Source organism: Antrihabitans auranticaus (genome assembly GCF_016481275.1).
In the GTDB taxonomy this organism is placed as follows: Bacteria; Actinomycetota; Actinomycetes; order Mycobacteriales; family Mycobacteriaceae; genus Antrihabitans.
In genome coordinates this window covers 57431-115101 of record NZ_JAEMNW010000002.1, presented here as the reverse complement: position 1 = coordinate 115101, position 57671 = coordinate 57431, and the positions used below count along the sequence as shown (strand labels likewise).

Genomic DNA, 57671 nt, shown 5'->3' with positions numbered 1-57671 from the left:
TCGTGGTCAGGTCTGCTGGAGTCGAGGGTCATCTCTTCACCCGATCGACGAGAGAGCCGGCGTCGGTCCCGAACAGTTGCCGCTGCCATTGCTCGAGTAGCGCGCTGGTGTCGACGTCGTCGGGGTGGAAGCCGCGTTTCATGTACACCCGAAGTTCCGGCATGAGGCCGCGTAGCAACGGCCCGCGGAACAACCCGATCGTTTGCCGTGCGACCTTGATCGGCCGCCATGCGGCGGGGTCGGTGGCGATCGAAACCAGCACTGCCGCAGTCAAGAACGGGATCATGGCGTAGTAGAGGAATGCCATCGTCGCGATGCGCGTCCGTTCCGATCCCCCGGTCGCACGGAAGACGTCGAACGCAACCGACTTGTGTTCGAGTTCCTCATAGGCGTGCCAATCGAGCAGATTCCAGATCTCCGGATCTCCCGGGATGGCACGTAGATCCTCGTCGGCAAGTATCTTCACCGCCATGGTCGCTGTGTAGTGCTCGGCCGCGGCTGTGAATGCGAGATGCACCGCACGCGGCAGCACGTTTTCGAGGCGTACGACAAGGCGTTCGATCCTCGAATCGGGTTCGAACGCCAGCAACCGCACCAACGGATAGCCCAGTTCGACGAGTTGCTGATTGAGCTCACGATGCTGTTGGCCGTGCACCGCTTCCTGGCCGATGAAGCCGGCAACGCGCTTCTTCAGCACGGGATCGGTTATCTCACCGGCGAACCGGCGCACCGATCGAATGAACGACTCCTCGCCGGGCGGAAAGCTTCCCGACAGCAGCGCGATCAGGTGACTCATGACGAAATCGTCTTCGATGAAGTACTTCTTGATCGGCTCGGGATCCCCGAACCGGAATCGCATGCGGCGCACCTTCGGTGGTGCCGAATTCGATAACGATGCGAGCTTCGAGTCTGTGTGGTGCAAGGCAACCATGGCATGCCCTTTCGGAGCGGATGATCGAGCTGGCTATTTGAGGTGGTCGACGAGAGTGCCTTCGGCGCCGAACAATTCGGCCTGCCACTGTTGGAGTAGGGCATTGGTGTCGATGTCATCGGGGTGAAATCCGGGCTTCATGTACTTGGCCAGCTCTGGCATCAGGCCACGGAACATGGGTCCGCGAAGCAGGTTCCACGTCTGGCGAACCACCGTTAGCGGGCGCGTGCGGGCATGCGGATCGGACGCGATCGATACCGCCAGGCTGCTGAGTACGAACGGCGTCGTCAATGCGAACAACACGAACATCGTTGCGATGCGGGTGAACTCCGATCCGCCGACCGCGCGGTAGACGTCGAAAGCAACGGACTTGTGTTCCAGCTCCTCCAGCGCGTGCCAGTTCAGCAGGTTCCAGACCTCCGCTTCGCCTGGAATCGCTTGGATCTCAGGGCTACTGAGGACGCGCTCGGCCAACACGGCGGTGTAGTGCTCGGCGGCGGCAGTGACTGCCAGATGGACAAATCCGCTGAACCGGTTCTCGGTCCGGATCATTCGCTCCTTGTACTTTTCGGTGTCGAGCCACGCGATCGGATACCCGAGCTCGATCAAACGGTCGTTGAGTTGGCGATGTTCACGGCCGTGCATTGCTTCCTGGCCGATGAACGCTGCGACGCGCTTTTTCAACACCGGATCGGTGATCTGGTCGGCAAAGCGCCGAACCGACCGGATGAAGCCTTCCTCGCCGGACGGGAAACCGCCGGAAAGGCCGGCGATGAAGTGGCTGAAGACGATGTCGTTCTCGACGAAATACCGGTCTGAGGATTTCGCTGCTCCGAACGGAAACCTGATTCGCCTGACTCGCGGATACGCGGTGGTCGTCGTGGCGGGTGCTGTTGCTGCGCACATATTTACCAATCCCCTGGCGTCGTTGTCTGGGAGGTCTTCTATCTGCGGCGACTTTATCGACCGCCGCGTCAGTCGTCAATGGGTGGCGCGATCTTTCGTGGCGATAGACTTCGGTGGTGACAACCGCAGCGCGTCGCCGTATCGGACGGCCCGTCGACCCCGAACTCACCGCGCGTCGCCGTGCCGATCTCATCGCCGCAGCTACCGAAGTGTTTGCCGACATCGGGTACACGAAGGCGGGCATCTCCGACATCACCGACCGTGCCGGACTGGGCAAAGGCACGTTCTATCAATACTTCGACAGCAAGAAGGACGTCTTCGACGGAGTGGTCGACACGGCACTCGAGCAGGTCACCACTCTGATCACCAACTCGACCGGGTGGTCGGAAGTCCGGACGTTCGACGATCTCGAGAACGGCATCCGCGGGCTGATCTCGAGCCTGTTCACGCTTGTCGACGAGCATCCCCACGTCGTTTCTACGTTGTTGGACGGCTTTCAGGACGAGGAGATCAGGCAGCGGCTCCTGGGCCTGTCCGGCGCACTGGAAACCACCGCCGCGTTGATGCTGCGCCACAATGCCGACGCGGGCCGAATTCGCGCAGACCTCGATTTCGAGTTCATCGCGCATGTTTTGGTCGGCGTCTCGCTCGGCGCCGGCGTTCGAATGCTCAGAAACGAGCTGACCACGGCTGCCGAACGACGACGGTACGTGGAGTCGTGCGTCACGGTTGCGCGGAGCCTGCTCGTCACCGAATAGCCGCTGCTGTCAGGCGACTTCGAGCTTGGCGCGTAGCTGCCGCGAACGTTCGTACGCCTTGCCCGCGATCGCGCGCTCGCGAACACTTTCGGGTCCGCCTTGCTCGGCTAGGTGTTGATGCAAGCGCGCCTTCGCCTCGTACCAGGCCGCAACTGTTTCGTCGTCGGCGTCCGGCGACGGACGACCGAACGCGAGTGCGGCCATTTCGCTCAGTACGTTCACTTCAGCTACCTCTGATCGGTACCAGGAGTACCCAGTACCAGTAGTTCGGGTTTGAGTGACTGTATGACCACTCCCATCGAGAGCGCAAGACCCAATCTCGAAACCGAACACTCAGCTCGCACAACTCGCCAACGTTGCTCGCAATCGGCGCATTCGCCGCCCTGCTGACCCGCACAAACCGGATTCGCACTTCCCGACGGCATCGGACACGCCGGCGGAGCAGTCGGGGTTCTGCTGACCTATGGCGCGGCCGTCACCGCCATCGGGATGACCGGCCTAGGCCTGGGCGCTGTAGACCAACTTCCCTGCGAGGTACGTCGAGCGGACCTCGAGGTCGGCGATCGTCTCCGGCGGTACAGTGCGCGGGTCGGAGGCCAGGACAACCATGTCCGCGTACTTACCGACCTCGAGCGACCCGATGATGTCGTCGGCGAACAACTGCCACGCCGCGTCGATGGTCTGGGCGCGAATCGCTTGCTCGACTGTCAAGCACTCTTCGGGTGCCAGCACCCGCCCGCTCGGTGCAGTACGCGTGATGGCAACGCTCATGTTGCGTAGCGGTTCCTCGGGAGTGACAGGCGGGTCGTTGTGCAACGAGATCTTCAGTCCGGCATCCAAGGCCGACTTGGTCGCCATCCAATGCCCGCCGCGATCCTCACCGAAGAGTCCGTCCACTAGAACGTCACCCCAGTAATGGATCTGGTCGACGAAGAAGCTGCACGTGACGCCCAGTTTCGCTGCGCGCTCGAACTGGTCGGGCCGCATCGTCGAACAGTGTTCGAGGCGCAACCGGTGATCCTCACGTGGGTGATTTCGAAGCAGATCTTCGTACACGTCGAGAACCGTGTCGACTCCCCTGTCCCCCATGACGTGGCAGGCAAGGGGCCATCCGAGCGGGAAGTATGTGTTGACGATCTCTACGAGCTGTTCCTTCGTGTAGTTGGCATGTCCACACGATCCGGGTTCGACGCCGATCGTGCGCGTTTCGTCGGTATCCATGTACGGGAACGACAGGTCGATGTTGCCGACCCACGGCGACCCGTCCCACCAGATCTTGATTCCGACCTGGCGGACCAGGTCGTCACCGTTGACCGGCTGTGCTTCTGTCGCCATTTCCGGCGTCGAAATCTCGTAGGTACGGAAGCGAACTGTCAGCGCCCCTGCCGCGCCCATCTGTTCGAGGACCGGCCGAAAGCTCGGGTTGAACGCCATCTCCGAGCAAGTCGTGAGCCCGGCCTTGTTCAACCGAGCGCATTCTGCGCGCAGGAACCGCGGGAACTGCGCGGGGTCGGCAAGTGCAGGCGCGGCGACAGTGAAGACGGCCCCGGTTTCGTAGGCGGTGCCGTTGAGTTCGCCGTTCGCGTCCCGACCGTATTCGGCGCCCTTCGGATCCGGTGTGTCCCTGGTCAATCCGGCCTGGCGACCGGAAGCCGAGTTGAAGTACGCGAGGTGGCCCGAGTTGTGCATGATGACGAGCGGCGCGTCCGGCGACATTTCGTCGAGCCATTGCAGTGTCGGCTCCGGTAGTCCGTGCTGCAGCAACCCATCCCAGCCGATCAGATAGGCCCCGTCGGCACCGCGCTTCTCGACCTCTTTCCGCACGGCCTCGACAACCTCGGTCGCCGAACGAATGGTCACCGGACGGATGTCGACCATCCTGTCGGACAGAACGACGGCCTCCATCAATGGGTGGCCGTGTGCTTCCACCAAACCTGGCATGACGCAGGCGTCACCGAGCTCGACGACTTCGGTGTCGGATCCGATCCAGCTCTCCACATCCGCCCGGTCCCCGACTGCCACAATTCGGCCTTCGCTCACGGCGACTGCCTCTGCTGTCGGTCGTGCGTCGTCGACGGTCAGAACGTTACCGAGAATGACGAGATCGGCAGCTGGCATCGAAACCTCCAAGATCGGACTCGCGGTCATTGAGAAACGGCGCGCGCCTATCCGTGACGGCGATCCTGCCGGAGGCGTCGCAGTACTGAGTATGTACTTTCAGCGGCGAATGATTGCGGAAATGAGCACTTCTGCAAGAACATCCGGCGAAATCGCGCACCCTCACCAGAGCTCGGCCGTCCGATTTACCCAGCCGCTTCGCCGTTTTCGATAGCGGGCGGAATTATGCCTGCGGGCACACACGGGTCCGGTGCACCTTCGCACGGCCCCAAGTCGATGCCCGGACCTGCGGGGTCAGCCGGGTTGCAGGGGTCCGGCGCACCTTCGCACGGCCCGAGATCGACACCCGGCGGCACCGGGTTTGCAGGGTCACACGGGTCCGGCATGCCCTCGCATGGGCCCAGATCGACACCCGGCGGCACCGGGTCTGCGGGGTTGCACGGGTCGGGGCGACCCTCGCACGGGCCCAGATCCACGCCGGGCGGCGCCGGGTTCGGCCCCGGGACCTGATTCGGAACTTGGCCGGCCGGTGTGCGCGGCGGTGCTGTCCTCGTCGCGGGTGCGATCGGACTCGCCGGCGCAGAGGCCGAGGTTGTGGACGACCCCGGCGCCGTCGTCGATGCGGACGACCCCGCCGAGGTGACACTTGTCGTCGTCGTGTCGGAACCACTGTTCGACGAACAGCCGACGAGCGCTAGAGCGAGCATGCCTGCGAACACGAACTTGTGCATCGGCGACCTTCGATGTCGAGACCTGGTGGAATCAACAAGACTATGGAGTGCGCCGGTACTCGTCTAGATGCAGACGGACTCGAATCAGGCGGCCGTGTTCGGATTCGTTCTACGAGCTACCCGTTCGACGAAGTCAGCTGCTATCGCGGCTGCCTCACGCCCATCCAAACCCAACTTGACCAGGGCCTGTGTCAGAGATTCGCATTCTTCGGCACTGTAATCGGACACCACATCTCTCCTCGCGTTCGGTAGTTGAGCGAGCGACGGTGCCCTGCCGGTCTATGTGTGATTCGTCGAACAACGGCTTACCGTTACCGACTATCGCACACAACACCTCATCGGTCAGCCGGTGACTATTCCGGTGACGAGGTTGATGGTGGTCGCAAGGATGACCGTCCCGAAGGCGTAGGACAGCAGGCAATGTCGAAGGGCGACGGACCGGATCGTCGTACTGGAGACGCCGGTGTCCGAAACCTGGTACGTCATCCCGAGGTTGTAGCTGAAGTAGAAGAAGTCGCGATACGCCGGTGGATCGTCGGAGTTGAAATCGATTCCGCCAGTGGTGCCCGCGTAATACAGGTAGGCGTAGCGTGCCGCGTACATGAGGTGGAGCCCGGCCCAGGACATCGCCACTGCGCCCACAGCGATGGCCGCCGCTGCCCGCCCGTTACCTGAACTGCCCAACAGCAGGAGGAGTACGACGCCGACCAAGCCACCCAAGGCCGCGCAGACCACAACGAGTTCATCGACGACGGGCCGAAAGTTCTCGCGTCCCGCGTGCCGGACCGTGCTGTCCGAATCCATCGGCAAAAGCGTCAGCCAGCCCGCGAGGACGAAAAGAGTTGCGGTGCCGGTTATTCCCGACAGAACTCCGATCGCGACACCCGCGACGGTGCCGACGCCTACTCCGATCAGCGTGCCACCGATGACCGCACGAACGAGCCTGCCCAGCGCCGAGTGCGGTAGCAGCGTCCTCATGAGCCGACCTTAGCGATACCACCCCGGTCGGACGGCACCCGCGCAATGATTTCTGCATGGTGGGGCAAGTGTGGTTCGTAGCGGCAATGCTGGCGGTCATCGTGCTGGCACGCGGTGTCGGCGAACGGACAGGAGTGCCGTTCTCGATCCTGCTCACGCTCGCTGGTCTGGTGTATGCGGTCCTGCCAGGGCCCAAACTGCAGCTGGACCCGGAAGTTGTGCTGGTCCTGGTGCTTCCACCGCTGCTCTACAGCACTGCGCGCGGCTCGAGCCTACTGGCGATAAGGGGGAACCTTCGGCCCATAGTGAGCTTATCGGTGTTGCTCGTTATGCTCACCGCGTTCGCGACAGGTGCGCTTGTCGCGCTGGTGGTTCCGGGCATGCCCCTTGCAGTCGGCATCGTCCTCGGCGCGGCGATCGCGCCCCCGGACCCGGTCGCAGCGCTGTCGGTCGGCCGGCGGGCTGGAATGCCGCCGCGACTGAGCGTGCTGATCGAGGGCGAGGGCCTGCTCAACGACGCGACGGCGCTCACGACCTATCAGGTCGCCGTCGCGGCGGCGGTCGGCGGCGGATTCTCGTGGGCCGCTGCGTCAGGAAGCTTTGTGCTTGCCGTTATCGGCGGCCTCGCCGTGGGAGCTGCGATCGCGCTGCTCATCCGCGCGTTGCGGCCCTTGTTCAACGATCCCCTGATTGGAAACGCGGTGTCGCTGGCAGTGCCGTTCGTGACCTACTTGGTCGCGGAGGAGATCCATGCGTCGGGAATTCTCGCGGTCGTCGTGGCCGGCCTGATGATCGGTCACGATGCGGGGCGGGCAGAGACGGGAGCGTCTCGGCTGCAAACGGGTGCGGTGTGGAGTTTTGTCGCATTCCTGTTGGAGGGCTTCATCTTTCTGCTGATCGGGCAACAGCTGCCGGACATGCTGCGCGGCCTGCAAGGTCGAGAGCCGAGCACGGTGATTACTGCCGCGGTGGTGACGGTCGCGGCGGTTCTGTTGTTGCGGCCTATGTGGTTGCTGTTCACGCAGTGGGTCCCGGCTTGGTTCCATGCTCGGCTCGGTGAGGCGCCGGGCGAGAGGCTTGGCGGCCGCGAACTGCTCGCGCTGAGCTGGGCAGGAACTCGGGGCGTCATGAGCCTTGCAGCGATTTTCGCGGTGCCGCTCACAACCGAGGCCGGCGAAGCCTTTCCCGATCGAGATCTGCTGCTGTTCTGTACGTACGTCGTTGTGTTGGTAACGCTTGTCGGACAAGGCCTTACGTTCGCTCCCCTGCTCCGCATCCTCGGGGTGCGGGCGAACGCGGCAGAGGAGGAACAGTTGCGGAACAACGCTCGGCTGGCCGCGATCGGTGCGGCGCTGGTCGCCGTCGACGACCTCCTCGTACAAGACCGCATCAGCCCTGCGCTCGCAGATGGGTTGCGCGCCAACCTCACTGCGCGCACAGAGCGGTATCAGCGACGCATCGACTCGATGGTGGAATCGCCCGATGGCGCAATAAGCTGGCCGCAAGGCTACGAGGATGCGATCACGGCAAGGCACGAAGTGATCGAAGCGCAGCGCCAGGAACTGTTGCGCTGGCGCGATTCCGGGCGATTGCCGGACTCGGACCTGCGCAAACTGCGCCGCGAGTTGGACTACGAAGAGCGGACGTTGCCGGGGAGTCCGTAGGACTTGAAATTCGGTCCCGCCAGTCTGCACGTCCATATATTCCCACCTGTTTCGGTTGATGTAACCCTAGCTATATCAACAGGTTTCGAATAGAATAGCAAGTATGTTCGAACAGCTGCTGCAGTCGCTCACCGGGGCCGGGTTACCCGACCCCGCCGCCGCGCCGATCCCGGCACTGGTCGACACCGCCGCCGTCTTGCACCGGTTCGAAGCTGCCGTGTCCGCGCACACGCATGCCTATGCGGCGGCGGTGTTTCACCGCTGCCTCGACGAGGCACCCACCGATCCTGATCCGGTGTCATCGATCGACCCCTGGGACGCCGCCGAAGCCGAACTGTCGGCTGCGTTGACGATCACGTCGGCGGGGGCATCGGCGTTGATCGACATCGGGCACAACCTGATCACCCGGTTACCGAACGTGTGGGCTGCGTTCGCCCGCGGTGATCTGGATCTGTACCGGGTGAAGATCATCGTCAACGCCACCCGCAATGTCGCCGAGGAGCACCTCAAAGAGGTCGAACGCCGCATCCTGGCCGCCGCGTTGGACGGTCGGGCACCGTTGACCAGTCACCGCCTGCGCGGTGTGATCGACAAAGTGATCGCGCAGGTCGACGCCGACGGGTTGCGCACCCGCCGCGAAGCCGCGACCACGGGGCGTCATGTGTGGGTCGGTCCCGGGCAAGACGGGATGGCCGAACTGGCCGGGTCGTTGCCGGCGGCGGATGCGATGTTCCTGTCGGGTCGGATCGGGGAAATGGCGAAAGCGGTCTGCAAACAGGATCCGCGAACCTTTGCGGCCCGCAAGGCGGATGCGTTGATCGCGCTGAGTAAAGGCGAGTCCCACCTGGCTTGCGAATGCGGGCGCGAGGCCTGCACGGTGGCGGGCGCATCGAAGGTGGGGCGGAAGGCGTTGGTGCACGTCATCGCCACCCGCGCCACCATGGACGGGACGAGTGAGCAGCCGGGCTGGTTGGACGGGTTCGGGATCATCGACGCCGACCAGGCCCGCGACATCGCGGCCACCGCCACGATTCGGCCACTCACCGAACCTTCCGACTCTATCGACGGGTACCGACCCTCCGAACAGGTCCAGGACTATGTGCGCGCGTTGTGGGGGTCGTGCATGTTCCCGAACTGCGATGTGCCGGCGTGGGACTGCGATCTGGATCATCGCGACCCGTACAACCATGACAACCCCGGTGCGGGTGGCCCGACCACGACGCAGAATTTGGGTCCGTTCTGCCGCAAACACCACCGCGGCAAGACCTTCGGCGGGTGGGACCTCACCAAAGGCGAGGACGGGACACTGTCGATCACCTCCCCGCACGGGAAGACCTATCCGGTCGCGGAAACCGGTCCGATCCCACTCCTGGGCGGGACCGAACCCGACCGCCCGATCCCCGACACGGCACCGGACCCCAAGCAACGCACCAGAATCCAGCAACACGAAGCCCGCACCCGCACCGAACGAGCCCAAAACGCGGGCGACTACGAACCGCCACCCTTCTAGCCAACCCAAGCCCGCTCAGCCCGTCACCACCACGGTGACGGGCCAAACGGGCGTGCCCAGCGAGCCGACCGCCCTTCTAAGGAGTCACGATCGCAAAGCCCGGATCCGGATTGTCAAAGTATCCGGCAAGCGCGGCTAGTTTCGCGATGTCACCTGCAACGGTCAGGTGGCCTTCTGCGATCGCCTTCTCGAGGTCCAAGCCGCCGAACAGTACCCTGATCAACATTTGCCGAGTCAGCGTGAAAGTGGCATCAGGAGAACCCGATTCACCCTCCAGCACCCAGTGCACGAGCAAGCCGTTGCGTAGCTGCATGCGATACACGACGTTCTCGTCGGTGATGTGCCAATCGATGACGATGTGCGCCGACCACGCGCTCTGTCCGTCGACGCGCAGCGACATCGCGTCGAAAACCTGCTCGACCGACAGCTCGGCGAGTATATCGGGGGCATTCGCTTCCGTCGGCGTGCCCACCGACCCGTGCCGGAGCTCGTATGCGCCGGTGAGGTAGAAGTTGCGCCACGGCCCGTTCTCCGCGCCGAATCCGAGTTGCTCCAATGTGTCCGCCTGCAGCGCTTTCGCTTCGGCGTTGTCGGGTTCGGCAAACACGACGTAGTTGACGACCTGCGCTGTCCACCGGAAATCGCCGTCCGCGAACGACTGTCGGGCTTTGCGTAGCACTTCCGCTGAGCCGCCCATGAACTCGACATGCCGCTTTGCAGACTCGACGGGCGGGTGCTCCCACAGGTGCGCCGGGTTGCCGTCGAACCAGCCCATATAGCGCTGATAGATCGCTTTCACGTTGTGACTGACCGAACCGTAGTAGCCATGCGTGTGCCACGCGGCAGTCAGCGCCGGCGGCAGCACGATGTCCTCGGCGATCTCGATCCCGGTGTAGCCCTGATTGATTCGTCGCAGGGTCTGATCGTGGAGGTAGCCGTAAAGATCCCGCTGCAACGCGAGGAACTCTGTGAGGCGTTCGGTACCCCAGGTGGGCCAGTGATGCGACGCGAAAAGTACGTCCGACTTTGCTGCGTACCGGTTGATGGACTCGGTGAGATATCGCGACCACACATGCGGATCGCGGACCAGCGCACCGCGCAGCGTCAGCAGGTTGTGCAGTGTGTGCGTTGCGTTCTCGGCCATGCACAACGCCCGGAGGTCCGGAAAGTGAAAGTTCATCTCCGACGGCGCCTCGGTACCCGGCGTCATCTGGAACTCGATGCGAACCCCGTCGACGGTCTCGATCTGGCCGGTCGTCGATATGTTCAGAGTGGGCGTGATGAGTGTGGGCGTGCCGGTCGACGTGGTCTGTCCGAGGCCCGCTCCGACCGCGCCGCGAGGGCCGACGGGCAGAGCGGCGCCGTACATATACGCCGCACGGCGACCCATAGCGGTGCCTGCGTAGACGTTCTCCGCCACGGCATGCTCGACCAGACCTGCGGGAGCAATGATTTCGCAGCGACCCGCCGTCACGTCCTCTGTCGTGGTGACGCCCTTGACACCGCCGAAGTGGTCGATGTGGGAGTGCGTGTAGATCACCGCGGTCACGGGCCGGTCCCCGCGGTGCTCGCGATAGAGCGCGAGTCCGGCCGCTGCCGTTTCGGCCGAGATGAGCGGATCTATGACGATGGCGCCGGAGTCGCCCTCGACGAGGGTCATGTTTGACAGATCGAGTCCACGGATCTGGTAGATCCGGTCCGTAACTTCGAAGAGTCCCTGCTTGGCGGCCAAGCCGGACTGGCGCCACAGGCTCGGATTCACAGTCGGCGGACACGGCCCGTTCAGAAAATCGTAGGAGTCGTTGTCCCACACGACAGTTCCGTCTGCCGACTGCACGACACCCGGACTCAGCGCAGCGATGAACCCCCGCTCGGCATCGGCCAGATCCGCAGCATCGGCGGATTCGAGTGTCTTCGCCATCTCAGCATTGGCCGCCGCAATCGAAGGGGCGACGTCTTCGTTGATCGTCATGAATAGTCACTCTGCGAGGGATTGGCGCCGAAATCAACCCCGTATGTTCGGATCTCGGCGCGCCCGCGCAAATCGACCGGCGAATCCGCGCAGCGGCATGTCCGCACTCGTCAGGATTCCGGGCGCAGCATCGACCACGGACCGGATGGAGTTCAACGCCGGCAGACCGGTCACGGTCATTCCGATGGCGGCGAAGTCCTCCGGGTTGTCAAGACGTATACCGGGCTTGGGAATGATCATGTGCTTGCTGTAGATACACGGGTCGCCCTTGATCTGGGTGATGTAGCAGCCCTTGATGTTCCAGCTCGGCTCGGTGTGCGGCGTCATTTGCCATTCGAGATGGGATTCCACGAGGGGAACACCGTCTACCATCCCCTGGTACTTGATGTAATTCGCACCCAGCGACCCCTTGGGCATCTGATACCACCCTAGGTCGACGTCCTTCGTGCACGCACCTAGCTCGTAGGAGAACTTCACCTCGTCGAGCTCGAGACCGAAGCAGTCCGCCATCATGTACACGCTGTCGGAGAAGACGCGGGTGTACTTCTCCAGCGAGCCGGGGATCGTGGGGTCGTCGATCGGCCGCCCGTACCCGACCTCTTTCCATGTCTCCACCGAGTGGTGACACGAAACGTCGACCGATTCGATGACGGTCACGTTCTCGATCTCGGCGACGTCGGCTGAATGTGCGACGCCGAGAATTTGGCAGAGTCCGGGATTCATCCCGGTGCCGTAGAACGTCGAGCCGCCCCGCAGGCACGCAGCCGCGAGCACCTCGGTCGTCTTCCTGCCCGACGGGTGCGGGTGGTTCTGATCGCGATGGTGACCGGTGATCCAGTCGGCGGTCGTGACGATGTTTATCCCGGCCTCGAGCACACGCTCGTAGAGTGCCTCGTCCGGAAACACGCCATGAAACGTCACGACGTCAGGCTGCGCAGCGACTATCTCCTCGACCGTTCCTGTTGCGAGTACGCCGATCGGCGCGAGCCCAGCGATTTCGCCCGCATCGCGGCCGACCTTTTCGGTTGTGTAGCAATGTAACCCGACCAACTCCAGATCGCTGTGGTTGCCGATCCGTTTGATCATTTCGGTGCCGACGTTGCCTGTGGCGACCTGGAAAACACGGATCGGCTTTCGAGTGCTCATGGCGGTAGCGACCTTCCTCAGTTGGCGGGATAGAACTGCGTTGCCCATTCGCGAATTGCGTTGAAGCCCTTGTACTCCGCGCGCGAGAGTGCCGGCGGGTCGGAGTAGCGCTGATGCTTCCAGATGTGGATGTCGGCGACGAACTGATCGATGACCGCCTGTGCCAGATACTTTGCCCGCGAGGGTGGTTCAGGACCGTCGCCCCCGGCAACGCGCCCGATCCATACGGTGAATCGCACGTCGGATGTGGAGTCGTCGACCGGCGTCACGCATGACATCGTGCGGTTGTCGATCATTCCCCAACTCTTGGTGGCGGCGACGCCGAGCCCGGCATTGATCGCCTGCACTCCGCTGTTGATGTCCGCGGCCGAGACGGTCGAGTCGTCGAAGGTGATCGTGAAATCGACATACGAGACGGGCCGATCGAAGTCGTGGCGGGTGAAGACAGGAACGATCGGAACCTTGTGGACGTACTTGAAATGCGCGAAGTCGACGCCGTTCTCGAGCACGTACTGCGGGTGTAATTCCAACTGCTGCTCGAAGAGAACGCCCGTGGGATAGGCCGGGTAGTAATCGGCGGGACCACGACCGTCGTCGAAGCCGGCGCGTACATCCGGAACGTCGAAGTACGGTGCTCCCCCGTGGACGTCGTGCCACATGAAGATCGACTCGTTGAGTTCGGCTACCGGATAGCTGCGGATGCGACGTCCCTTGTTCGGGTGCTTTTCGTAAGGGACACATACGTTGCGGCCCTCGCGATTCCACTCCCAGCCGTGGAAGGGACAGACGATCCGGTCCCCCTCGACGTGACCCCCGTACCCGAGATGCGCGCCCAGATGCTCGCAGAAGGCGTCCATCACGGCTACCTCGCCGGTCGCCGACCGCCACGCGATCAGCTCGGTGTCGAAGTACTTCATCCTGCGTACCTCGCCGACCCCGACCTCGGCCGACCACGCGACCTGAAACCAGCCCGTCGGGTTCATCGGCAGCGGGGTCTTCGCCATAGCCGGAATCGTAGTGCCTTCTACGAAAAAACAATAGAGGGTTCTATGAAACTGAGCCACCTGCTCCACTAACATTCGGGACATGACTGATGCGGGCGTCGCCGGTCGACGCAGCAACAAGCGTGGGATCGCAACGCGGGAGTCGATGCTCGAATCTGCGCTCCGATCCTTGGCGTCCGGCGACCCCGGAGCTGCGTCCGGGAACCGGATCGCCAAAGACATCGGGGCAACGTGGGGAACGGTGAAGTATCAGTTCGGCGATATCGACGGCTTCTGGGCCGCGGTCCTGCATCACACCGCCGAACGACGCGGCGACTTCCCTGTCGACGTGGCAGCCGACACTCCATTGCGGCAGCGGGTCGCAGCGATCGTCGACAACATGTACGCCGGACTGACAGCCACCGATTCCCGTGCCATCGAGAACCTGCGGGCGGCACTGCCGCGCGAACGTGCAGAACTCGAACGGCAATACCCGCGCACTGCAGCGGAATTCGTTGCGTGGGGACAAGATTGGCTCGACACGTGCCGACGCGCGTTCGCCGACCTCGATGTCGAACCGGAACGAATCGCCGAAGTTGCCGCCTTTCTGCCCGGGGCGATGCGCGGCATCACGTCCGAAAAGCAGTTGGGCACCTACACCGATCTCGAACTCGCGCGGCGAGGTCTCACCAACGCGATCGTCGCCTATCTCGAATAACACCCCGCCGTCATTGCTGCCGCAGGAACTCGCCCAGATCACCGACCGCATCCGTGGCCGCGGTCATCAGTCCCGCATGCAGGTGCGCGACGTGCCACAGGTCCGGCAGTCGGCGATACCGCGCTCGGACCCCGGCGGATCTGGCGCGTTCGACGAAACGCTCGATGGACGGCAGGAGGATCTCGTCAGCCGAACCGTGTACCACCATGGGCGGCAACCCATTCAGGTCCGCGCGCAGCGGCGACACCTCGGGTAGTGCCCGATCGACACCGGCATAGCGGACAGCACAAGACCGCAACCAATCGACGGTGAGCATCGGATCGCGACGATCGTCTGCGACGTCGGCGAGCGTCAAGTCGGTCCACGGCGACGCCAGAGCGAGCGCTGCCGGCTGCGGCCGGCCGGTGTCGCGGATCCGCAGCGCCAACGCGATTGCGAGGCCACCGCCCGCGGAATCGCCGGCGACGGCAAGCTGTTCCGGCCGGGAACCACTGGCCAACAGGGCGTCGTAGGCATCGACCGCATCTTCCAGCGCGGCGGGGAACGGGTCTTCGGGCGCAAGCCGATAGTCGAGTACGAACACCGTCGCACCGGCCGCTGCGGCCAGATGAGCCGCTAGTGCGCGATGCGTTGTGCGGGAGCCGACGGTGTAGCCGCCGCCGTGCAAGTACAGCACCGATCTCGACGAGTCGGACCCCGGCACTTCGATCCGTTCGGCCGGACGGTGACCCAACCGCACTTCGCTGACGATCGTGTCGCGCGGAAGGATCGAGACGCGACCCAGCACGTCGAGCAACCGGCGCTGCGTACGAACCGGCACTGCCGGGCTCAACGTCGGCCGAAGCGCGACGCGCACGAGACCCCGCACGATCGGGCGCGGGACCGCGATCGTCGCAATCGACAGGTTGCCGGCCATGCGGTCTCCTTCCTGGATTGGTCGTGTGCATCGATACTCGTCCGAACCGGCCTCCGCGAAGAGGTGCCGACCGGCTAGTTAGTTACTCGTTTCGGAAGCAGCAGGCTGGGTCAATGCGTGGTATTCACAAGCAGCAGATTTGTCGCCGCCCGGTGCGTGATCGTGTTTGCCGTCGAGCCGAGAACCCGTGCGAACCCACTCATTCCGCGGTTGCCGAGCACCAGCACGTCGTACTCCCCCGTGTCGCTCGCGAGCACGTCCGCCGCGCTGCCAGTGAAGGCGCGTCGCTGCACCGACGACTCCGGATGCTCGACCGCGAGCTGCGCTGCGACCTTCTCGAGCAGTTCGTCCCCCGCACTGACCGAGGCAGCGACAGTCACCAGCGTGACGCCGGCGCCGAGCGCGGCGGCAAACGCGTAGCCGCGGCTCACAGCACGCAGCGAGGTCTCCGATCCGTCGGTCGCCAGCGCAATCGATTCGAATGCCGCAATGCGTTTGCGAACGAACAGGACGTCGACCGGGCTGTTGTGCGACAACTGATTCGACGTGCTGCCAGTAAGCCGGCTCGTTGCACTGCTCAGCCCCTGCGCACCGACGACGAGGAGTGCATCTCCGTCTCCGGTCGCGACTTCGATCAACGACTCGGCTGGATCGCCGTTGGCCTCGACCCGGACCACACCCCGAACTCCAGCCCCGCTCAGGTCCACGTCGGCACCTTGTGTCGTGAGCTCCGCCCACGGCAGTTCTCGCGCACCCGGCACGGCCAGCTCCGACTTCCACGCCGTCACGGCAGTGACGGGTAGCGACATCCGCATGGCGAGCACACCGGCGACCGCCACTGCATCCCGGGCGAGGGCGGATCCATCGGATCCGACGACGATCCTCGAATAGCCGTTCATGTGTTGCGGTCCTCTCGATGGGGATCGTGTATGTCAGGCTCCGAAGATCAGGATGTGCATGGCGCCGACCAGAATGCCGAGCAGTCCACCGTGCGCGTAAAGCAGCCAGGCATCCTGTTCGATGGCGGAGTAAAGCATTTCGCCGAATTCGTCCGGCGGCAGTTCGCGAAATTTCTCGGTCGCGAAGGCATCGATCTTCTTTGCTTTCTCCTTGTTGAATTCGGGCTCGTAGAACACATTGGGCGCAAAGTCGACGACGGCGGCGCTCGCGCCTTTCTCGAGGCCGACGACATCGACCACACCGAACGAATTGCGGGCCACGAGCAGCACCGGGCCGAGGATGCGCTCGGCCTCCTCCGCGACGGCCTCCTCGACGTATGCACGGGTCTTGTCCGCACCGGCGCCGTTGAGCAACTCGTCGGCGAAATTCGACACTGTCAGCACTTGCAGCGACAACATCTGCGCGAGTTCCGCAGCGGCCTCGTGCTGACGTTGCGCAAACAGACCCTGCTTCCAGAGATATTTGTAACGAGGTTGTGGCTCGCCAGGTTCGAACACCACCTTGATCGCGATGATGTTCACGATGATGCCGATGAGAGCCGCACCGACGAGCACCCACAACCACGCGGGAAGGAAATGCAGGATCGAGGTGAGGAATCCCGGCAGAGCAATATATGCCGCACTGGGATCGAGTTCGTGCGCGTGCTTCACGTGGTCACTGCTGTAGTGCAGGAACGACAGCCACAGCGCCAACAGAATGCCGAACGGGAAACCCATGAGACCGATCCGAACCATGAAGCGGAGTTCCGGTACGGCCATTCCCTTGATGATGTCGACGAGTACGTCGGGCCGCTTTCGCAGATAGTTCACCGTCATCAACTTCACGTCGAGCAGTTGATCGATGTTCTCGCCGATCTTCTTGAAGGCCCGCCGCGATATTGCAGGCAATTCGGCGTCCACCGTGCGCATGACCTGTTCCTTCAACGGTTGCGGTAACGACCGCCACAGTTGTGGATGCTGTTTCTCGATCACTTCGGTGGTCAACCTGCGTATGTCTGGTCGGGCAGCCCTGGCAATGCTGTCGGCGAGGGTCTCCGGCTCCAACTCGTTGTAGAAGTCGCCGATGCCGCCGATGCGGGCAATGGATTTGTCGACGATCAGACTCGACATCTTTTCGGCACGACATGGAATGAAGCCCTGGAAACCGAGGATCCCGTTCGGCGCGAATGTCGGCAAGATCTGCAACTTGCGCGGCAGAAAGGGAAACACCTTCTTGAGTCCGGGCACATAGAAGCCTGTGAAATGAACGGGTGCGAACAGCATGATCACGCCGGTCCAGTTCGTTATGAGACCGGCGATGGCGCTGAAGATCGGCACGCTGACAAGGTCGACGACGAACTTCGACTGCCCGGTCAGCTCCTCCCAATTGAGGAAAACCCCCGCTGCTAGATTGGTCATCTCATCTCTCGATATCTGTCGACGTTGAGTACCCGGGAGTCAGTGACTGTGCTTGCGCGGTGCGGGCGGTCCGGAGCCGATCATTTTGTCGCCTCGTTCGTCTTTGTCCCAGCCACCCGCCGTGTAGCCCGTCAGGTCGAAGCAGACATCGCAGAATTGCTTTCCGAATCCCGAAAGATAAATGCTGCGGTAGATAGTGATCGCTGACTTGACCGTTTCGATCGCTTCCATCGCACGTGGTTGCACCTCGAGCAACGCATAACGACGGAAATCATCGACGGGCTCTTTGGAAAACACGACGAGCCCCAGTCGATTGAGGTTCGATAGGTATTGCTGATTGTGTTCGGGCCAGCGGCAACTGGCCATCTCGGCAATCATGTTGATTCCGCCGGCCAGCCGCTCGGACCCGATCTGGAACAGGGTCTTGGTACGAATATCGATCGCCGGCTGCACGCCGGCCTTTGCCAAAAACCGCAGCATCCGGGCCTCGTCCGGATTGAGCTGATGCAGGATGTGCGAAAACGCGGGATGGCGGCCCCCGGCCTCGTAGTGAGGCTTCTGCGAAAGCGCGATCAGCTTGTTGCCGACGGCACGAAGATCCTCGTCCGAACCGAGTATTCCCGCCGTCAAACCGGTCGACAGCCCACCGACCGTCGTCACGACGTTCTTCACGACAGCAGGTTCGGAGACACGGCGAAGGGGGTCGAGAACCCCGCCTGCCGCACTCAGCGGGTCGCGCCGAACGTCGTTGAGCATCTTCCAGATTCCGTTCCCGGCACTGCGAGCCGATTCGGCGGAGCTGATCGCATCGGAGGCCGCACCCGCAGCGAGATCGACTGCGGGCGCGACATCTTCCGCAGACGGCTCCGCATGATCGTCCGAGCGCGCTCGATCGCTCAACACGTTGAGCGCCTTCCAGATGCTCGCGCCCGCAGATCTGGCGGACTCCACCGCCGAGACGATGCTGTCGGCCGTTTCCACCGCGAACGACGCAACCGGGCGAACTTGATCGCCGACCGCATCGGCGAGCGCGCCGAGGTCGTGCATCGCACCGTCGACCGAATCTCGCACCGACCGTGGCTCTGGATTCGGCCGTGGCTCTGGATTCGGCCGTGGCTCTGGATCTTGACTGGGCGGCGGCTCAGGAACCGGACGCGGTTCGTGCGTTCGTGTGTCTCGAGCACTCGCGCGCGACGCGACCCTGATAACGAAAGGACGCGAATGCTCCGACATGGTTGTTACCTCCTGTGCGGCAAATACTTTCGGCTATTCGCCTCGGTAAGAGCTCGTGGTACCGGAAAGCACAGCCGTCTCGCCGTCCAGGGATTCTCGAATTGCCGCCTGCGCTGCCGGAGGCAGGGTGTGCAGGATTTCGCGAACGCGGTTCTGGCGGCGCGTAATCGCAGTGCGTTCCGGCATGCCGGGAGTCGCGACCATCTGCGGCACGATGCCGCCGACCTCCTCGACACCACCAGCGTGGTGCCCGGCATCCACGAGTGCCTGCTCCTGCGCCATCTGCGCTTCGTCCTTCTCCTCCGACATACCGATCGGACCGATCATCCGACCGTTCAGAAACTGCCGCACGACCGGCTCGTCACTGGTCAGCAACACTTCACGCGGTCCGAACATCACCAAGTTGCGACGAAACAACATCCCGATATTATCCGGCACCGTACGGGCCAGGTTGATGTTGTGGGAAACAATCAGGAATGTCGCGTCTATCTGCGCATTGATGTCGAGAAACAACTGTGAAATATAGGTCGTGCGCACCGGGTCCAACCCGGAGTCGGGCTCGTCGACCAGAATGATCTGCGGGTCCAGCACCAGCGCTCGCGCGAGGCCGGCACGCTTGCGCATACCGCCCGAAATCTCGCCCGGCAGCTTGTGCTCGGCACCCTGCAGTCCGACCAGTTCCATCTTCTCCATCACGATCCGCTTGATGTCGGACTCGGACTTCTTCGTGTGCTCCCGCAACGGAAATGCCACGTTGTCGAACAGGCTCATCGACCCGAACAGTGCACCGTCCTGGAACAGGACCCCGAACAGTTTGCGGATCTCGTAGAGTTCCTTGCTCGAACACGTCGTGACGTCGGTACCGTCGATGTAGATCGAGCCTTCTTCCGGCTTCAGCAGGCCGATCAGCGACTTCAGGAACACCGACTTACCGGTGCCCGACGGGCCGACCATCAGGCTGATCTCCCCGGGCGGGAGGGTCAGAGTTACGTTCTGCCAAATGTTCTGGCGGCCGAAGGACTTGGTAATGCCTTCAGTTCTGACTTCGACGCCCATGTATTTTCCTTTCGCAATAGGTCATCGGCTTGTCCGTTGCAGGGCGCGTCGCCGTCGCGCTCGCCCCTTGAGCGTGTTCGCCAGCGTGCAATGCACACAGCGGCAACCGCTTTCGTATGCGGCGCTACTACCGTGCCGCCCTATGGTTCTGCCTTCGGCGCGCAGCCGATTGATGTAGTGCGCATGCCGGATTCGGTTGGCGTCGCGGCACATCGAGCATCGGCAGCCGAGATTGATGTAGCCGTTTATCGTTCCGTGCCGTGGATCGTCCACGTTCATCCGAACCTCCTACGCCGGTGGCAACTGCCCGCGGAACAGTAGGTAGGCAATCGCTTTCACAATGAACTCGATGGGTTCGACGAGGTCGATGATCATGTCAGGCGTCCTTGTGTGGTCATGCCGGGTCGAATTTGGATACGAGCCAGGCATCGCCGTGGCGTTCGACTTCGATGCGGATGGTGGTTGTGGTCGCGGCGGGTTGCGCGACGTCCGCCGTGGTCGTGGCCTGGTTCAGGAAGACAACGACGACTGCCCTGTCTGCGCTGAACTCCGAAATCGCTTTGCCGACAACCGAAGCTGTCGTGCTGATGTTCTTCTCCTTGGCGGCCGGTGCGACGACGTCACGGGTGAAGGTCCGGTAGTAGTCGCCGAAGGTGCCGGTGACCAGACTGTCCGCCGCTGCGAGGTCTGCGTCGACGGTGTCGGACTTGTAGGTCAGAATCGCGACCGCCGCGTCTGCGGCAGCGTCGACGGCAGCCTGCTGGCGGTCGGGTGCCAGCGCGCTGTCGTCGGGCCGGACGGCGAAGAACAGCAATGCCCAGGCACCGACGGCGGCTACCGCCAGTACTGCGCAGACTGCGCGGACCACCTTTCCCCGGTTGCCCTCGCGCGCAGGTGCAGGAGAATCCGCTGCGGCCGAGACGCTTTCATCGATGTCCAGCGTTTCTGCTTCCAGTTCTTGAATTTTCATGCCACAAACTCCACGTTCGACATCTTGTAGGCGCCGTCGTCATCGGTCATCGTGACGCGCAGCCGCCAGCTCCGCGTTTCGTTGTCCGCACCCGCCGCGTTGCTGACCGTCGAGGTCGCCGACACCAGCACTGTCGCGGAATCCCCGTCGCGAGACTCGATTCCCGAAGCGACTACTTCGCCCTGCGTGACGACCTTCGCTTCCTGAACGACACTGATGAACGACTCCGAGCGCTGCTCGAAATCTGCCTTGAAGGCACCGGTGGACTGGTCGAGAACCTTTGCGACATCGTCGGCAGCCGAATTGTCGCGGACCGAGATCATCGCGGTGACCCCCGAGTTGGCGGCACTGAGGATCGCTGCGTCGTTTGCCAGCGCCTCTTCGGCGTCGTGATGATCGCGTAGTTGTGCGCCGGCCAGCGCGGTGAAGGTCACCGCGACTGCGATGAGCACGAACGCGAGCACGTTCGACCGGGTGAGCACGCGCCGCAGCGCGTCTGGGAGGAGTTTCATGTGGGGCCTTCGGGTCGTGTGAGCGGTTGGTCGGATCGAAACCCTGGTGTCATGGGCCTCCGATCCACGGATTCGTGCCGAGCGGCGCGGCGCCGCCTGCACGGCACGCGTCGACGTCGGGAGCACGCACGCCGGGTACGTCCAGACACGGGAGATTGCGGGCACCACGGACGACGTACGGGTCGTCTTCGGCAACTGCGCAGTAGTTCGATGTCTGACTGTCGATGACCGTCGCATCAGCCGGTGACCGCCGCTGGTCGGGCGGCACGAAGCCGGTCAAACACGGTGGCGGAGCATTGATGTCGAGGTTGAAGTCTAGATTGACCATCCCTGGTTTCGAACCCCGCACGATGCTCTGCGCACCCGCTGCGAGCGGCGGATAGACCACGAGGATCTGTTCGAGGCTCATGTTGTAGATCCGCAGCACGTCGGCGACGGAGTCCAGGTTTCCCAAGGCCGTGGGCAGGTTCGGCGCGATCCGGTCGAACAGGTCGGTCGCCTCCGCACCCGCCGAGGCACCGTTGACGAACAGTCCGCGGACGGAAGCGTCGTTGGCCGCGACCGAGGATGTGATCGAGTCCAGATAGCCGGTCCAAGCACGGATGTTGTCGGCCGATTCGACCTGCGTGTCCAGCAACGGACCCCCGTTGTCGATCAAGTTCAGCGTCGGAGCGAGGTTCTGCTGCCCCTCTTGCAGGAACTTGTCCAATCCGTCGAGGATTTGCTGCAGGTCGCTTCCGGAGTTGGTGAACGCTGCGCCGCTCTCGTCGATCAACGACTTCAGGTCCTCACGCGGTACGTCCTGCAACGCGACGTCGAGCGTGTCGACCAACTCGGCGGTAGAGGTGGGAAGCAGTGTGCTGTCGATGCGGTCGCCGTCGGCGAGGTAGGGACCCAAGTCTGTTTGCGGCAGCAGTTCGATGTACTGCTCACCGATCGCAGACCTGCTGTGCACTTCGGCAAGGAGGCCGTCCTTGGGGATGTCGAGGTCGCTGTCGAGATACATCGTGACGACCACCTGATCCCCCTCGATCCGCAGACCGTTCACCACACCGGCGTGAACGCCGCGGTAGGTCACATTCGACTTCGGGTAGAGCCCGCCGCCCGAAGGCAGGACCAGTTCCACGGTGTTGCGGCCGAGCCCGAGCATGGACGGCACGCGCATGTAGGACACAGCTATCCACGCGATGGAAACCACGGCGATGATCGCGAACGCAATCAATTGGTAGCGAACGAATTTCGTGAGAAGCATCAGTTGTCACCTTGCCCTGGCACGTTCAACGGAGTGATCAGCGGATTACCCACGATCGGCGGGATCGGCGGCAGCTGCCCGATGAGCCCGCCGAGGGATGCCAACTGGCCCGCCGCGGGAGTTCCTGTGAGCAGAGCGCGGTCGACCCGCGCCGTCGTGAGGTCAAGGTTCAGGAACAGGTTCGCGTAGTCACCCTGCATCGCGTTCTTGTAGGTGTTCATCGGGAACGGAATGGTCAGCAGAAACGACAGCGACGACGGCAACGCAGGTCCCGCATCTGCCAATCCCCGCAGCGTCGGTTCGAGCGCACGCAGGTTCGTGTCGAGTTCCTCTCGGCTGCCTGTGATCACCCGGTCCGCAGCGTCTGCGAAGTTTCCGATCGCAAGCAGCGCGTTGCTGAGGTTGTCGCGCTGTTCGTTCAATTCGGTCAGTGCGGGACCGAGAGTGCGAAGACCGTTCTCGACCACATCACGATCGTCGGCAACGACTTTCGAGAAGCGGTCCAGACCTGCGAGCGCACGAATGATGTCGTCGCGCTGATCGTTGAGACGACTAGTGAAGTCCTCGACGTTGCTGAGCAGGTTGCGAACGATGTCTTCGCGGCCGAGCAACGCCTGGCCGACTTCCCGGTTGATCTCCTCGAGTTTGCCGATATCCCCGCCGTTGAGCAGGAACGACAATGTCGAAAGAGTCTGCTCCGTGGTCGGATATGCACCGCCTCGATCCAGCGGAATCCGGTCGCCGTCGTGCAGTTCACCCTGAGGACTGTCCGGCGAGAGCAGTTCGAGGTGTGCGGAACCGAGCAAACTGGTCGACCCGATCTTGGCCGTCGCGTTTGCCGGGAGGGTCACTCCCTCGTTCAGCGAGACTGTGACCAGCGCGTGGTCGTTCTCGACCTCGATGCTGCGGACGGTTCCGACGTTGACGTCGTCTACGCGGACCCGTGCGTTCTCGGTCAAGGTTGTGACGTCGGGCATTTCGATCTCGACGGTCCACGCCCCCTCGCCCGACCCCGCCGCACCGGGAAGCGCGAATTGGTTGAGCCCGGTCCAGCCGCAGCCGGTCAAGGTCGCGGCGAGCGCGAATCCACAAGCCACAACAGTCGATTTCCGTGCCAGTGCGGTCATCGCGGACCTGCTCCGGGAAGTGCCGGGAGTGCCGGCAGACCGGGCAGGAGCAAACCTGGCAGGCCAGGCAGCACCGGTGGCGCGGGCGGAATCCGCAGCTGTGAATCGCCGCCGGTCTGGATCGGACCCGCCAATCCTGGTTCGCTGTAGACGATTTGGTCGGGAAGAGCACCGACGGAGTTGCCGATCACGGTGCCGAGCGGAATGTAGTTGAACGCCAGCGTCTTCAACAGCGGGCCGAGGTACTGGATGCATAGGTTGGTCGCTTCCTCTGCGCCTTGTTCACCAGCGCCGGCGATCGCGCCACAGATGAACTGAACCGGGTTTGCGGTGTTGGACAGCACCGGCGCCGCAGTGAGTGCGTTCTGTGCGGGCTGGTAGATGTTGCCGAGGTTGACCAGCGCTGTCGGAGCGACGTGAAAGACCTGTTCGAGATCGCGGCGTTTGTCGACCAACGCCTGTGTCGCGGCGCCCAGTTCGTTTACGGCAGTTCCGATTCCGTCCTTGTTGTCGCGAACGAACTCGGCGATGTCGATGACCGCTCGATCGAGATCGGCGACCGAGTCGCCGAGCGCGGTCTCGCTGTCGCCGAGCAACTGTGTCACCGACGCCAGGTGGCCGTTGAATTGGACGATCTGGTCGTGGCTTTGAGCCAGCGCATCGACGAGCAGCGACAGGTTCCTGACCACAGCAAACAAGTCGGAGCGTCCGTCCGAGAGAGCGGTCGTCGTCCGAGCCAGCTTGTCGAGAGTTTCGTGCAGGGTCTCGCCGTTGCCGCGTGCGTTGTCGGCGGCGTCGGAAACGAAGGTACCCAGCGTCCCCTGTTCGAGGTTGCCGCTTTCACCCTGGGGACCAAGGGTTTTCGTCAGCCGCGTGAGCTGTTCCTTTATGACGTCCCACTCCACTGGCATCGCGGTGTGGTCCTCGGGGATGGTGCCCCCGTCGTCGAGGGTCGGACCGCCGGTGTAGGCCGGCGTCAACTGGACGAACCGGGTCGTCACCAGGGTCGGTGCGAGGATCACGGCCTGCACGTCGGCGGGCAGCTCCCACTTCTTGTCGAGCCGCATCTCGACCGCGACACGGGTGCCTTCCGGCTCGATCTTCTGCACGGTGCCGACGTCGACGCCGAGGATCCGGACCGCGTCGCCTGGGAAAAGTCCCACTGCTGCAGGAAAATACGCGGTGACTGTCTTCGTCGTCAGCTTGGGGACGATGACGTAGGTGAGCAACGCCAGGAACGCGAGGATGGCGGCACCAGCGGCAATCGAAATCGTCTTGCGGTTCATGCTCATCGTGGTCCGTCCGTGATGGGATTGGCGGGCGGGGCGGGGACGCGGCCATCACCCAGCGCTGCGTCGATGAACGGCTGAATGAACTGGCCGGGAAGGAGGTTGGCGACGTAGGCCTGGAAGAACGGTCCGCTGCCGAGGGCTTCGTTCAAGGTGCGGGCGTAGTTTGCCAACCCCGGAATGGCCGACTCCAGATTGGCCCTGTTTCGCGAAAGCTGTTCCAGCACGCGGTTGACGCGTTCGAGGGTGGGCGCCAATTGCTCTCTGTTGTCGGCGACGAGTCCGCTGATCTGGTAGGCCACAGCGGACAAGTTCGTGGTCAGCGAGTCGAGCGCTGCTCGACGGGCGTCGATCTCGGCAAACAGGGTGTTGCCGTCGACAACGAGAGAATTGATCTGACTGCGGCGCTCTGCCAGCACGCCCGTCACCGCGGCGCCGTCCTTCAGCAGACCTTTCAGCGCCTCGTCGCGCGATCCGAGCGTGTCCGACAGGCGCGCCACACCGTCGAGTGCAGTGTGCACCTCGGGTGCGGTCTCTGCGAGCACATCCGACGTCGCACGCAACGCATCGGACAACTGGTCGGTGTTGATGTCCTCGACGTTTGCCGCGAGATTTCCGAGTTCGGTCGGCAGGTCGTACGGAGTTCGAGTGCGGTCGATCGGTATCGCCACGTCGGAATCGAACCGACCATCGTCGCTGCTCGGCACCAGCACGATCGACTTGGCCCCGAGCACGGCACGGGTGCGCATCTCCGCACGCGGCGCGGACCCCAGATCCAGATCGTCGCGGACCGACATCGTGACCACGACATCGGTGCCGCGCAAGTCGATCTCGCTGACGTTCCCGACGTTTACGCCGACGAATTCGACTTTGTCGCCGGTCTTGATGCCACCGGCGTCAGCGAAGACCGCCTTCACCTCGTGGTCGGAGTCGATGAAGAAGAGGTTGTCGTAGTTCGACACCGCCGCAACCGTAGCGGCAATGACGACAAGCCCTATCAGCCCAGCTCGGGTGCTCTTGTCCTTCTCGAAGGTTTTCATTGCGGAGTCACACACCTGCCTTGTTGCTGCTGAACGAGTTTGGCGATGATCGGCGCTCCACCGGGCCCGTCGACCTCGATCGTCACGGCGCACAGATAGAAGTTGAAGAAGCTGCCGTAGGACCCGAGGCGGCTGAGCCGTTGGTACGCCTCGGGCAGTTGTGTGAGCACTGCCTCGACCTGAGCGCGACCGTCATCGAGAACCGTTGCGGTCCTGTTCAATTCTGCGATGTCGCCGGCGATCGCGGGCCGATCGTCGAGCAGCAGGTCGGCAACGGTCGCGGATCCGCTGTTGATCCGGACCAGCGCGTCGGATATCGGCGCGCCCTGTTCGGACAACCTCGTCACAAGTTGCTGCAGTTGATCGATGATGCTCGACAGCGCGCCGCTCTCGTCACCGACTGTCTGCAACACGGTGCCCAGGTTGGTGATGACGGCGCCGATCAACGCATCCCGATCTGCAAGCTGGCTCGTCAGCGCTGCAACCTGCTGCAGCAGGCCGGTGACGGTTCCGCCCTGGCCCTGCAGAACTTGCAGCAATTCGCCCGAAAGCCGGTCGACCTGCGCGGGTTCCAGCGATCGGGTAAGCGGCGCAAGGCCACCCAGCAACGCGTCGATATCCAGCGCGGACTTGGTCTGTTCGACGGGAAATGTCCCGCCTTCGGTCATGGGATCGGCAATGTCTGCACCGTTTGTGATTTCGAGATACCGGTCGCCGAGCAGGTTCTGGTAGCGCACCTGAAGGGTGGCGTCCGGCGTGATCCGGACGTTGTCCACCACGTCGAACGTCACATGCGCCTCACGGCCTGCCACATCTACCGCGGACACGCGGCCGACGTCGACACCGGCGATGCGGACCACCTGACCCGCCTTGATACCCGAGGCATCCGCGAAATCGGCCTGATACTCGGTCCTACTGTCGAGACGGATCTGGCCGAGCACCAGTACGAGCAAGACGAGTACCACCACCATCGCGACCCCGAACAGTCCGAACTTGATCGCAGTCTTCATCGCAGGCCTCCCGGAACGCCGTACAACATGAAGTCGAGGACGTTGAGCTGTGCGGGCCGCCCGTTCGGCGCGAACGGGTTCACTCCCGTGTCGGTCACCACGTACGGTGCCGGACCGTCCGCGACATTCACCGACGGCAGTCGGCCGCAGGCCGGACCACCGCTGGCGGCAACCTTCGGAACGTCGCGCGGATACCGGTAGGGCATATCGCCGGCAAGTAGCGTGCCGCTGATGTTGAAGCCGGGCACCGTGCCACCGACGACCTGCTCGACGCCTGCGCGTGCCTCGTCCACGCCCTGGAAGAAGCAGGGGAATTCGGGCGAATACTCCTCCAGCAGTTCAGTTGTCGGCACAAGATTGCGCAGCAAGATCGCGACCACCGCTTCGTTGTCGTTCAGAACAGTGCTACCGGAGTTGCCGAAATCGATTGCGGCAAGCAGGAACCGGTCCAAGTCGTCCGCCTTTTCGAGAATCGTGGAACCTGTCGTCGTCAGCGATTCGACGCTGCTCAGCAGGCTTGGCGCGGCGTCCGCGTAGATGTCGGCCACATCGGCTGTACCGACGAGGTCACGCTGCAAATTGTCCAGACTCGGCCGCAGCGCATTGAGGTACGAGTCCGCTGCGACCAGCGTGTTGCCGACCTGTTCGCCCCGGTCCCGGAACGCATCCGCCACAGCTGTGAGGGTTGCGTTGAGGTCTTCCGGTGATACTGCCCGCAGCACCGTGGTCAGGCGCTCGAAGAGAGTGTTCAGCTCAGGTGTGATGTTGCGGGCATCGATGGTGTCGCCGTTCCCGATCTTCGTCTCCGAAGCATCCTTCGGCAGTGTGAGATTGACGTACTTCGCCCCGAAAACAGTTGTCGAGTCGAGCGAGGCCGCCACGTTGACCGGGATCGCGTCGACCTGCTCCGGGAAAAGGTCGAGCTCGACCTTGGCGTAGCCGTCGACCTCCTCGACCTTCGCCACGCGGCCGACCTGAACATCGAGCATCTTCACTCGAGTTCCCGGTTCGAGATTCAGGCCGGAACGTGGTGCCAGGAGGTCGACGTCGACGCTCTTGATGAAGGTGCCGCGGAACTGGAACGCGACGAACGCTGCGACCAGCACCAACGACAGGATGAAGAGAACTCCGTCCAATGTGTAATGCGGCTGGCTCTGCGCACGCCGCTGACGCCGGCCGCTCATCCGGCGAAGTTGAAGTTGCCCGACACGCCGTAGACGGCCAGGGAAACGGCAAGGGTCACGAAGACGACGGCGGCGAGCGACGCGCGTACTGCACGCCCGACGGCCTCCCCCACACCGGCGGGTCCGCCGGAAGCGTTGTAGCCGAAGTACGTGTGGATGAGCATGACGACCAGTCCCATCAGAATCGCTTGCAGGAACGACCAGAGCAGGTCCGTAGGCACAAGGAAGGAGGTGAAGTAGTGGTCGTAGACCCCGCCCGACTGCCCCCATACGACGACGGTGATCGTGCGGCTGGCAATGAACGAGGCGACGACTGCAACGCCGTAGATCGGGATGATCGCGATCATGCCCGCAACGATTCGTGTGGACGCCAGGTACGGGACCGACCGCACACCCATGACCTCGAGCGCGTCGATCTCCTCCGAGATCCGCATAGCACCCAATTGCGCTGTCGCGCCGGCACCGATGGTCGCGGCCAGTCCGACACCCGCGATGACGGGAGCCGCAATGCGAACGTTCACATACGCCGCGAAAAAGCCGGTCAGCGCTTCGACACCGATGTCACCGAGCGACGCATATCCCTGCAGCGCCACAACCGCGCCCGCGGACAGCGTCAGGAATCCGCAGATCACGACAGTGCCGCCGATCAGCGCGAGCGCCCCCGATCCGAGCGCGACCTCGGCGACCAACCGAATCGTCTCGCGCCGGTAATGCATCAACGCGATCGGAATCTCCAGAACGGCATTGCGGTAGAACACCGCCTGGCGCCCGATCTCGTCGAGAGATTTCTTCGAACTCTTCGCGCGTGCAACGCTTTTCGTCCGAAACTGGTCGAGGCTAGCCCCACGCCTGATGGCAATTGTCATTATCTACCTGCTGTCATCTTGATGCCGATGGCGGTCATAACAACGTTCACGACGAACAACGCCATGAAGGCGTAAACGACCGTCTCGTTGACGGCCTGCCCGACGCTCTTCGGCCCGCCCTTCACGGTCAGCCCGCGATAACACGCGATCAACGCCGCGATCAATCCGAAGGCCCCTGCCTTCACCTCCGAGATCACCAACTCGGGCAACCCGGTGAGCAGCGGAATGCCGTCCACGAATGCGCCGGGGGTGACGTTCTGAAAGAACACCGAGAAGACGAAACTGCCGACGATGCCGATGGCGCAGACCAGCGCGTTGAGCAGCAGCGCAACCAGCATCGAGGCAAGCACGCGTGGCGAAACGAGTCGCACGATCGGATCGATGCCGAGCACCTCCATTGCGTCTATCTCCTCGCGGATCGTGCGTGAACCGAGGTCGGCACAAATCGCGGTTGCGCCGGCGCCGGCGACGACGAGCACCGTGACCACCGGTCCAACCTGCGTGACCGCGCCCAGGGTCGCACCCGCGCCCGCCACGTCCGAGGCGCCGAACTCCGCCGCAAGGATGTTGAACGTGAAACTGATTAAGGCCGTAAACGGCAGCGCCACAAGCAATGTCGGGACCAATGACACTCGCACGATGAACCAGCACTGATCGAGGAACTCGCGCCATTGAAACGGCCACACGGCCATTCCACGAAACGCGTCCGCCGAGAGGGCGAAGAACTCCCCCATCGCCCCAAGGGGTTTCATGAGGGCGGTAGAGATGGCGGGCATTCGGCTACCTTTCGGCTGCGGTCGATGAGGGCGACACGTGGTGTATTTCGGGGAGTGACCGCTGGGCTGTCTTTGCGCCGAGCACCTTTCCGGCCAGCGCACCGACGAGAACTAGCAGGAGCGACCAGGACGCACCGGAAACGAGTTCGAAGAACAACGAGTTGTCGCCCATGTTCAACCCCAGTTTCCCGAGGATCCAGCAGACGAGACCGGCGGAGAGTCCCGCGACGATCGCTGCGAACATCCACATCATCACGAGATCGGTGCCGCCGTGATCGGGATCCGGGTGGTTGCGTCGATCGCGTTTTCCATCGACGAAGCCCCACGTCGCCGAGACGCCGACGACTATGAGAAGACCGACCATCCGTACCGCGGTGCCATGCTCCGGCGACGCCTCGACCAGAGCGCCCATCACGATCCTGACCACAACCAGTACGCCAGCCAACGCGAGCCCGCGCAGCAACCACGACTGCTTGGTCACTCCTACTGACTTCATCGTCTGCGTTCCGACGCATAAACGATTCGTTCGCAATGCGGCGAAATCGACCTGAGGGACATGCCCACTCTCCTGGAGAATTTTCGAAAAATGGCAAGGCTCAGTTGAATTCGAGCCGCACGCATTGGCGTTCCTACCGTGAGTCTTCCGCCGGTGCGCACGTCGGACAACGGAGCGTTCCCCGAAGATTTCCGACCCCTGTTGGAGTGCGCTCCAACATGTACTTCCTCGTAGTATTCGGTGTGCCGTTTCGCCCCATTCCAGCTCGGAACGGTGCAACAATGGCGACTGTTTCCCGCCGGACTAAGCCGATCTATCCTGACTTCGTTTCTACCGCAACCGAATTGCGCGCTAGATACTGAATCCGGACTCCTCGTCGACCATGTCGCGGGAAATCCTGCGTGCCCGCAACGCGGCACGGTCAGCCTTGACATTGATATTGCGGCGCGGTTCGGTTTCTTCATCGATTCGAATTTGCATTGTTTCGAGGGCGGCGCAATCCCGCACCGCCATCTCGTGAAACATTTGCTGCAGGTATGCGGTCACCGCGGAATCACTTGTCGCAAAGTCTCGGGCGATACGAACGAAAGCGTGCGTCACGCCTTCGGACTCGGGCGTAAATCCCTGAATCCGCAGCACCGTGTACGGGCGCTCGCCGTGCGGATCGACGACATAACGCTGGACATGCAGGCCGGGTGATACGAACGACCCTTCTTCGAGGCGTGCTGTTCGCTCTTCGGCCGCTACCCCGGTCACATCCTTCTCCCATGCCGCCGGACGCGTTGCAGTCGTCAACCGCGAATAGGACACCGATCTCTCCGAAACCTCGACTTCGTCCAGAGCGGGCAGCGCGTGGAGGTCCGGTGGCACGGCATCAGGGTGCATGTGGAACACATTCGTCAGATCCAGGTAGTGCTCATGCAGCAGCAGATAGTTGGCCTCGACGCGGAATGTGTCCATAGAGCTGGGCCAGTCGTCCGCACCCAGCCACGAAAGCCGCGGTGGCAAGCGCAGCTCGGCGGCACCGGGTTCCCCTAGCCAGACCCAGACGAACGGCGACTGTTCGCGAACCGGGTACGTGCGCACACGCACGCCGGGCGGCACGTTCTCCTGCGACGGAACGTCGACCAGGCGTCCGTCCGGGTCGTATTCGAACCCGTGGTACGCGCAAGCTACTCGATCTCCATGCCGCCGACCGGTCGACAGCGGGTGCGGCCGATGCGCACAGCGATCTTCCATGGCGACGACCTCGCCCGACTCTTGCCGATACAGCAGGACGTGCTTTCCGAGCATGCGGCGAGCGAACAGTCCAGCCCCCACCTCGGCACTCGTTGCGGCGACGTACCAGCAGTTGAACGGATAGTTGGCCCTCATATGTCCAGCACCAACCTTTCGGAACGTGATCGCGAAACACAGATCATGATCGATTGATTCTTCGCCTTTTCGGCATCGTTCAGCACCGAGTCCCGGTGGTCGGGTTCGCCCTCGAGCACATCGCACTCGCAGGTCCCGCACACGCCTTCCATGCACGACCCGAGAACGTCGACGCCTGCGTCTTCGAGCGCGTCGTAGATCGATTTGTCCGGTGGCACAGTCACACTCACGCCTGTGCTTTGACACTCGACAACGAACTCGCTGTCACCCTCGGGACCGCCGTCGAACTCCTTTGCCGCAAACCGCTCTATGTGCAGAGTGCCATCGGGCCAGCTTCGGCACGCCTCCTCGACGGCCGTCAGGAGACCTCCCGGACCACAGGAGTAGACGAGCGTATCGCCGGCCGGCTGCCCCAGTATCTCGCTGAGATCGAGTCTGCCCGCGACATCGTGCGGGAAAACGGACACCCGCTCGCCGTGCTGTTCGAGCGCGTCGAGAAATGCCATCGTCGAGCGCGACCGGCCCCCGTAATACAGGTGCCAATCAGCTTGTGTGGCAACGACCGCATCGATCATCGCCTTGATCGGCGTGATGCCGATGCCGCCCGCGATGAAGACATAGCGCCGTGCTCCGACCAAAGGAAAGTGGTTGCGCGGCCCTCGAACTCGTACTTTGTCACCCTCGTGCAGCTTGTCGTGGACATACTGGGATCCGCCGCGACTCTCCGGATCGCGCAGGACGCCGACCTGCCATTCGGCACGGTCTGCCGTTGTGCCGCACAGCGAATACTGACGGACCAGATTCGGCTCCAGCATGAGATCGATGTGTGCTCCTGGCGCCCATTCAGGCAGGTCTGCTCCCGTGGGGTCCGCGAGCGTGAGGGTGAGCACCCCATCGGCGGCGACTTCACGACGTCGCACCTCGAGGTCGACCTCGACTTCACGATAAGCACTTTTGGCTGGCTGAGTCATCGTGGTGCCTTCAGGATCCGCGGCGTACAGGGATCGAGTTGTATTGATTCAGGAACAGCGCGCGCACACGATTCGGCTCACCATCCAACGTGAGGTCGGGGAACCGCTCCAGTGTCTGCGCAATCCACAGTTTCAGCTCCATGCGGGCGAGGTTGGCACCGAGGCAGAAATGCTTGCCCCGACCGCCGAATGCTTGGTGCTTGTCGGCGAGTCCGGGCCGGGTGATGTCGAACTTGTGCGGATTCTCGAACGCCGCTTCGTCACGATTGGATGCCAAGTACCACAACAGCAATCGGTCACCCTGTTTGATCTGCTTGCCGTGCAACTCCACATCCTGGGTTGCCGCACGAGCCATGAACGCGAAGGCCGGGAAGCAGCGCAGACCTTCTTCGACCGCGGCCTCGATCAGGTCGGGGTTCTCCCGCAATTGGTCGAACTGCTCGCGATTGCGCAACAGTTCGAGCATCGTCGCGCTGTAGGTTGCCCTCGTCGAGTCGTTGCCCGCGGACATCAAAAGGATGAAGAAGGTTGCGAGTTCGAACTCGTTGAGCTTCTCCCCATCCACCTCGGCGTTCATCATCGCGGTCACCAGGTCTCCGCCCGGGGTGTCGCGGCGGAGCGCGATCTGCTTGTTGACGTATTCGATGATCTCGGTGAAGACCGCGGCGGTGTCTGTCCACTGTTCACGAATCTCCGGGTCCTCGAATGCGGTGAACACGTTCGTCCACTGCACCAGTTGATCGTCGTCTTCCGGCGGCGTCCCGAGGAACGAGCCGATCACGCGGGCCGGGATCGGACGCGCAACGTCGGCAACGAGGTCGAAGCGGTCCCGGTCGGCGACCTGATCGAGCACGCCGCCGATGATCTGCTTGACGGCGTCCTCGTGCTCGGCGACGCGCTGCGGCGTGAATGCTTTGATGACAAGCGCCTTGAGCCTGTCATGCCGGGGCGGGTCCATCGAAATCAGCTGCAACCGTTGGACATCCAGTGGTACGCCGATGTCGTCGACGTTCAGGATCCCGCGTAGCTCCGAGGAGAACGTCCTATGGTCGCGACTGACCGCTCGCACGTCGTCGAAACGAGTGATGGACCAGAAGCCGCCCTCGTCCGGCGCTACGCGCTGCGGGCTGAAGTGGACAGGATCTTCGCGTTGCATGCGCGCAAACAGTTCGTAGGGCGGGCCATCGTCCCAGACACTCGGTTCTGCCAGATCGATCGTCGAGAGGTCTTGCACGTCGACATTGCTCATCGTTTCCTCTTTCTGTAGGGGGCTGCGCCCTTGTGCGCGGTTGGGGTGTCCCTGGACTCCCTAACCACGCACGGGGCCGGATGCCTTGACGGGAATTGCGATTTCGCGCTTGAGGATCTTGCCGCTGGGGCCCTTCGGCAGCTCGTCGACGAACCAGATGTGGCGCGGGTACTTGTAGGCAGCAACCCGCTCGCGGACGAACTCACGGATGCCCGGCGCGTCCTCCTCGGAACCTGGAATCAACGCGACGGCGGCGCCGATCTCGTTGCCCAGCAGGTCATCCGGCACGCCGAGCACAGCGGCTTCACGGACCGCCGGGTGGCCGTACAGGACTTCTTCGATTTCGCGCGGGTACACGTTGAAGCCGCCGCGGATGATGATGTCCTTGGACCGGTCGACGATGAAGTAGTAGCCCTCAGCGTCGCATCGAGCGAGGTCTCCAGTACGAAACCAGCCCTCGGCGTCTATCGCGGAAGCTGTTGCGTCAGGGCAGTTCCAGTACCCCTTCATCACATTGGCGCCGCGGATTGCGATCTCTCCTATCCCTTCGTCGTTCGGGGTCAGCAACTTCATCTCGACGCCCGCCACCGGCGTACCGATGGATCCGGGTTTACGTTCGCGGCCTGGGTGATTGAAGGACGCAACGGGCGAGGTCTCGCTCAGCCCGTAGCCTTCGAGCACTGCGCAGCCGAAGGCTTCCTCGAAGCCGCGCATTACATCGACCGGTAGCGCGGCCCCACCGGAAATGCAGAGCCGCAACGATTTTGCCGACGTTCGTGCGTTGCAGTGCAGCATCGCAGCGAACATCGTCGGGACACCTTCGAATACGGTTACGCCGTCGCGTTCGATGATCTGGAGTGCCTTCTCAGGGGTGAAACGCGGGATCAGGGTGAGGCAACTACCCGCGGCGACAGCCGCGTTGAGGCCGGCCGTCTGTCCGAACGCATGGAACAGCGGCAGTGCACCCAGGATCACGTCCGACTCGGTCAGCCCGACCATGTCCACGACAACCGCGACGTTGCCGCGCAGATTGGCGTGCGTGAGCTCCGCGCCTTTGGGCGTTCCCGTTGTGCCCGACGTGTAGAGAATTACGGCGGTGTCGCTGTCGGACCGGGCAACCGGTTCGTCGACGGGATCTGCCGCGGCAATCAGTTCTTCGAAGTCGCCGGGTGTGACGAGCACGCACTCGGCACCCACCGCGTCGGCACCGGCCAGAGCGGCGAGTGCGAAGGCAGGCCACGCAAAGATGAAGGACGCAGCCGAATCCGAGAGGTGGAAAGCGGTTTCGCGCTCCTTCAACAACACGTTCATCGGCACGACAACGCCGCCCGCCCGCAGTACGCCGTAGTACACGATGGCGAAGTACGGAACGTTGGGGAGCATGATGCCGACCCTGTCGCCCGGACGCAGACCACGCGCCACCAGCAGACCCGCGAGGCCCGCACTCGCCGCGTCGAGGTTTGCGAACGAAACCTCGGCTTCGTCCAGACGAAGCACGATCTCGTCCGGTCGGCGGCGAGCGGATTCGATCAAATTGAGCGACAAATTGGTCACTGAGTTCCTCCTCGATCCTCGGTGGCAAGTGCGTGGGTAGGATTCGCGCGCAGCGCGAACTGTGCGACCAAGTCTGGTAACCGCATAGTCGAACCACTACGGAGCCCATTCCGAGAATGTGCGCCCCGGATTGGCTCCGACTACAAACTCATCTCCGAAAGTGCGATCGCCCACCACACTTCGACGATCACCTGCGTCTCGCGTAGCGACGCACCGGTCAACTCCTCGAAGCGGGCAAGCCTGTACCGAACAGTGTTCTGATGCACGAACAATCGTGTTGCCGTGCGCTCGACGTGCATGTCACATGCGAGGTACGCCCGGACGGTCGCGATTAGTTCCCGGGCCGAGTCCCCTGGCGACAGTGGATCGAGGTAGCGCGCGCGAATGATGTCGCTGACGTCGCTGTCCATGGCGACCGCTGCCCGTAGGCCGAGCGACTCGAGATCGTGTGCCCCGTGCAGACCGCACGCCTGCACCGTCATCAAAGCGCGCGTCGCCTGCCGGTAGGACTCTGCAACGTACTTCAGCGGCCGCGGCGCGCCGACTCCGGCCAGACCGTCGCCGATTGTCGACGGTGGCTCACTCAGGAATCCGGCGATTGCGCCGTCCACCAGCGCGCACAGCCCCTGCCTGCGCTGCGATGAATCATGAAAACCTAATTGCTGCTCCAGCTTTCGCTGATTCACACCGTCGGCGAGGCGTGCTCTGATCGCGACGTACTCACGGGTCGGATCGATCCCGTGGGCCTCCGCAGTCACGCGCAGATCAGACGCCGGCACCGTCCCGAAGAGCACACCCCGCACGAACCCGGCGCGCCGCTCTTCTTCCGCGATCGCGAGGGCTATCTCAGCTGTCCGGTGCCCCTTTGCAGCTGTGACGACGGCGATGTCCGACCACGCCAGCGCTGACGAGACGAACTCGAGGAGGTCGGCATCCTCGACGCCGAGCCGCCGACCGAGATCGCGAACGTGGCCGACCACAACCTCGACACCGATCTGCCAGGCGCGCAACATCTCGTCGACGGGAACCCCCTGGCGCGCCCATGCCTCGCCGGCGATTGCGAGGTCGGCAACATCGTCGCCGTTGACGACAGCACGACCACCACGAGCAGCGGACAGGATCCGCACGACATCGCGTGCCATGTCGTTGTGGAGTTCGTCGGATCGCACCCTGCGATTGACCGAATGCTCGACCCCGAGAGCCGCGCGAACTCGTTCGACGAGCGTGTCCTGTTCAGCGAACAACGACTCGATCAGGACGTTCCGATCGCGGATCAACTGCCGAACCTCCCTGCTGTCGCCCATCTGACTGTCACCTACTTCGTCGCGAGTGCCGAGCGCGCCGGCCAACGCAACGGGCGACGACGCCGCTCGCCTGTCCCGGTGCGTACTGGCATGGGGGCGCCGCTGCGGACCGAAAGAGCCAGGTTTCGACATGGCGTTCTGAACCTCTTCGTGTGGTGGGCTGTACCTGTAGATGTCGCACTGCGCCGATCGATTCCGAAATAGCTTGTTTACGAATGCATTTCGCATTTGCAACCGTGCAGAACGTTACGGCGCGCACGTCGGCGTCGCGATGTACCCGACCTACCAACTTTCAGCCGACTGTTGTATCGCGGCTACAAGTTCGATGCTGTATCAGTCGGTCAGCAGCGCCGGTGCCGTCGCAAACTTGTGATCTGCGGAGCTCGATGGGGCTACTCTCCGACCATGGCGGACAGCGATCAGAAGCGCGACGCGTCGGCGAACGCGACGGTCGTCGAGATCATCGGCAGGCTGCAGGAGCGACTTGTCGAAGTTACCGCGCGCACGAAACGGGTCCTGGTCGGCGAGATCGCCGAGCTGCGCGAAGATCCGCAGCTGATGGCCATGCTCAGCGATACGGTGACAGCGAATATCGAGACAATCTTCGCGGCGATACGCAACGGCATCCCACTGAATCAGATCGAACCGCCCAGCCTTGCCCTCGAATATGCGCGACGCCTCGCGCAGCGCGATATACCGGCAAATGTCTTGGTGCGGGCATATCGAATCGGGCACCAAACGGTTCTCGAAACGATGCTCAGCGAAATCCGAAAATGCGGGCTGGATGCGGAGTCTGCGCTCGACGTGACAGACCGGCTCACAGCCGACACTTTCGATTACATCGATTGGATATCGCAGCGCGTCATCACCACCTACCACGATGAACGCGACCGATGGCACGGCAGCCGCAATTACGTTCGTGCGTCACACGTCCGCGACCTCTTGGAGGGCGGCGACAACGACATCGACGCGATGACGATGCTCATTCAGTACCCGCTCCGGCGGGTACATCTGGCGTTGGTCGCCTGGTGCGACGAATCTCCCGCAGGCAACGAAACAGTTCTGCTGGAGCAATTCATTCAACGGCTCGCCGCGTCGGTCGGGGACCGAGAAGCGTGCTTGTACATTCCGGCCGACAGATTGACCGCTTGGGCATGGATTCCGTTTCCGATCGACAAATCACCGGACGCGTCGGCCCGAATCCGCGAAATCGTCGCCGCAGCCGACGATTCGCCGTTCGTTTCCATCGGCCGCCCGCTGGCCGGCTTGGCGGGATTCCGCCGTTCGCACCAGCAGGCGCTCGAAGCGCGCAGTGTTGCATTGAACAACCATGCGCGCGCCGACCGCGTGATCGAAGCAGGTGACCCCGGCATACTGCTCGCCGGCCTACTCGGCGAAAATGTCGAAACCGCACGTCGTTGGGTGCGCGAGGTGCTCGGCCCGCTCGCATCGATAACCGAGCAGGACGACCGATTGCGCGAGACCCTGCGGACGTTCTTGCGGACCGGTTCGAGTTTCAAGGCTTCGGCAGCCGAGTTGCATCTGCATTTCAACACCGTGCGATATCGGGTCGGTCGAGCCGTGCAACGCCGCGGTAGAGCGATCGACGACGATCGCCTCGACGTCGAAGTTGCACTGCTGCTTTGCCAACTCCTAGGCGATACGGTCCTCAGCGAGCGCTAGCGTCGAGCGACCGGGTGGATCACCCGGCAGTTGCCCAGCGATTCGCCAGCAGGTTGAAGCTTGGCATGTCGTCGAACGAGACCGACGCCTCCCAGGTGCGCACATAGCCAGTGCGCGCGATGCGCCAGATCCCGTCTTCACGGCGGTAGACGTCGTCGTAGTACGCCGAGCCTTTGATCATCACCCGCTGCTCGTGTGCGATCACTGTGTCCTCGAAACACCAAGTCCCCGTGGCTGTCTCACCATCGATCTCGATTTCCGGCTGAGTCATCATGTGGACGGTGATGATGCCGTTTCCCAAGGCCTTGCGCATGAACGAAACGATCGCCGCGCGGCCTGTCAGGGTCAGCGGCTCGGAGAGTGCGCGCGTGCCGTATTCGGCGACGGCGTCGACCGTGAAGACGTCCGCGAACTCGTCCCACCGCTTGAGATCGAGGGCACGGGCGTATCGGTACTTGAGTCTGCGGATTTCTTCGAGTGCGACCAGGTCCATGCCTAGCAGCATTCTCCAAGCACCGTCGATAAACAAGAACACGTTTCAGTTCTTCGGCCTCGACCGCAGATTACAGTGCAGCGTTGGTGTCGAATTCGGTCGCGAGTTCCTTGGCGACTCGCTTGAGCAGGGGCACGATGTGGTCCGCCGATTCGACGGTGACACGCGCCGCCGGTCCCGACACCGAGATCGCGGTGGGCGTCGGCGCGTTGGGCACCGGCACCGAGAAGCACCGAACCCCGATCTCCTGCTCACCCTCGTCGATCGCGTATCCACGCTGGCGGATGACACCGAGGTCGGTGATCAGCGAATCGGGATCGGTGTGCGTATTCGGCGTCTGCCGGGGCATACCCGCCCGCGCCACGATGCTGCGGACCGAGTCGTCGGGAAGTTGCGCAAGAAGCGCTTTGCCGACACCGGTGCAATGGGTGTAGACCCGCTTGCCGACCTCGGTGAACATGCGCATCGAATGTTCCGACGGCACCTGTGCGACGTATACGGCGGCGGTGCCGTCGAGGACAGCCATGTTGGCGGTCTCGCCGGTGGCCCGGACGAGGTCGGACAGGTGTGGGCGCGACCAGGCACCGATCAGCTGCGTCGCACTCTCCCCCAGCCGAATCAGCTTCGGCCCCAGCGCATACTTTCGCGAAGGCAGCTGTCGCACATATCCGCGCGAGACGAGCGATCGAGTCAGCCGATGGATTGTCGGGAGCGGCAATCCTGCGGTTTCGGCGAGCTCGCTGAGTGCGATCGATCCCCCTGCGGCCGCCATGATCTCGAGGATGTCGAAGGCGCGGTCGACGGACTGCACGCCGCCGCCTTGGTTCGGTATCGCGGCCATCGATACTTCCTTTCCCGCCCCGAGAGGCAATCCGACTTCCGACTAGCGGAATTACCTAATCGTATGACGATAGCGCTGCCGCGTGCCCAGTGGTCGTAGCGACTTCGGCCTTGACACTCCATGTGATGCGGACCACTATATTAGTAATGGAATTTAACTTCCATAATATGGAAGTCCGATGGAGAGGTACTTCGTGTCCACAGTCGAAACCACCGCGAAACCGCGGCGCTGGTATAAGAGTCTGTTCGTCCAAGTCCTGATAGGCATCGTCGCCGGCATTACCACCGGCATCGTCTTCCCCGGGCTCGCCGATCACTGTCGGCCCCTCGGCGAAGGTTTCATCAAGTTGATCAAGATGGTCGTCGCGCCGCTGATCTTCCTGGTGATCGTCACCGGGATCGCCAAGGTAGGCAGCATGAAGGCGCTGGGCCAGATCGGCGGCAAAGCGCTGCTGTGGTTCATGGGAGCGACTACCTGCGCACTCGGGCTCGGCCTCCTGGTCGGCAACCTGGTCCACCCCGGCCACGGTTTGAACATCGACCCGGCGACCCTCGATACAACCGCCCTAGACGAGAAGACGCACGGCGCCCACCTGCCCGGAGGCGTCGACTTCGTCATGAACATCATTCCGACCAGCGTGTTCGACGCGTTCGCCCAGAACAGCCTGCTCCAGGTTCTGCTCTTCTCCGTACTCTTCGGCGTTGCGCTTGCCTCCTACAGCGAGTCGGCGCCGCCGATCTTGATGGACGTCATCGATCAAGCGCTGCACGTCATCTTCCGGATCGTCGGCTACATCATGTACCTGGCACCCCTCGGCGCGTTCGGCGCGATGGCCTTCACCGTCGGCAATTACGGTGCCGGTTCGCTGAAGTCGTTCGGCATCCTCATCCTGGCCTGCTACGGCGCCGCACTGGTGTTCATCATCGGTCTCTCGCTGGTCGTCAAACTGCTCACGGGCGTCAACGCGTGGAAGTTCGTGAAGTACTGCCGCGAAGAGTTCATGCTGGCACTCGGTACCGGGTCATCCGAAGCGGTCATGCCGCGAATCATCAAGAAGCTCGACAACGCCGGTTGCGATCGCGCGGTGGTGGGCCTCGTAGTCCCGACCGGGTACTCCTTCAATCTCGATGGTGCTGCCATCTATTTGTCGCTGGCCATGATGTTCCTCGCCCAAGCCGTCGGCGTGGATCTCAGCCTGGGCGAACAGATCACGATCATGGGCATCCTCATCCTCAGCTCGAAGGGTATGGCCGGCGTCCCGGGATCCGCATTCGTCGCACTGTCGGCCACGGCCGCCGCGATCGGCGCGTTCCCCGTTGCCGCGGTTGCCCTGCTACTCGGCGCGGACCGCTTGATGGACTCCATGCGGGTCTTCACGAACCTGCTCGGCAACTGCCTTGCGACCTTCGTGGTCGCCAAGTGGGTCGGCATGCTCGATACCGACAAGATGCACGCGGTACTCGACCGGGGAATCGTGCCGGACGATCCCGATGACGTCGCGTCGCATCCGCACCCCGGACACGAAACCGACACGGCACCGGTCGAATTGACCAAGACCAGCCGTCCCGTCGAGGCAGAACTGGCGGTGCGCAATGCCTGACTCCGATGTGCACGTTGCCGTTCTCGGCACCTGGGGCTACTACGGGTTGCTCGACGACGTCGAAGAAGTTGCCGTCGATACGCCGTACGGATCATGCTCCGACACAATCGTTCTCGGAAAGTCGGACGGGCATCGCGTCGCCTACCTGACCAGAACCGGCCGGCACCGGACGATTCCGCCGCACCGCATCAACGCGCGCGCGAACATCTGGGCACTGCACAGCCTCGGTGTCCGGACCATTCTGGCGCCGACACCCTGCGGATCGCTGCGGCCCGCGATCGGTGTGGGTTCGATCGTCGTGCCGGACCAACTCGTCGACAGAACCGGTCGCACGGACGACACGTTCCACGACGACCAGGACGTACATCTCAGCTTCGGCGACCCATTTCCGCTCGCGGGCCGCCGGGCGGTGGTCCAAGCCCTCCGAAGCAACGGCTGGATCGTCAACGACGGCGGCACGCTCGTCGCGATCCGCGGTCCGCGCTACTCGACCCGCGCAGAGTCCCGCTGGTACGCGGCACAGGGCTGGGATCTGGTGAGCCAAACTCCCTACCCCGAAGCTGCCCTGGCGGCCGAGCTCGGCGTCAGCTACACGTGCGTGGCCCTCGTGACCGACCACGACGTGATCCCGGACACGCCATGGCCGGTCACCCAGGAGTTGGTCAGCGAGGTTCTCGACAGCAAGACAAAGCGCCTGAGGCAGGCGCTGCTGCAAGTTGCCGTGGCGCTGGACTCTACACACGCTGGAGCCAATTCTTCTGTATGAGAATAGGTTTCGAAGTACCACGGGCGCCGACCGCATGGTCGGCGCCCGTCTCCATTCGTGGGACGAATCGCCGAATCAGGCTTGACAAACCGTGCGTGACGCGGTTCACTAATACCACTAAACGAAATATTACTTCCATAATATGGAAGTTAGCGAAGAAAGAGGGACCTGAGATGGCGGAGTTGTTCTGCAACGGCGGCGCAATGCGGGGCGGCAACCTGCACCACAACGTGGCGCAGCACAAGTTCGTGGGCGCGGTACGCACTGCTCCGATCTACCGGTTCTTCTCCGTGCGCGACGAATTCCCCGCACTGCTGCTGACCGAGGACGGCGGCGCGTCCATCGAGGGCGAGCTGTACGACGTGCCGATGGACAACATCCGGACCGATTTCCTTCCGGACGAGCCGGCCGAACTCGAACTGACGGTCATCAAGCTCGACGACGGCAGGTCGGTACTGGCGGTCGGGCTCCGGCCGGGCTATCTCGAGTCGATCCCCGACCAGCTCACCGAGATCACCGAGCACGGCGGCTGGCGCAAGTACCGCGGCCTCCCGGAACCCTCCTGAACCGACCGCCACAATCTCGAAAGGCAAGACACGACATGGACACTCGCGCCTACACAGTCAACTGCTCGATTCTGCTCACCGATCTCCCGTTGCTGCAGCGCCCCCAGGCTGCGCGCGACGCAGGTTTCGGCGCAGTCGAGTTCTGGTGGCCGTTCGAAACCGCCGTACCTGCAGATCAGGAGGTCGACGCGTTCGTCGCCGCCATCGAGAACGCGGGGGTTGCGCTCACAGGCCTGAACTTCGCGGCCGGAAACATGCCCGCGGGCGACCGCGGCCTGCTCTCCAACCCAGCGACCGCCGCTGAGTTCCGTGACAACATCGACGTCACGGTCGGAATCGGTGCGCGACTGGGGACCAGAGGATTCAATGCCCTGTACGGCAACAGGATCGACGGCATCGACCCGGCAGAGCAGGATGCGATCGCAGCCGAGAACCTGGCGAGGGCCGGCAAGGCGGCGGCGCGAATCGGTGGCGTTGTCCTGGTGGAGCCGGTGAGCGGTGCGCCCGCGTACCCGCTGAAGCACGCACGCGACGCCGTCGCAGTCATCGAGACGGTCGAGCGGGACCACGGCGTAACCGACCTTCGCCTGCTCGCCGACCTGTACCACCTCGACGTCAACGGAGACGATGTCGCAGCCGCGCTGGACACCTACGCGGACCGCATCGGCCACGTCCAGATCGCAGATTCGCCCGGCCGCGGCGAACCCGGCACCGGCGAGATCGATTTACAGCGCTACCTGAAGCAGTTGGCGGCCAACGGCTACGACGGCTACATCAGCCTCGAGTACAAGGCGACCCGCCCCGACACTTTCGATTGGCTGCCCGGCTTCACCGCCTGAGCCCACACCTACGAGGAGAATTCCCAATGAGCACAATCGCATTCATCGGTCTCGGCATCATGGGCAGCCCCATGGCCGTGAACCTCGCCACGGCCGGCCACCGGGTAACCGGCTACAACCGCACACCCGACAGGGGCGCCGACCTCGTGAAAGCCGGTGGTAGCGAGGCCGACTCGATCGCGAAAGCAGTCGCCGACGCCGATGTGGTCGCCGTCATGGTGCCGGATTCCCCCGACGTCGAGGCAGTTCTCACCGGACCCGACGGCGTCTTCGAGAACGCGCAGCCCGGCACGCTGATCATCGACTTCTCGAGCATCCGTCCCGACGTCACGACGCAATTGGCCGATCAGGCGACCGAACGCGGCTTCGCGCTGCTCGATGCTCCCGTGTCCGGCGGCGAGCCAGGCGCGATCAACGCCGCCCTCTCCATCATGGTCGGCGGTGCGGCTGCCGACTTCGAGCGCGCAAAGCCTGTACTCGAAGCGGTCGGCAAGACGATCGTGCACGTCGGCCCGAGCGGCTCGGGGCAGACGGTCAAGGCTGCCAACCAGCTCATCGTCGCGGGCAACATCCAACTGCTCGCCGAGGCGATCGTGTTCCTCGAGGCATACGGCGTCGACACCGACGCTGCCGTCAAGGTCCTCGGCGGCGGCCTCGCCGGATCGGCTGTGCTCAACCAGAAAGCGCAGAAGATGCTCGACCGGAACTTCGACCCCGGCTTCCGGATCGACCTGCACCACAAAGACCTCGGCATCGTTACCGCCGCGGCACGCGAAGCCGGCGTCGTCGTACCGCTCGGCGCGGTCCTCGCACAGCTCATGGCGTCTGCTCGCGCAAACGGCGACGGCGGACTCGATCATTCCGGGCTCTTCCGCGGCGTAGAGCGGCTGTCCGGCCGCGAAGCCAACTGAATCCCCCTTCACTCAAACCTTTTTCGATAGACGGAGATTTGTCATGCCCAAAATGCGGGCCGCCGACGCGGCCGTGAAGATTCTGGAACTGGAAGGAGCCACGCAGACCTTCGGTCTACCAGGCGCGGCGATCAATCCCTTCTACGCCGCGATGCGTGCCCACGGTGGCATCAAGCATGTGCTTGCCCGCCACGTCGAGGGCGCCTCACACATGGCGGAGGGTTACACCCGCGCCAAGTTCGGCAACATCGGCATCTGCATCGGCACCTCCGGACCCGCGGGCACGGACATGATCACCGGGCTGTATTCGGCCATGGCGGATTCGATTCCGATCCTCGCCATCACGGGCCAGGCACCCGTCGCACGGCTGCACAAGGAAGATTTTCAGGCCGTCGACATCTCCTCGATCGCGAAGCCCGTCACCAAGATGGCGATGACGGTGCTCGAACCCGCACAGGTCCCCGGCGCTTTCCAGCAGGCATTTCACCTGATGCGATCGGGACGGCCGGGACCGGTCCTCATCGACCTGCCGATCGACGTTCAGCTGGCCGAGATCGACTTCGACCCTGACACGTACGAACCGCTGCCTGTCTACAAGCCGGCGGCGACGCGCAGGCAAGCCGCAAAGGCCCTGGACATGCTGACCGCATCGCAGCGCCCGCTCATCGTCGCGGGCGGCGGCATCATCAACGCCGGTGGCGAGGACCAACTCGTCGAACTCGCCGAATTACTGAACGTTCCGGTGGTGCCGACGCTCATGGGCTGGGGCATCGTTCCCGACGATCACCGTCTGGCGGCGGGCATGGTGGGGTTGCAGACCGCGACCCGGTACGGCAACGCTTCCATGCTCGCATCCGATTTCGTCATCGGCATCGGAAACCGTTGGGCCAACAGGCATACGGGCGGACTGGACACCTACCGCAAGGGCCGCACGTTCGTGCACGTCGATATCGAGCCCACCCAGATCGGTCGCGTGTTCGCCCCCGAGTACGGCATCGTCTCCGACGCAAAGGCGGCACTCGAGCAGATGATCGAGGTCGCGAAGGAGCGCAAGGCCGCGGGCACGCTGCCCGACTACTCCACCTGGGTCGCCGAGTGCGCCGAGCGCAAACGCACCATGCAGCGCAAGACACACTACGACGACATCCCGGTGAAGCCGCAACGTGTGTACGAAGAGATGAACCGCGCGTTCGGGCGCGACACCCGCTACGTCAGCACGATCGGGCTCTCCCAGATCGCCGGCGGCCAGTTCCTGCACGTCTACAAGGCGCGTAACTGGATCAACTGCGGGCAAGCGGGACCGCTGGGCTGGACCATCCCCGCAACCCTCGGTGTCCTGACGGCCGATCCCACCGCGAAAGTCGTTGCACTGTCCGGCGATTACGACTTCCAGTTCATGATCGAAGAGTTGGCGGTCGGCGCGCAGTTCAATCTGCCCTACATCCACGTCGTCGTGAACAACTCCTACCTCGGCCTCATCCGGCAGGCGCAGCGGGCGTTCGACATGGACTTCTGCGTCCAGCTCGGCTTCGACAACATCAACGCCGACGACTCCATGATCGCCGCGAAGGGCTACGGCGTCGACCACGTCCGAGTCGCCGAAGGCATGGGCTGCAAGGCAATCCGGGTCAGCGACCCAGCCGAGATCGCCGGAGCGCTGCGTCGCGCACGCGAACTGGCCGACGAACACCGGGTGCCGGTTGTCGTCGAGGTGATTCTGGAGAAGGTCACCAACATCGCGATGGGAACCGAACTGGACAACGTCGCCGAGTTCGAACAGCTCGCCGTGCAGCGCGACGACGCACCGACCGCACTCATGTTGCTGGACTAGCCATGCACGCGCTCATCGCCCCGGACAAGTTCAAAGGGTCGCTGACCGCGGCTCAGGTCGCCGAAGCGTTGGCGTTGGGGATCACCGACGCCGGACGTGGTTGGACCGCAACCCAACTCCCGATAGCAGACGGCGGTGACGGCACGGTGGCGGCTGCCGTCGCCACCGGCTGGACTCGGGTCGGCGTCGCCGCGACCGGCCCGACCGGTCGGCCGCTTGTCGCAGCCTACGCGGTCGACGGCGACCGCGCGGTCGTCGAACTCGCCTCGGTGGTCGGTCTGTCCGCGCTACCCGGCTCGATTCCGGATCCATTGGGCGCCAGCACCTTCGGACTCGGCACGATGATCGCGCATGCCCTCGACCACGGGGCCCGAGACATCGTCATCGGGATCGGCGGCAGCTCGTCGACCGATGGCGGAGCCGGTCTCCTCCAGGCACTCGGAGCGCGAATCTGTGACTCCGAGGGAATGGACGTCGGCCGCGGCGGCGGGCAATTGCTGAGAGCGGCTCGCCTCGACCTGACGCAACTACACCCCGCGCTGGCGAATGCGCGCCTTCGCGTCGCCTGCGACGTCGACAACCCGCTTCTCGGTCCGGACGGTGCCACCACGGTGTACGGACCGCAGAAGGGCGCCACCGCGAGCGACCTCGCCGTGCTGGAGATAGCGATGACCAACTGGGCGCACGTGGTGGCCGACGCGGTCGGTCGGGACGAATCCGAGACCCCGGGCGCGGGCGCGGCAGGCGGTACCGGCCTTGCACTCTTCGCGGCGCTGAGCGCCGTTCCGCGCCCAGGCATCGAGCTGGTCCTCGAGCTCGTCGACTTCGAAAGCCGTTTGGCGGAAGCCGATCTCGTGATCACCGGCGAAGGCTGCCTCGACGCGCAGACTCTGCACGGCAAAGCACCTGCCGGCGTTGCGGCCGCCGCCCGACGCCGCGGCACACCGGTACTCGCCGTCGCCGGGCGCAGCCTGCTCGACGACGAACAGCTGCACCGAGCCGGAATCGCAGCTGCCTACACACTTTCCGACCTCGAGCCCGACCCGCAAACCTCGATCGCCAACGCCGCGGCACTACTGCGCGAGCTAGGCCCTCGAATCGTCGAAGAAACCGAACACACCCGCAGCACGCGACAGCACCACCAAGCGACAGGAGCCGCATCATGACACTTCAATTCACAGGCCTGCCCGACCTTGCGTCGCGTGCCCTCGGTGGCAGCGTCACGGCAGCCAACGACGAGCTGTTCGCGCAGCGCGAGAATCTGATTCGTCCGGAAGCTCCCTTCTTCGATCCGAACGAGTTCGGCCACAAGGGCAAGGTGTACGACGGCTGGGAGACCCGGCGCCGGCGCGACGAGGGGCACGACTGGGCGATCGTTCGGCTCGGCGCGGCCGGCATCGTCCACGGCGTCGTTGTCGATACCGCCTACTTCAAGGGCAACTACCCACCGTTCGTCTCGATCGAAGCGGCATCGGTCGAGGGCTATCCCTCGATCGACGAACTCGCAAATGCACAGTGGCACACCATCGTCGAGAAGTCACCGGCAGAAGGCGACAAGGCCAACGCCTACGCCGTCACCGATCGGCACCGCTGGACCCACGTGCGCCTGTCGATCTACCCCGACGGTGGCGTCGCACGGTTGCGAGTACACGGTGAGGTTGTCCCCGATCCCCGATTCCTCGGCGGCACAGTGGATCTCCTTGCCGCGGAGAACGGCGGACAGCTCGTGGACTGCTCTGATGCCTTCTACGCATCCCCCGCCAACATCATCCTCCCCGGCCGCGCACGCAATATGGGCGAAGGCTGGGAGAACTCCCGGCGCCGTGGCGGTGGCAACGATTTCGCAGTATTCGAACTCGCGGCAGCCGGGCATCCACGCCATGTCGAGATCGACACGAGCTACTACGTCGGCAATGCGCCGGGCTGGGTATCGTTGCGCGCCATCGACACTCGCAAGGCGAGCCTCGACGATGCAGACGCCTGGTTCGACGTGCTCGCCCGCACGGCGGTCCAGCCCGATACGCGGCATCGCTTCTTGCTCGACAGCGCCAACGCAGCGACCCACCTGCGGCTCGACGTCTACCCCGACGGCGGACTGTCCCGACTCCGGCTGTTCGGCGAACTCGACGCGGACGCGCTGACGCAGGCCCACCAACGCTGGTGGGGCGGACTGCCCGCCGACCACCGTGCGACGATTTCGACGGACGAGACCGATGAGTGATCCGAACGCACCCCTCGACCTGATCTTCCGCGCACCGCGTGTGATCACGGCAGCCGGCGAAGTTGCGCGGTGCATCGGTATCCGGGACGGCAAGATCGTCGCGATCGAGCCACTCGACTCGGCGCTCGAGGCGCGCGAAACGATCGACCTCGGCACAGACGAGGTGCTGATGCCCGGACTGGTCGACACCCACGTGCACGTCAACGAGCCCGGCCGCACCGAATGGGAAGGCTTTGCGAGTGCAACACGGGCCGCCGCCGCGGGCGGTGTGACGACAATCGTCGACATGCCGCTCAACAGCATTCCGGCGACGGTCGACGTCTCCGCGCTGGAGATCAAGCAGAAGGTCGCGTCCGATCAGGCCTATGTCGACGTCGGGTTCTGGGGCGGTGCGATTCCCGGCAACGTCTCCGAACTGCGGGGTTTGCACGACGCCGGCGTGTTCGGCTTCAAGTGCTTCCTACTGCATTCCGGAGTCGACGAGTTCCCGCCCCTGAATCCGCAGGAACTGGAAGTTGCGCTCCGTGAGATCGCATCCTTCGGCGCGCTGATGATCGTGCATGCCGAGGACGCGCACAGCATCGATCGTGCACCGTCCCCGCAAGGTGAGCGCTACTCCGATTTCCTCGCCTCACGGCCGCGGGGCGCTGAGAACCTGGCAATAGCCGAAGTCATCGAACTTGCCCGCTGGACCGGTTGCCGAGTGCACATCCTGCACCTGTCGAGCTCCGACGCCCTGCCGATGATTGCCTCCGCGCGAAACGACGGTGTGCGGCTCACCGTCGAAACCTGTCCGCACTATCTGTCCTTCGTTGCCGAAGGAATCCGTTCGGGTGCAACGCAATTCAAGTGCTGTCCGCCGATCAGAGAAGCATCGAACCGCGAACTGCTGTGGCAGGGCTTGCGCGACGGTGTCATCGATTGCATCGTGTCGGACCATTCGCCGTGCACCGAGGAACTGAAGCGGTTCGACATCGGTGATTTCGGGGTCGCCTGGGGTGGCATCGCATCATTGCAACTCGGCTTGCCCGCGATCTGGACGGAAGCGCGTCGCCGCGGGCACAGCCTGCTGGACGTCGTTGCGTGGATGGCAGAGAATCCAGCCCGTCAGGTCGGCTTCACAACCAAGGGCCATATCGCTCTCGGCTACGCGGCCGACTTCGTCGTCTTCGCTCCCGACCAGGCATTTGTCGTCGACGCGAAGCAGCTTCAACACAAGAATCCGATCAGCGCCTACGACGGCCTGCCCCTCGCAGGTGTCGTCCGCAGTACCTGGCTTGCCGGGTCTCGAATCGACCTCGACGAGGCACCGCGCGGGCGGTTGCTGACCCGCGGGACGGCCTGACCCCTAGTTGGGTATCGCCCTCGATCAACCCTTGACCAACCCTGTTACCTGGGTCACACTTGAGACAATCAACGGAATTTGATTTCCACAATACGGAATTAGCACCGAAATAGAACCAACCACCGCGACGCACCGCCGCATCACGCAAGGACCGACTATCCGATGCTCATCGATCAACCCCGCGCCCAGAAACGGCTCGACACCGTGACCGCGACCACGGCGCCCGAGCCACACCCACTCAGTTCGCGGCTCTACAATATCGATCTCGCACCCACCAAGACCGAGGGCCGCCGCTGGAGCGGCTACAGCATCTTCACCCTCTGGGCGAACGACGTACACAGCCTCGGCAACTACGGGTTCGCTCTCGGCCTTTTCGCCCTCGGCCTCGGCGGCTGGCAAATTCTGCTCGCGCTCGGCATCGGTTCAGCGCTGCTGTTCGTGCTGTTGACGATTTCCGGATACATGGGCCACAAGACGGGGATCCCCTTCCCGGTCATGGCCCGGATCGCTTTCGGCGTCCGCGGCGCGCAACTCGCGTCCCTGATCCGAGGTGGCGTCGCCATCGTCTGGTTCGGTATCCAGACCTTTCTCGCATCCCTCGTTCTGCGCGTACTGCTGATCGCAGTGGCACCCGGCCTGGAGAGCATGGACCAGAACTCGATCCTCGGTCTCTCGACTCTCGGCTGGATCACCTTCGCAACCCTTTGGCTGGTGCAGACGATCGTCGTCCAGCACGGCATGGACATGATCCGCAAGTACGAGGCCTTCGCCGGCCCGATCATCCTGGTGACGATGGCCGCACTCGCCATCTGGGTAGTCGTCGAAGCCGGCGGTTCGATTGCGTGGTCGACGCCCGACCACCTCACCGGCGGCGTCATGTGGCGGGAGATCTTCGCCGGCGCCGCACTCTGGGTCTCGATCTATGCGACCTTCGTCCTCAACTTCTGCGACTTCACCCGTGCGTGCAAGGCCCGTAGCTCCATCTTCAAGGGCAACTTCTGGGGCATCCCGATCAACGTCCTCTTCTTCGGCGTGATCGTCGTCGCGATGGCCGGGGGGCAGTTCAAGATCAACGGCCAGATCGTCGCCAGCCCGGCCGACATCGTCCACTCGATTCCCAATACGTTCCTCCTCGTCATCGCATCGCTCGCACTGCTGATCCTGACCATCGCGGTGAACCTGATGGCCAACTTCGTCGCGCCGATCTACGCGCTGACCAACCTCTTCCCCAAGCACCTCAACTTTGCACGGGCCGGACTGGTCAGCGCCGTCATCGGCCTGGTGATCCTGCCGTGGAACCTGTACAACAGCCCGGTCGTGATCAACTACTTCCTCGGCGGCCTGGGTGCGTTGCTCGGCCCGCTGTTCGGCATCATCATCGCCGACTACTGGCTCATCCGACGCGCCAAGATCAACGTCCCCGAGCTGTACACCGACGAGCCGTCGGGTGCCTACCACTACCGGCACGGCATCAACCCGCGTGCGATCGCGGCGTTCGTCCCCGCTGCGGCGCTGTCGCTGCTGATCGCGTTCACACCCGCGCTCGCCTCGCTCGCCGCCTTCGCATGGTTCATCGGCGCCGGCCTCGGCGCGATGATCTACTTCATGCTCGCCGATCGCAAGGCGACTTTCGAGGACGTGTCCGGTGAATCGATTGCCGTAGCAAGCGTCCACTGATTCGAAACCACCTCTGCTGCAACAGCAACCGTCGGAGATATCATGAAAATTCTTGTCGTCAATGTCAATACGACCGAATCGATGACCGAAGCCATCGGCAGGCAGGCCCAGCTCGCCGCGCGCCCCGGCACCGAGATCGTCGCACTCACACCGCGATTCGGCGCCGAGTCGGTCGAGGGCAATTTCGAGAGCCACCTCGCCGCAGTCGCGGTAATGGACGCAGTGAGCACATACACCGAACCGTTCGACGCTGTAATCCAGGCCGGATTCGGCGAACACGGCCGCGAAGGTCTGCAGGAGTTACTGGACGTTCCAGTCGTGGACATCACCGAGGCGGCAGCCATCGTCGCAATGTTGATCGGCCGAAGTTACTCGGTAGTAACAACTTTGGATCGCACGGTCCCCATGATCGAAGACAGGCTGACGCTCGCCGGACTGTATACTCGGTGTGCGTCGGTACGTGCCAGTGATGTTTCGGTGCTGACGCTGGAAGAAGATCCGGAACAAGCGGTCGCGGCGATTGTCGCCGAGGCCGAGAAGGCAGTACGTGACGATCGCGCCGAAGTGATCTGTCTCGGGTGCGGCGGAATGGCCGGACTCGACGAACGGATCCAGCAACGGTGCGGGGTTCCCGTCATCGACGGCGTCAGCGCCGCGGTTTCACTCGCCGAATCCCTTGTCTCGATGCATCTTTCGACCTCGAAGGTCCGCACGTACGCAACGCCGCGTCCGAAGAGGATCAGCGGCTGGCCGATCAGCACCGTCTACTCGACGCAGCCGTAACGCAGTATCCCCACACGCTCGTCCGCCCACGATCGGGCGGACGGGCAACGCAACGCGCCCACCACCGCGCGGATGAGGAGCACCATGTCGATCGATGTCACCCAGCTCAGCCGAGAAGGCGTCGCGTCCTACCTGACCGACCTGGATCCTGAGGAAACCGACGAGTGGCTCGAATCGCTCGACAACCTCCTGCAACATTCCGGTTCCGAGCGTGCCCGCTACCTCATGCTGCGCCTGCTCGAGCGAGCCGGCGAGAACCGCGTCTCGATTCCCGCCCTGACGTCGACCGACTACGTGAACACCATCCCCACCGAGAGCGAACCAGCGTTCCCCGGTGATGAGGACGTCGAGCGCCGCTACCGGGCATGGATCCGCTGGAACGCAGCCGTCATGGTGCACCGCGCGCAACGCCCCGGCGTCGGGGTCGGCGGCCATATCTCGACCTACGCGTCGTCGTCGTCGCTCTACGAGGTCGGTTTCAACCACTTCTTCCGCGGCAAAGACCATCCCGGCGGCGGCGACCAGATCTTCATCCAGGGCCACGCCTCCCCCGGCATCTACGCCCGGGCCTTCCTCGAGGGGCGCATCCCCGCCGAGCGAATGGACGGGTTCCGCCAGGAGCACTCACACGCCACGACGGGTGGCGGCATGCCGTCCTACCCGCACCCCAGGCTCATGCCGGAATTCTGGGAGTTTCCGACCGTGTCCATGGGCCTCGGCCCGATGAACGCCATCTACCAGGCGCGATTCAACCACTACCTGCACGATCGTGGCATCAAGGACACCGCCGACCAGCACGTCTGGGCATTCCTCGGCGACGGCGAGATGGACGAACCGGAGTCACGCGGTCTGGCGCACGTCGCCGCAACCGAAGGGCTCGACAACCTCACCTTCGTCGTCAACTGCAACCTGCAGCGTCTCGACGGACCGGTCCGCGGCAACGGCAAGATCATCCAGGAACTCGAGTCGTTCTTCCGCGGCGCGGGCTGGAACGTCATCAAGGTCGTGTGGGGGCGGGAGTGGGACAGCCTGCTGCGTTCCGATCCGGACGGTGCGTTGGTCAACCTGATGAACGCGACGCCGGACGGCGACTTCCAGACCTACAAGGCCAACGACGGCGGATACGTCCGCGACAACTTCTTCGGTCGCGATCCCCGCACCAAGCAACTCGTCGCCGACCTGAGCGACCAAGCGATCTGGAACCTCAAGCGCGGTGGCCACGACTACCGCAAGCTCTACGCCGCGTACGCGGCAGCGACAGCGCACAAGGGTCAGCCGACGGTCATTCTCGCCAAGACGATCAAGGGTTATACGCTCGGCAAGAGCTTCGAAGGCCGCAACGCGACCCATCAGATGAAGAAGCTGACACTGCAGGATCTGAAGGACTTCCGTGACCTGCAGCGGATTCCGGTGTCGGACGCCGAACTCGAACGCGATCCCTACCTGCCCCCGTACTACCACCCCGGCAACGATGCACCGGAGATCCGGTACATGCACGAACGGCGTCGTGAACTCGGCGGCTTTCTCCCCGAACGTCGCACGGCCGCAAAGCCTTTGACGCTTCCGGGGGACGAGGTTTACAAGTCGGTCCGCAAGGGGTCCGGCAAACAAGAGGTCGCTACGACGATGGCCGTCGTCCGCATCCTCAAAGAACTGTTGCGAGACAAGGAGATCGGCAAGCGCATCGTCCCGATCATTCCCGACGAGGCCCGGACCTTCGGCATGGACTCCTGGTTCCCCACGTTGAAGATCTACAACCGCAACGGCCAGCTCTACACGTCGGTCGATGCCGAGCAGATGTTGTCCTACAAGGAATCCAGCGTCGGGCAGATCCTGCACGAGGGCATCAACGAAGCCGGATCGACAGCATCGTTCACCGCGGTCGGTACCAGCTACGCCACCCAGGGCGAGCCGATGATCCCGCTGTACATCTTCTACTCGATGTTCGGTTTCCAGCGGACCGGCGACGGCCTCTGGGCGGCGGCGGACCAGATGGCGCGCGGCTTCGTCCTCGGCGCGACTGCCGGTCGAACGACACTCACGGGCGAAGGGCTGCAGCACGCCGACGGCCACTCGATGCTGCTGGCGTCGACCAATCCTGCTGTCGTGGCTTATGATCCGGCGTTCTCTTTCGAGATCGCGCACATCGTCAAGGACGGTTTGCGGCGGATGTACGGCGGAACGCCCGGCGTCGAAGGCTTCGGCGGCGAGAATATTTTCTACTACATCACCGTCTACAACGAGCCGTACCGTCAGCCCGCCGAGCCCGACAATCTGGACGTCGAAGGCGTACTGAAGGGCATCTACCTCTACAAGCGCGGACCGGTCGACGGACCGAAGGCGCAGATCCTCGTTTCCGGCGTCACCGTCCCCGACGGCCTGCGGGCCCAGGAACTGCTCGCCGAAGACTGGGGTGTCAGCGCGGACGTGTGGTCGGTGACGTCGTGGAACGAACTCCGACGTGACGGCGTGCGTGCCGAGAAGAGCAAGCTGCTCGACCCTGCCGGGACGCATCCGGTTCCGTACGTCACCGAGGTTCTCTCGGCTGCCGAAGGTCCGTTCGTTGCCGCCTCCGACTGGGAACGTGCTGTGCCGGACCAGATTCGGCAGTGGGTACCCGGTGATTACACGACGCTCGGCGCCGACGGATTCGGTTTCTCCGACACTCGAAACGCTGCCCGACGGGTGTTCAACATCGATGCGCAATCGATCACGGTCGCCGTGCTCGCGGCACTCGACGTCGAGAAGGCTGCCGAGGCAGCGCGCAAGTACCGAATCGACGACGTACATGCCGCACCAGCCCAGACCTCGGACGGCGGTGTCGCCTGATGACACGTAGAACGCGAATCGTCTGCACGCTCGGACCGGCTACGGCCACCGCCGAGCGGGTGAAAGAACTGGCCAATTGCGGCATGGACATCGCCCGCCTCAACTTCAGCCACGGTGAGCACGCCGACCATGCCGCGAACTTCGAACGCGTCCGGGACGCTGCCGCCGATACCGGCCGCACCATCGGAATCATGGCGGACCTGCAGGGACCGAAGATCCGCCTCGGGCGGTTCGCCGACGGTTCGACGACGTGGGAGGTCGGCGAGGAGGTCCGTATCACCGTCGAGCCCTGCATCGGTACGCACGACCGGGTATCCACCACATACGACGAACTCGCCGAAGACGCGTGCGCCGGTGATCGATTCCTGATCGACGATGGCCGTATTGCGTTGGAGGTCACGGCAATCGAGGGTCCCGACGTGGTCTGCCGCGTAGTCATCGGTGGGCCGGTGTCCGACAACAAAGGCCTGTCGCTGCCGGGTGTGAACGTGTCGGTGCCTGCGCTGTCCCCCAAGGACATCGCCGATCTCGAGTTCGCACTCGAACTCGGCGTCGACTGCGTTGCGCTCTCCTTCGTGCGGTCACCGCACGACATCGACCCTGTCCATCGCGTGATGGAACGAGTCGGGCGGCGCGTCCCCGTCATCGCCAAGCTCGAGAAGCCCGAAGCGGTCGAGCACCTGGAAGAGATCGTCAGGGCTTTCGACGCAGTGATGGTCGCGCGCGGTGATCTCGGGGTAGAACTGCCACTCGAGCAGGTCCCGCACGTGCAGAAGGACGCGATTCAGCTGGCGCGGGAGAACGCGAAGCCGGTGATCGTCGCCACCCAGATGCTCGACTCGATGATCGACAACGCTCGGCCCACACGCGCCGAGGCTTCGGATGTCGCCAACGCCGTGCTGGACGGTGCCGATGCGGTGATGCTGTCCGGCGAGACGTCGGTCGGTAAATACCCCTTCGAAACCGTGCAGACGATGAGCCGCATCATCACGGCGGTCGAAGGCCGTTCGACCTCTGCGCCGCCGCTCACCAACGCGCCCCGAACCCGGTCCGGTGTCATTGCGGCGGCAGCGCTCGACGTCGCCGAGCGGTTGCAGGCAAAGGCGGTGGTCGCGTTCTCGAAGTCGGGCGATACGGTCCGGCGACTGGCTCGGCTGCACACCGATCTGCCGCTGCTGGCGTTCACTCCGCACGCGGAGGTCCAACGCCAGCTTGCGCTGACCTGGGGAACCGAGACGTTCCTCGTCGATCCGGTCGATTCGACCGACGACATGGTTGTGCAGGTCGACCATGCGCTGCTCGCGCTGGGCCGTTTCGATCGTGGCAACACCGTTGTCATCGTGGCCGGCTCGCCGCCGAACACCGTCGGCTCGACAAACCTCATCCACGTCCACAGGCTCGGCGAAAACGACCTGTAGGCGTGGACCGACCCGGAGTGGCTGCACACAAATCGACGGAACTGCCCGGAAGCGGGCGATCTCAGCGATTTGTGTGCGCCCACTCCGGCTAGGCTCCACTCGTCCGGCAACACGAGGGAATGGGGCACAGATGCCGATCGACAATCCGATGGCAACAGTCAGACTCGAGCGCATCATCGCAGCGCCACCCCAGGAGGTGTTCGATGTCGTCACCGACTCGAACAGCCTCAAACTCGCATCACTTGTGTTGCGCGTGAAGCGAGTTCGTGAAGGACGCAACGGCGGCTGGAGTGCCGGCGCTGTTCGCGAGGTTGTCGCCGCGGGTGCGTGGTTCCGCGAGGAGATCACGACCAACGATCGGCCGCACCTCTTCGCCTACCAGATATTGAAGTCCGTCCCGCCGATAACCCACTTCGGCGGGACGATCGAGGTCACACCAGAAGCGGGAGGCTCCCGCGTGGTCTGGGAGTCCAGCTACGACATCCCGCTTCTCGCCGGCGGCAAGGCGACTGCTGTCGTCACCAAGCGGATACTCGAGCTTGCGTTCGGCCAGATCCTTGCGGAAGCCGACAAGAAGTTGACGGCAGGTGCGAATCGCTGACGGCGCTCGTCGTTGAGGCTCGGGAGTTTGGAACGAGCGCTGCGGGGGCACGCCCTAGTCATGGCGTCCGCAGATGAGCTCGTATTCTTCACCAACCGAATTCGCGAGGACCTCGATCGCTCCGGCCAGAGCGCGACCGACATCGAGTTGGTCGAGCGGCTGCGATACGCCGTCGACCAAGCCACCGCGGGTGATTCACAACTGCCCCTCGAGACCCGCGATGCTCTCGTCGCGCGCTACGGCGAGCCTGGCTAGGTAAGCCCTACTCGGACTGTGCGCCGCTCAACGCGTCGGCCGGAAAGCGTACGCCCGTCAG

The 57671-nt window shown here is 63.5% G+C and carries 54 protein-coding genes (2 of these 54 running past the window's edge); 21 read left to right on the top strand and 33 right to left on the bottom strand.

Annotated elements, in window-relative coordinates; all coding sequences use genetic code 11:
- The 3 genes in view from JGU72_RS08475 to JGU72_RS08465 are tightly spaced (at most 33 nt apart) and all read right to left on the bottom strand, a layout consistent with a single transcriptional unit that may run on beyond the window.
- Window positions 1–32, bottom strand: the 5' end (the start) of a protein-coding gene (locus tag JGU72_RS08475) for a flavin-containing monooxygenase (RefSeq protein WP_199683381.1). It extends 1516 nt beyond the left edge of the window; 32 of the gene's 1548 nt are visible here — the first part of the coding sequence; its start codon is at window positions 30–32; its stop codon lies off the left edge, out of view.
- Window positions 29–931 carry a metal-dependent hydrolase gene (locus JGU72_RS08470; RefSeq protein ID WP_199683380.1) on the bottom strand — a complete coding sequence of 301 codons (903 nt, stop codon included), beginning with the start codon at window positions 929–931 and terminating at the stop codon, window positions 29–31. The genes JGU72_RS08475 and JGU72_RS08470 overlap by 4 nt, the downstream gene beginning before the upstream one ends.
- A 33-nt stretch (window positions 932–964) precedes the next feature.
- Window positions 965–1837: a metal-dependent hydrolase gene (locus tag JGU72_RS08465; protein ID WP_199683379.1), complete on the bottom strand. Its 873-nt coding sequence runs from the start codon at window positions 1835–1837 to the stop codon at window positions 965–967.
- Window positions 1838–1953: 116 nt separating this feature from the next.
- On the opposite strand from JGU72_RS08465, the gene JGU72_RS08460 reads away from it, so the two are divergent.
- Entirely contained in the window at window positions 1954–2595 is a 642-nt protein-coding gene (locus tag JGU72_RS08460; RefSeq protein WP_199683378.1) for a TetR/AcrR family transcriptional regulator, read from the top strand.
- Between the two features lie 9 nt (window positions 2596–2604).
- Here JGU72_RS08460 and JGU72_RS08455 read toward each other — a convergent pair whose 3' ends face one another.
- A complete protein-coding gene (locus JGU72_RS08455) occupies window positions 2605–2817 on the bottom strand; it encodes a hypothetical protein (protein ID WP_199683377.1) in 213 nt (70 codons plus the stop codon).
- 276 nt (window positions 2818–3093) lie between these two features.
- A complete protein-coding gene (locus JGU72_RS08450) occupies window positions 3094–4713 on the bottom strand; it encodes an amidohydrolase (RefSeq protein ID WP_199683376.1) in 1620 nt (539 codons plus the stop codon).
- 531 nt (window positions 4714–5244) lie between these two features.
- Here JGU72_RS08450 and JGU72_RS08445 point away from each other — a divergent pair.
- Window positions 5245–5511: a hypothetical protein gene (locus JGU72_RS08445; RefSeq protein ID WP_199683375.1), complete on the top strand. Its 267-nt coding sequence runs from the start codon at window positions 5245–5247 to the stop codon at window positions 5509–5511.
- Between the two features lie 275 nt (window positions 5512–5786).
- Here JGU72_RS08445 and JGU72_RS08440 read toward each other — a convergent pair whose 3' ends face one another.
- Entirely contained in the window at window positions 5787–6422 is a 636-nt protein-coding gene (locus tag JGU72_RS08440) for a DUF1345 domain-containing protein (RefSeq protein ID WP_199683374.1), read from the bottom strand.
- A gap of 56 nt (window positions 6423–6478) precedes the next feature.
- Here JGU72_RS08440 and JGU72_RS08435 point away from each other — a divergent pair, with 56 nt between their 5' ends.
- The gene (locus tag JGU72_RS08435) at window positions 6479–8086 is read left to right on the top strand and encodes a Na+/H+ antiporter (protein WP_199683373.1); all 1608 of its coding nucleotides are present in this window, start codon (window positions 6479–6481) and stop codon (window positions 8084–8086) included.
- Window positions 8087–8189: 103 nt separating this feature from the next.
- Window positions 8190–9596: an HNH endonuclease signature motif containing protein gene (locus tag JGU72_RS08430; protein ID WP_199683372.1), complete on the top strand. Its 1407-nt coding sequence runs from the start codon at window positions 8190–8192 to the stop codon at window positions 9594–9596.
- Window positions 9597–9672: 76 nt separating this feature from the next.
- On the opposite strand, the gene JGU72_RS08425 is transcribed toward JGU72_RS08430, so the two are convergent.
- Genes JGU72_RS08425 through JGU72_RS08415 form a run of 3 tightly spaced genes read right to left on the bottom strand, consistent with a single transcriptional unit; the run spans window position 9673 to window position 13718 of the window.
- Window positions 9673–11568, bottom strand: coding sequence for an alkyl/aryl-sulfatase (locus tag JGU72_RS08425; protein WP_199683371.1), 1896 nt, complete (start codon window positions 11566–11568; stop codon window positions 9673–9675).
- A 33-nt stretch (window positions 11569–11601) separates the two neighbouring features.
- Window positions 11602–12714 carry an NAD(P)H-dependent amine dehydrogenase family protein gene (locus tag JGU72_RS08420; RefSeq protein ID WP_199683370.1) on the bottom strand — a complete coding sequence of 371 codons (1113 nt, stop codon included), beginning with the start codon at window positions 12712–12714 and terminating at the stop codon, window positions 11602–11604.
- A 17-nt stretch (window positions 12715–12731) separates the two neighbouring features.
- On the bottom strand, window positions 12732–13718 hold the full coding sequence (locus tag JGU72_RS08415) for a Rieske 2Fe-2S domain-containing protein (protein ID WP_199683369.1): 987 nt from the start codon (window positions 13716–13718) through the stop codon (window positions 12732–12734).
- A gap of 82 nt (window positions 13719–13800) precedes the next feature.
- Here JGU72_RS08415 and JGU72_RS08410 point away from each other — a divergent pair, with 82 nt between their 5' ends.
- The gene (locus JGU72_RS08410) at window positions 13801–14415 is read left to right on the top strand and encodes a TetR/AcrR family transcriptional regulator (protein WP_199683368.1); all 615 of its coding nucleotides are present in this window, start codon (window positions 13801–13803) and stop codon (window positions 14413–14415) included.
- Between the two features lie 10 nt (window positions 14416–14425).
- Here the strand turns inward: JGU72_RS08410 and JGU72_RS08405 are convergent, their stop codons facing one another.
- From JGU72_RS08405 to JGU72_RS08305, 21 genes are all read right to left on the bottom strand, one after another.
- Window positions 14426–15331: an alpha/beta hydrolase gene (locus JGU72_RS08405; RefSeq protein ID WP_199683367.1), complete on the bottom strand. Its 906-nt coding sequence runs from the start codon at window positions 15329–15331 to the stop codon at window positions 14426–14428.
- 110 nt (window positions 15332–15441) lie between these two features.
- Window positions 15442–16230, bottom strand: a complete 789-nt coding sequence (locus tag JGU72_RS08400) for a universal stress protein (RefSeq protein WP_199683366.1) — start codon at window positions 16228–16230, stop codon at window positions 15442–15444.
- A gap of 33 nt (window positions 16231–16263) precedes the next feature.
- Window positions 16264–17688 (bottom strand): DUF445 domain-containing protein, encoded by a 1425-nt coding sequence (locus JGU72_RS08395; RefSeq protein ID WP_199683365.1) that lies wholly within the window; start codon window positions 17686–17688, stop codon window positions 16264–16266.
- A gap of 39 nt (window positions 17689–17727) precedes the next feature.
- Complete coding sequence (locus tag JGU72_RS08390) at window positions 17728–18759, bottom strand: Abi-alpha family protein (RefSeq protein ID WP_199683364.1); 1032 nt, start codon at window positions 18757–18759, stop codon at window positions 17728–17730.
- 195 nt (window positions 18760–18954) lie between these two features.
- The gene (locus JGU72_RS08385; protein ID WP_199683363.1) at window positions 18955–19977 is read right to left on the bottom strand and encodes an ABC transporter ATP-binding protein; all 1023 of its coding nucleotides are present in this window, start codon (window positions 19975–19977) and stop codon (window positions 18955–18957) included.
- Between the two features lie 394 nt (window positions 19978–20371).
- Window positions 20372–20947, bottom strand: coding sequence for a twin-arginine translocation pathway signal (locus JGU72_RS08380; protein WP_199683362.1), 576 nt, complete (start codon window positions 20945–20947; stop codon window positions 20372–20374).
- Entirely contained in the window at window positions 20944–21459 is a 516-nt protein-coding gene (locus tag JGU72_RS08375) for a hypothetical protein (RefSeq protein WP_199683361.1), read from the bottom strand. Before JGU72_RS08375 ends, JGU72_RS08380 begins: the two co-directional genes overlap by 4 nt.
- 49 nt (window positions 21460–21508) lie before the next feature.
- The gene (locus JGU72_RS08370) at window positions 21509–22711 is read right to left on the bottom strand and encodes an MCE family protein (RefSeq protein ID WP_199683360.1); all 1203 of its coding nucleotides are present in this window, start codon (window positions 22709–22711) and stop codon (window positions 21509–21511) included.
- Window positions 22711–23838, bottom strand: coding sequence for an MCE family protein (locus tag JGU72_RS08365; protein WP_199683359.1), 1128 nt, complete (start codon window positions 23836–23838; stop codon window positions 22711–22713). The genes JGU72_RS08370 and JGU72_RS08365 overlap by 1 nt, the downstream gene beginning before the upstream one ends.
- A complete protein-coding gene (locus JGU72_RS08360) occupies window positions 23835–25130 on the bottom strand; it encodes an MCE family protein (protein ID WP_199683358.1) in 1296 nt (431 codons plus the stop codon). The genes JGU72_RS08365 and JGU72_RS08360 overlap by 4 nt, the downstream gene beginning before the upstream one ends.
- Window positions 25127–26167, bottom strand: a complete 1041-nt coding sequence (locus tag JGU72_RS08355; RefSeq protein WP_199683357.1) for an MCE family protein — start codon at window positions 26165–26167, stop codon at window positions 25127–25129. Before JGU72_RS08355 ends, JGU72_RS08360 begins: the two co-directional genes overlap by 4 nt.
- Entirely contained in the window at window positions 26164–27177 is a 1014-nt protein-coding gene (locus JGU72_RS08350; RefSeq protein WP_199683356.1) for an MCE family protein, read from the bottom strand. Before JGU72_RS08350 ends, JGU72_RS08355 begins: the two co-directional genes overlap by 4 nt.
- On the bottom strand, window positions 27174–28361 hold the full coding sequence (locus tag JGU72_RS08345; RefSeq protein ID WP_199683355.1) for an MCE family protein: 1188 nt from the start codon (window positions 28359–28361) through the stop codon (window positions 27174–27176). The genes JGU72_RS08350 and JGU72_RS08345 overlap by 4 nt, the downstream gene beginning before the upstream one ends.
- On the bottom strand, window positions 28358–29227 hold the full coding sequence (locus JGU72_RS08340; RefSeq protein ID WP_199683354.1) for an ABC transporter permease: 870 nt from the start codon (window positions 29225–29227) through the stop codon (window positions 28358–28360). The genes JGU72_RS08345 and JGU72_RS08340 overlap by 4 nt, the downstream gene beginning before the upstream one ends.
- The gene (locus tag JGU72_RS08335) at window positions 29227–30003 is read right to left on the bottom strand and encodes an MlaE family ABC transporter permease (protein ID WP_199683353.1); all 777 of its coding nucleotides are present in this window, start codon (window positions 30001–30003) and stop codon (window positions 29227–29229) included. The genes JGU72_RS08340 and JGU72_RS08335 overlap by 1 nt, the downstream gene beginning before the upstream one ends.
- 4 nt (window positions 30004–30007) lie before the next feature.
- Entirely contained in the window at window positions 30008–30499 is a 492-nt protein-coding gene (locus tag JGU72_RS08330) for a B-4DMT family transporter (RefSeq protein ID WP_199683352.1), read from the bottom strand.
- 351 nt (window positions 30500–30850) lie between these two features.
- Entirely contained in the window at window positions 30851–31873 is a 1023-nt protein-coding gene (locus tag JGU72_RS08325; RefSeq protein ID WP_199683351.1) for an aromatic ring-hydroxylating dioxygenase subunit alpha, read from the bottom strand.
- Window positions 31870–32844, bottom strand: coding sequence for a PDR/VanB family oxidoreductase (locus JGU72_RS08320; RefSeq protein WP_199683350.1), 975 nt, complete (start codon window positions 32842–32844; stop codon window positions 31870–31872). Before JGU72_RS08320 ends, JGU72_RS08325 begins: the two co-directional genes overlap by 4 nt.
- Window positions 32845–32854: 10 nt before the next feature.
- The gene (locus JGU72_RS08315; RefSeq protein ID WP_199683349.1) at window positions 32855–34093 is read right to left on the bottom strand and encodes a cytochrome P450; all 1239 of its coding nucleotides are present in this window, start codon (window positions 34091–34093) and stop codon (window positions 32855–32857) included.
- Window positions 34094–34153: 60 nt separating this feature from the next.
- Entirely contained in the window at window positions 34154–35647 is a 1494-nt protein-coding gene (locus JGU72_RS08310; protein ID WP_199683348.1) for a long-chain-fatty-acid--CoA ligase, read from the bottom strand.
- Between the two features lie 140 nt (window positions 35648–35787).
- Window positions 35788–37083 (bottom strand): PucR family transcriptional regulator, encoded by a 1296-nt coding sequence (locus tag JGU72_RS08305; protein WP_233531804.1) that lies wholly within the window; start codon window positions 37081–37083, stop codon window positions 35788–35790.
- Window positions 37084–37356: 273 nt separating this feature from the next.
- Here JGU72_RS08305 and JGU72_RS08300 point away from each other — a divergent pair, with 273 nt between their 5' ends.
- Window positions 37357–38634: a PucR family transcriptional regulator gene (locus JGU72_RS08300; RefSeq protein WP_199683347.1), complete on the top strand. Its 1278-nt coding sequence runs from the start codon at window positions 37357–37359 to the stop codon at window positions 38632–38634.
- Between the two features lie 19 nt (window positions 38635–38653).
- Here the strand turns inward: JGU72_RS08300 and JGU72_RS08295 are convergent, their stop codons facing one another.
- Window positions 38654–39127: a nuclear transport factor 2 family protein gene (locus tag JGU72_RS08295; RefSeq protein ID WP_199683346.1), complete on the bottom strand. Its 474-nt coding sequence runs from the start codon at window positions 39125–39127 to the stop codon at window positions 38654–38656.
- Between the two features lie 70 nt (window positions 39128–39197).
- The gene (locus JGU72_RS08290) at window positions 39198–39968 is read right to left on the bottom strand and encodes an IclR family transcriptional regulator (RefSeq protein ID WP_199683345.1); all 771 of its coding nucleotides are present in this window, start codon (window positions 39966–39968) and stop codon (window positions 39198–39200) included.
- 193 nt (window positions 39969–40161) lie between these two features.
- Between JGU72_RS08290 and dctA the strand changes: the two genes are divergently transcribed.
- The 15 genes from dctA to JGU72_RS08215 all read left to right on the top strand — a co-directional run bounded on the left by dctA (window position 40162) and on the right by JGU72_RS08215 (window position 57610).
- Window positions 40162–41568: a C4-dicarboxylate transporter DctA gene (gene dctA, locus JGU72_RS08285; RefSeq protein WP_199683344.1), complete on the top strand. Its 1407-nt coding sequence runs from the start codon at window positions 40162–40164 to the stop codon at window positions 41566–41568.
- The gene (locus JGU72_RS08280) at window positions 41561–42334 is read left to right on the top strand and encodes an MTAP family purine nucleoside phosphorylase (RefSeq protein WP_199683343.1); all 774 of its coding nucleotides are present in this window, start codon (window positions 41561–41563) and stop codon (window positions 42332–42334) included. Before dctA ends, JGU72_RS08280 begins: the two co-directional genes overlap by 8 nt.
- Window positions 42335–42507: 173 nt before the next feature.
- Window positions 42508–42900 carry an allophanate hydrolase-related protein gene (locus JGU72_RS08275; RefSeq protein WP_199683342.1) on the top strand — a complete coding sequence of 131 codons (393 nt, stop codon included), beginning with the start codon at window positions 42508–42510 and terminating at the stop codon, window positions 42898–42900.
- Between the two features lie 35 nt (window positions 42901–42935).
- Entirely contained in the window at window positions 42936–43739 is an 804-nt protein-coding gene (locus JGU72_RS08270; protein ID WP_199683341.1) for a hydroxypyruvate isomerase family protein, read from the top strand.
- Between the two features lie 26 nt (window positions 43740–43765).
- Entirely contained in the window at window positions 43766–44650 is an 885-nt protein-coding gene (locus tag JGU72_RS08265; protein ID WP_199683340.1) for a 2-hydroxy-3-oxopropionate reductase, read from the top strand.
- A 43-nt stretch (window positions 44651–44693) separates the two neighbouring features.
- Window positions 44694–46481, top strand: a complete 1788-nt coding sequence (gene gcl, locus JGU72_RS08260) for a glyoxylate carboligase (protein ID WP_199683339.1) — start codon at window positions 44694–44696, stop codon at window positions 46479–46481.
- 2 nt (window positions 46482–46483) lie between these two features.
- A complete protein-coding gene (locus JGU72_RS08255; RefSeq protein WP_199683338.1) occupies window positions 46484–47647 on the top strand; it encodes a glycerate kinase in 1164 nt (387 codons plus the stop codon).
- Window positions 47644–48702, top strand: coding sequence for an allantoicase (gene alc / locus JGU72_RS08250; protein WP_199683337.1), 1059 nt, complete (start codon window positions 47644–47646; stop codon window positions 48700–48702). Before JGU72_RS08255 ends, alc begins: the two co-directional genes overlap by 4 nt.
- The gene (gene allB / locus JGU72_RS08245; RefSeq protein WP_199683336.1) at window positions 48695–50047 is read left to right on the top strand and encodes an allantoinase AllB; all 1353 of its coding nucleotides are present in this window, start codon (window positions 48695–48697) and stop codon (window positions 50045–50047) included. Before alc ends, allB begins: the two co-directional genes overlap by 8 nt.
- A gap of 162 nt (window positions 50048–50209) precedes the next feature.
- A complete protein-coding gene (locus tag JGU72_RS08240) occupies window positions 50210–51724 on the top strand; it encodes an NCS1 family nucleobase:cation symporter-1 (RefSeq protein WP_199683335.1) in 1515 nt (504 codons plus the stop codon).
- A 42-nt stretch (window positions 51725–51766) separates the two neighbouring features.
- Window positions 51767–52507, top strand: a complete 741-nt coding sequence (locus JGU72_RS08235; protein WP_199683334.1) for an aspartate/glutamate racemase family protein — start codon at window positions 51767–51769, stop codon at window positions 52505–52507.
- A gap of 72 nt (window positions 52508–52579) precedes the next feature.
- Window positions 52580–55336, top strand: a complete 2757-nt coding sequence (gene aceE, locus JGU72_RS08230; RefSeq protein ID WP_199683333.1) for a pyruvate dehydrogenase (acetyl-transferring), homodimeric type — start codon at window positions 52580–52582, stop codon at window positions 55334–55336.
- On the top strand, window positions 55336–56754 hold the full coding sequence (gene pyk / locus JGU72_RS08225; RefSeq protein WP_199683332.1) for a pyruvate kinase: 1419 nt from the start codon (window positions 55336–55338) through the stop codon (window positions 56752–56754). Before aceE ends, pyk begins: the two co-directional genes overlap by 1 nt.
- 148 nt (window positions 56755–56902) lie before the next feature.
- Complete coding sequence (locus tag JGU72_RS08220) at window positions 56903–57355, top strand: SRPBCC family protein (RefSeq protein WP_199683331.1); 453 nt, start codon at window positions 56903–56905, stop codon at window positions 57353–57355.
- A gap of 60 nt (window positions 57356–57415) precedes the next feature.
- Window positions 57416–57610, top strand: coding sequence for a hypothetical protein (locus JGU72_RS08215; RefSeq protein WP_199683330.1), 195 nt, complete (start codon window positions 57416–57418; stop codon window positions 57608–57610).
- 7 nt (window positions 57611–57617) lie between these two features.
- Here JGU72_RS08215 and JGU72_RS08210 read toward each other — a convergent pair whose 3' ends face one another.
- Window positions 57618–57671, bottom strand: partial view of an oxidoreductase gene (locus tag JGU72_RS08210; RefSeq protein WP_199683329.1) — the 3' end only. 858 nt of this gene lie beyond the right edge of the window; the window shows 54 of its 912 coding nt (coding positions 859–912); its start codon lies off the right edge, out of view — the gene reads right to left on this strand; it ends in the stop codon at window positions 57618–57620.

Coding starts and splice junctions, on each gene's coding strand:
- JGU72_RS08470 (WP_199683380.1), bottom strand. CDS start 931: ATGGTTGCCTTGCACCACACAGACTCGAAGCTCGCATCGTTATCGAAT.
- JGU72_RS08465 (WP_199683379.1), bottom strand. CDS start 1,837: ATGTGCGCAGCAACAGCACCCGCCACGACGACCACCGCGTATCCGCGA.
- JGU72_RS08450 (WP_199683376.1), bottom strand. CDS start 4,713: ATGCCAGCTGCCGATCTCGTCATTCTCGGTAACGTTCTGACCGTCGAC.
- JGU72_RS08440 (WP_199683374.1), bottom strand. CDS start 6,422: ATGAGGACGCTGCTACCGCACTCGGCGCTGGGCAGGCTCGTTCGTGCG.
- JGU72_RS08435 (WP_199683373.1), top strand. CDS start 6,479: ATGGTGGGGCAAGTGTGGTTCGTAGCGGCAATGCTGGCGGTCATCGTG.
- JGU72_RS08430 (WP_199683372.1), top strand. CDS start 8,190: ATGTTCGAACAGCTGCTGCAGTCGCTCACCGGGGCCGGGTTACCCGAC.
- JGU72_RS08425 (WP_199683371.1), bottom strand. CDS start 11,568: ATGACGATCAACGAAGACGTCGCCCCTTCGATTGCGGCGGCCAATGCT.
- JGU72_RS08420 (WP_199683370.1), bottom strand. CDS start 12,714: ATGAGCACTCGAAAGCCGATCCGTGTTTTCCAGGTCGCCACAGGCAAC.
- JGU72_RS08415 (WP_199683369.1), bottom strand. CDS start 13,718: ATGGCGAAGACCCCGCTGCCGATGAACCCGACGGGCTGGTTTCAGGTC.
- JGU72_RS08410 (WP_199683368.1), top strand. CDS start 13,801: ATGACTGATGCGGGCGTCGCCGGTCGACGCAGCAACAAGCGTGGGATC.
- JGU72_RS08405 (WP_199683367.1), bottom strand. CDS start 15,331: ATGGCCGGCAACCTGTCGATTGCGACGATCGCGGTCCCGCGCCCGATC.
- JGU72_RS08400 (WP_199683366.1), bottom strand. CDS start 16,230: ATGAACGGCTATTCGAGGATCGTCGTCGGATCCGATGGATCCGCCCTC.
- JGU72_RS08395 (WP_199683365.1), bottom strand. CDS start 17,688: ATGACCAATCTAGCAGCGGGGGTTTTCCTCAATTGGGAGGAGCTGACC.
- JGU72_RS08385 (WP_199683363.1), bottom strand. CDS start 19,977: ATGGGCGTCGAAGTCAGAACTGAAGGCATTACCAAGTCCTTCGGCCGC.
- JGU72_RS08380 (WP_199683362.1), bottom strand. CDS start 20,947: ATGAAAATTCAAGAACTGGAAGCAGAAACGCTGGACATCGATGAAAGC.
- JGU72_RS08375 (WP_199683361.1), bottom strand. CDS start 21,459: ATGAAACTCCTCCCAGACGCGCTGCGGCGCGTGCTCACCCGGTCGAAC.
- JGU72_RS08370 (WP_199683360.1), bottom strand. CDS start 22,711: ATGCTTCTCACGAAATTCGTTCGCTACCAATTGATTGCGTTCGCGATC.
- JGU72_RS08365 (WP_199683359.1), bottom strand. CDS start 23,838: ATGACCGCACTGGCACGGAAATCGACTGTTGTGGCTTGTGGATTCGCG.
- JGU72_RS08360 (WP_199683358.1), bottom strand. CDS start 25,130: ATGAGCATGAACCGCAAGACGATTTCGATTGCCGCTGGTGCCGCCATC.
- JGU72_RS08355 (WP_199683357.1), bottom strand. CDS start 26,167: ATGAAAACCTTCGAGAAGGACAAGAGCACCCGAGCTGGGCTGATAGGG.
- JGU72_RS08350 (WP_199683356.1), bottom strand. CDS start 27,177: ATGAAGACTGCGATCAAGTTCGGACTGTTCGGGGTCGCGATGGTGGTG.
- JGU72_RS08345 (WP_199683355.1), bottom strand. CDS start 28,361: ATGAGCGGCCGGCGTCAGCGGCGTGCGCAGAGCCAGCCGCATTACACA.
- JGU72_RS08340 (WP_199683354.1), bottom strand. CDS start 29,227: ATGACAATTGCCATCAGGCGTGGGGCTAGCCTCGACCAGTTTCGGACG.
- JGU72_RS08335 (WP_199683353.1), bottom strand. CDS start 30,003: ATGCCCGCCATCTCTACCGCCCTCATGAAACCCCTTGGGGCGATGGGG.
- JGU72_RS08330 (WP_199683352.1), bottom strand. CDS start 30,499: ATGAAGTCAGTAGGAGTGACCAAGCAGTCGTGGTTGCTGCGCGGGCTC.
- JGU72_RS08325 (WP_199683351.1), bottom strand. CDS start 31,873: ATGAGGGCCAACTATCCGTTCAACTGCTGGTACGTCGCCGCAACGAGT.
- JGU72_RS08320 (WP_199683350.1), bottom strand. CDS start 32,844: ATGACTCAGCCAGCCAAAAGTGCTTATCGTGAAGTCGAGGTCGACCTC.
- JGU72_RS08315 (WP_199683349.1), bottom strand. CDS start 34,093: ATGAGCAATGTCGACGTGCAAGACCTCTCGACGATCGATCTGGCAGAA.
- JGU72_RS08305 (WP_233531804.1), bottom strand. CDS start 37,083: ATGTCGAAACCTGGCTCTTTCGGTCCGCAGCGGCGCCCCCATGCCAGT.
- JGU72_RS08300 (WP_199683347.1), top strand. CDS start 37,357: ATGGCGGACAGCGATCAGAAGCGCGACGCGTCGGCGAACGCGACGGTC.
- JGU72_RS08295 (WP_199683346.1), bottom strand. CDS start 39,127: ATGGACCTGGTCGCACTCGAAGAAATCCGCAGACTCAAGTACCGATAC.
- JGU72_RS08290 (WP_199683345.1), bottom strand. CDS start 39,968: ATGGCCGCGATACCGAACCAAGGCGGCGGCGTGCAGTCCGTCGACCGC.
- JGU72_RS08280 (WP_199683343.1), top strand. CDS start 41,561: ATGCCTGACTCCGATGTGCACGTTGCCGTTCTCGGCACCTGGGGCTAC.
- JGU72_RS08275 (WP_199683342.1), top strand. CDS start 42,508: ATGGCGGAGTTGTTCTGCAACGGCGGCGCAATGCGGGGCGGCAACCTG.
- JGU72_RS08270 (WP_199683341.1), top strand. CDS start 42,936: ATGGACACTCGCGCCTACACAGTCAACTGCTCGATTCTGCTCACCGAT.
- JGU72_RS08265 (WP_199683340.1), top strand. CDS start 43,766: ATGAGCACAATCGCATTCATCGGTCTCGGCATCATGGGCAGCCCCATG.
- gcl (WP_199683339.1), top strand. CDS start 44,694: ATGCCCAAAATGCGGGCCGCCGACGCGGCCGTGAAGATTCTGGAACTG.
- JGU72_RS08255 (WP_199683338.1), top strand. CDS start 46,484: ATGCACGCGCTCATCGCCCCGGACAAGTTCAAAGGGTCGCTGACCGCG.
- alc (WP_199683337.1), top strand. CDS start 47,644: ATGACACTTCAATTCACAGGCCTGCCCGACCTTGCGTCGCGTGCCCTC.
- allB (WP_199683336.1), top strand. CDS start 48,695: ATGAGTGATCCGAACGCACCCCTCGACCTGATCTTCCGCGCACCGCGT.
- JGU72_RS08240 (WP_199683335.1), top strand. CDS start 50,210: ATGCTCATCGATCAACCCCGCGCCCAGAAACGGCTCGACACCGTGACC.
- JGU72_RS08235 (WP_199683334.1), top strand. CDS start 51,767: ATGAAAATTCTTGTCGTCAATGTCAATACGACCGAATCGATGACCGAA.
- aceE (WP_199683333.1), top strand. CDS start 52,580: ATGAGGAGCACCATGTCGATCGATGTCACCCAGCTCAGCCGAGAAGGC.
- pyk (WP_199683332.1), top strand. CDS start 55,336: ATGACACGTAGAACGCGAATCGTCTGCACGCTCGGACCGGCTACGGCC.
- JGU72_RS08220 (WP_199683331.1), top strand. CDS start 56,903: ATGGCAACAGTCAGACTCGAGCGCATCATCGCAGCGCCACCCCAGGAG.
- JGU72_RS08215 (WP_199683330.1), top strand. CDS start 57,416: ATGGCGTCCGCAGATGAGCTCGTATTCTTCACCAACCGAATTCGCGAG.